Origin of the sequence: Uliginosibacterium sp. H1, from assembly GCF_036017065.1 — a bacterium.
Taxonomy (GTDB): domain Bacteria; phylum Pseudomonadota; class Gammaproteobacteria; order Burkholderiales; family Rhodocyclaceae; genus Uliginosibacterium.
In genome coordinates, this window is sequence record NZ_JAYXHR010000001.1 from 628,044 (window position 1) to 684,137 (window position 56,094).

Below are 56,094 nucleotides of genomic sequence, written 5' to 3' on the forward strand. Positions count from 1 at the left end.
GTTGGAAAAGGCGTTCTGCAGCACCGACATCATCACCAGCCCGGGCACCAGGAAGTGGGTGTAGTTCAGCGCGCCATACACGGTGACCTTGTCGGACAGCACGTGCGAGAAGATCGCCAGATAGAGGATGGCGGTGAGCACCGGCGCGGCGACGGTCTGGAAGGCGACCTTCCAGAAACGCAGCATTTCCTTGTACAGCAGGGTGCGGAAAGCGATCACGGTCTCAGTCCCTGTTGACCAGGTCTACGAAGACCTGCTCGAGATCGGGCTTGACCACCTCGATCTCCATCGGCACGCCGCCAGCCTGACGCAGTGCGGCCAGCAACGGCTCGACTTCGGCGTAGTCATCGAAGGCGAAGCAGTAGCTCAGCCCGTCGATCACCGGCGTACGGTCGCGCAATGCTGTCGGCAGCTCCAGGGGGGCGCCGAATGTGACGCGCAGTGCGTGGCTGCGCAGCCGGCGCAACAGGTTGGCCGTCGTATCCAGCTCGATGACCCGCCCGGCCTTGAGCATGGCGATGCGGTTGCACAGGGTTTCGGCTTCTTCCAGGTAGTGCGTGGTCAGCACGATGGTGTGGCCGGCGGCGTTGAGCTTGCGGATGAAGGCCCACAGGCCCTGCCGCAATTCGACGTCCACCCCTGCGGTAGGCTCGTCCAGCACGATGACCGGCGGTTTATGCACCAGCGCCTGGGCCACCAGCACGCGTCGCTTCATGCCGCCGGACAGCGCACGCATGTTGGCGTTGGCCTTGCTGGTGAGATCCAGGTTGGCCAGCAGTTCGTCGATCCAGTCGTCCTGGTTGCGCAAGCCGAAATAGCCGGCCTGGATGCGCAGCATCTCGCGTACCGTGAAGAACGGGTCGAACACCAGCTCCTGCGGCACCACGCCCAGCATGCGGCGGGCGTCGCGGTAGCCATTGACGACGTCGTGGCCCATCACCGAAATGCGCCCGCTGCTCAGCCGTACCAGACCCGCCAAGGCGGAGATCAGCGTGGTCTTGCCGGCGCCGTTCGGCCCGAGCAGGCCGAAGAATTCACCTTGCTGGATGTCGAGGTCGACACCGGCAAGCGCCTGCAGGGAACCATACGACTTCTGTGCGCCCCGCACCCGGATGGCCGGGATGTCAGTGGCGGTCGAGGACATGGGTCAGATCGTCGTCGGCACTGGTAGCCGTTTCAGTCAGAAGACCATCGACACCGTAGAGACCCGCCAGGGACACCAGCGGTGCCGGCAGGTTGAGGATGACGAGTCGTCGCGCACTGGCTTCTGCGCAGCGCAGCCAGGCGATCAACAGCGCGAGGGCACAGGAGTCGACCGCGGTCACCGCCGACAGGTCGAGCCGGAAGTCCGCCTCCGCAAGCTGGCCCATGCCGGCGTACAGCAACTCGCCGGCGGTTGCCTGGGTGACGGGCCCTTCGATGAAAAGGGTGCCTTCGCGTACCGCAATCATTACTTCTTGGCCTGCTCCGCCGAGCGGTTCTTGTCGCGCAAGGTCTTGATGAGGCCATCGATACCGTTGGCGCGGATCTCGCGGCCGAACTCGTCGCGATAGTTGGTCACCAGGCTGACGCCGGCCACCGCCACGTCGTAGATCTTCCAGCCTTCCGGCATCTTCATCACGTTGTAGTCGATGGCCACCGGCTGGGCGCCGGGCTGGCGCACTTCGGTGCGGACCAGCACGTCGGTCTCTTCCGGCTTCATCTTGAACGGCTTGAAGACGATCTGCTGGTCACGGTAGTTCGACAGCGCGCCAGCGTAGCTGCGGATCAGCAGGGTCTTGAACTCCGCGCTCAGGTCGGCCTGCTGTTGCGGGGTCGCCGTACGCCAGTCACGGCCAACTGCCAGCGAAGTCATGCGCTGGAAGTTCACGTTCGGCAGCATCTTGGAGTCCACCACCTCGCTGATGCGCTTCATGTCGCCGGCCTGGATGGCCTTGTCGTTGCGCACGATCTGCAGCACTTCGTCGCTGACCTGCTTGATCAGCGCGTCAGGCGCCAGGTCGTTGGCGGACACGGACAGCGATACCGTGGCCAACAGGGCCACACAGGCTTTCAGGAATTTCATGGATAGTCCTTTCATCATTCCTCCTCGTCATCGCGCGGCGGGTTGCCGTCGTAGATGAGATAGGTACGACGCTTCAGGTAGAAATCGCGTCGGTAGGCGTACTTGTCGAGGGCTGCGTTGTCGAGCACCGTCTCTGCCCCCAGCAGGAAGCTCCGGTCGCTGACGATCTGCATGCCGGCCATGGTGTTGCGCACCGCCACGCGGTCGATGATCCGGAATGGATCGACATACTTGTCCACGAACAGCGCCGCGCCGTCACGCAAGGTACGCGGGCCGAAGAGCGGAACCTCCACGAAGGGACCACCACCCACGCCCCAGACTGCAAGCGTCTGGCCGAAATCCTCGTCGTGCTTCTCAAGCCCCATTTCGCTGGCGACGTCGAAGGTGCCGAGGATGCCCACCGTGGAATTGACGAGGATACGCCCGACATCGGACGCGGCATCGCCGAACTTGCCTTGCAGCAGGTTGTTGAAAGCAATCCAGGTATCGCCGAAATTGCCCAGGAAGTTGGCAACCCAGGTACGGGCCGGCAGCGGCGTGACCGCCACGTAGGTCTCGGCCACCGGCTTCAGCACGTAGGTGTCGGCCGCGTCGTTGAAGGCATAGACGCCGCGGTTGAATTTTTCCCACGGATCACGTGGATCGCGCAGACCCTCCTGGGCCATGGCGACACCGTTCAACCCGACCAGGAGAACGAGCACTGACAGGCAACGGCGCAACATCATTTCGGTGCAGTACCTTCCGCTGCCTTGCTGAACATGAACTGGCTGATGAGCTTCTCCAGCACGACGGCCGACTGGGTCTTCATCATCGTATCGCCCGGCTGCAGCAATGCCTCGTCGCCGCCCGGCTCCATCCCGATGTACTGCTCGCCGAGCAGGCCGGAGGTGTTGATAGTGGCAAAGGTGTCTTTCGGAAAGGTGTAGCGATGGTCGATGTTCATGACCACCACCGCCTGGAAGCGTTCGCTGTCGTAGTCGATGTGGTGCACGCGACCGATCACCACGCCCGCGCTGCGTACCGGCGCACGCGGCTTGAGGCCGCCTATGTTGTCGAAGCGGGCCTGCAGCTCGTACGGCTCGACAATCTCGGTGCCACGCAGATTGCCCACCTGGACGGCCAGGAAGAACAGCGCCGCGATGCCCATCGCCACGAAGATACCCACCCACAAATCAATGGTTGTCCGTTTCATCGAATTCCCGATTGCTTCAGAACATGAACGCCGTGAGGACGAAATCCAGGCCAAGGATGACCAGCGCCGACGTGACGACAGTACGGGTCGTCGCACGCGAAACGCCCTCGGCCGTGGCGTCCGAGTCGTAACCTTCGAACACCGCGATCAGCGCCACCGCGATACCGAAGACCACGCTTTTGACGACGCCCCCGAGGACGTCGCGCTCGAAATCCACCTGTGACTGCATCTGCGACCAGAAACTGCCGGGATCCACGCCGATCTGCACCACCCCTACGAGGTAGCCGCCCAGCACTCCCATGGCCGAGAACATGGCGGCCAGCAGGGGCATCGAAATCACCCCGCCCCAGAAGCGCGGCGCCACGACGCGCGCCACCGGGTTCACCGCCATCATGTCCATGGCGGACAGCTGCTCCGTGGCCTTCATCAGCCCGATCTCGGCCGTGATGGCCGAACCTGCCCGGCTGGCGAACAGCAGACCGGCCAGTACCGGCCCCAGTTCCCGCGTCAGGGACAGGGCGACCAGCACGCCTAGCCACTCTTCGGAACCGTAGCGGCTGAGGGTGTCGTAGCCGTGCAGGGCCAACACCATGCCGACGAACAGCCCGGACACGAGGATGATGATCAGCGACAGCACGCCGGAGAAGTAGATCTCCCGCATCAGCAGGTAGGGCCGGCGGAAGGTGGTCCCCGACATCAGCACGATGGCTGCCAGGAAGCGCGAGGCAAAACCCAGCCGCCAGATGGCGGACACTACCGAGTGCCCGAGGCGGACGAAGGGGCGCAACAGGATTTCAGGCATCCGCACTTCCCAGCAGTGCTTCACGGTAAGGGCGGGCCGGGTACTGGAAGGGCACCGGACCGTCCACCTCTCCCCACACGAACTGGTGCACCCAGGGGTCGGTCGACGCGCGGATTTCGTCCGGCGTGCCCTCGGCGATGATGCGGCCCTCCGACACGAAGTAGATGTAGTCGACGATCTGCAGGGATTCCTGCACGTCGTGGGTCACCACGATGGAGCTGGCGCCGAGTGCGTCGTTGAGGCGACGGATCAACTGACCGATGACGCCCAGCGAGATCGGATCCAGGCCCGCGAAGGGCTCGTCGTACATGATCAGCTGCGGGTCCAGCGCCACCGTACGCGCCAGCGCCACGCGCCGCGCCATGCCGCCGGACAGCTCGCTGGGCATCAGGTGCGCCGCACCGCGCAGGCCGACTGCGTGCAGCTTCATCAACACCAGGTCGCGAATGAGCTCTTCGGGCAGTTCGGTATGTTCATGCAGCGGGAAGGCGACGTTGTCATAGACGGACATGTCGGTGAACAACGCACCAAACTGGAACAACATGCCCATGCGGCGACGCAGGTCGTATAACCGTTCGCGATTGATGTCGGCTATCGACTCGCCAAAGACCTTCAGTTCCCCGCCGCGCGCGCGCAGCTGACCGCCGATCAGGCGCATCAAGGTCGTCTTGCCGCAGCCGGATCCGCCCATGATGGCCACCACCTTGCCGCGCGGTACGCGCAGGTTGATGCCACGCAGCACATCGCGTGCGTCGTAGCGGAAGTGGAGATCACGGATGTCGACGACCGGGGCGAGGTCGGGCGAAAGACTGGTCAAGGAGTTGTCCGTAAGACGGCTTATGGCTTTTCCGCGCATTTTATCACGCCGCGTCAGTCTGCTCTGGCGGCGCACAATGCATCTTCACGCCGGCCTCGCCAACGGGCACGCCACCTGCTTTACTCCGAGTGAGGCAACGACGCCCGCGGCTTCGACAATGTCGGTGACGGGTGACGAAACTCCTGACTCAAGGCATGCGTCCAAGAGCCGTAAGTCCTGATGACGCCCCGCGCGTTTCTACCCGGTGACGTGCGCGGTTTCACACAACCGATGGAGGTGGCAGATGAGCATTTTCAGCGCGTACCAAGCCCGTTTCGAAGCCAGCAAGGAAGAGGAATACTCCCTGCAGGAGTACCTCGAAATCTGCAAGAGCGATCGCTCGGCCTACGCGACGGCAGCTGAACGCATGCTGATGGCGATCGGCGAGCCGGAAATGGTCGACACCCGCCTCGACCCGCGCATCTCGCGCATCTTCTCCAACAAGGTCATCAAGATCTATCCCGCCTTCCGCGAGTTCTACGGAATGGAGGAAGTGATCGAGAACATCGTGGCGTATTTCCGCCACGCCGCGCAGGGGCTGGAGGAAAAGAAGCAGATCCTCTACCTGCTCGGCCCCGTCGGCGGCGGCAAGAGCTCGCTAGCGGAGAAGCTGAAGTCGCTCATCGAGAAAGTCCCCTTCTACGCGATCAAGGGTTCGCCGGTGCACGAATCGCCGCTCGGCCTGTTCGACCCGCTGGAAGACGGCAAGATCTTCGAGGACGACTACGGGATTCCCAGCCGCTACCTCAACACCATCATGTCGCCCTGGGCGGTCAAGCGCCTGCACGAGTTCAACGGCGACGTCACCAGGTTCCGCGTGGTGAAACTGCGGCCCACCGCACTGACACAGACCGCGGTGGCCAAGACCGAACCGGGCGACGAGAACAACCAGGACATTTCCTCGCTGGTCGGCAAGATCGACATCCGCAAGCTGGAGCAGTACTCGCAGAACGACCCGGACGCCTACTCCTATTCCGGCGGCCTGTGCCTGGCCAACCGCGGCTTGCTGGAATTCGTGGAAATGTTCAAGGCGCCCATCAAGGTGTTGCACCCCTTGCTGACCGCCACCCAGGAAGGCAACTACAAGGGCACGGAAGGCTTCGGCGCCATCCCCTTCGATGGCGTGGTGCTGGCCCACTCGAACGAGTCGGAATGGCAGCAGTTCAAGAACAACAAGAACAACGAGGCCTTCCTCGACCGCATCTTCACCGTCAAGGTGCCGTACTGCATGCGTGTCACCGACGAGGTGAAGATCTACGACAAGCTGCTGGTCAACAGCTCGCTGGCCGAAGCGCCGTGTGCGCCGGACACGCTGAAGATGCTCGCCCAGTTCGCCGTGCTCTCGCGCATGAAGGAACCGGAGAACTCCAGCATCTTCTCGAAGATGCGCGTCTACGACGGCGAGAACCTGAAGGACACCGACCCGAAGGCCAAGAGCTACCAGGAATACCGTGACTACGCCGGCGTCGACGAAGGCATGACCGGCCTGTCCACACGCTTCGCCTTCAAGGTGCTGTCGCGGGTGTTCAACTTCGATCACCGCGAAGTGGCCGCCAACCCGGTGCACCTGATGTACGTGCTGGAGCAGCAGATCGAGCAGGAACAGTACGCACCGGAAGTCGAGGCGCGCTACACCGCGTACATCAAGGAATTCCTGGCACCCCGCTACGCCGAGTTCATCGGCAAGGAGATCCAGACCGCCTATCTCGAGTCGTATTCCGAGTACGGCCAGAACATCTTCGACCGCTACGTGACCTATGCGGACTTCTGGATCCAGGACCAGGAATACCGTGACCCGAACACCGGCGAGATCTTCGACCGCTCGGCACTGAACGACGAGCTGGAGAAGATCGAGAAGCCGGCCGGCATCAGCAACCCGAAGGACTTCCGCAACGAGGTGGTGAACTTCGTGCTGCGGGCACGTGCCAAGAATCATGGCAAGAACCCGAGCTGGTCGTCCTACGAGAAGCTGCGTGCGGTGATCGAGAAGAAGATGTTCTCCAATACCGAAGACCTGCTGCCGGTCATCTCCTTCACACCGAAGGGCAGCACCGACGAGCAGAAGAAGCACCAGGACTTCGTGAACCGCATGAAGGAGAAGGGCTACACCGAGAACCAGGTACGGCTGCTGTGCGACTGGTATCTCCGCGTCCGCAAATCGTCCTGACGATAGACGCTTCCGGAGTGGGTGCCAGGCACCCACTCCTTCCCCTTTCTCTCGCTGGGTAAGCCATGGCCCGAATCATTGATCGCCGCTTCGACAGCAAGAACAAGAGTGCTGTAAATCGCCAGCGGTTCATGCGCCGCTTCAAGGGACAGATCCGCCGCGCGGTGGCTGACGCCATCGACGGCCGTTCGATCAAGGACCTCGACAACGGCGAATCCGTCTCCATCCCGACCCGCGACCTTTCCGAGCCGCACTTCCAGCATGGCAGCGGCGGCATCTGGGAGCAGGTGTTCTCCGGCAACGACCAGTTCTCCACCGGCGACGAAATCCAGCGCCCCATGGGTGGCGGTGGCAGCGGTGGCCAGGGCAAGGGCGCCAGCAACGAAGGCGAGAGCGAGGACGACTTCGTCTTCCAGCTGTCGCGCGAGGAGTTCCTCGACGTCTTCTTCGAGGACCTGGCCTTGCCCAACCTCGTGAAGACGCAGCTCGCGCAGATTCCCGAATACAAGTCGCAGCGCGCTGGTTACGCCAACGACGGCGTGCCGACCAATCTCAACCTCGTGCGTTCGATGCGTGGCGCGCTGGGCCGTCGCCTGGCACTGGGCGCGCCGTACCACGGCAAGATCCGCGAACTGCAGGCCGAGATCGACGAGCTGCTGAAGACGCGCAGCCCGGACGACGAGGAAGTGAAACGCCTCCAGCATGACATCGGCGTGCTGCGCGCGAAGATCGAGGCCATCCCTTTCCTCGACACCTTCGACCTGCGCTACAACAACCGCGTGAAGATCCCGCAGCCCTCGACGCGTGCGGTGATGTTCTGCCTGATGGACGTATCCGGCTCGATGGACGAGGAGAAGAAGGCGACCGCCAAGCGCTTCTTCATGCTGCTCTACCTCTTCCTGACGCGCACCTACGAGCACATCGACGTGGTGTTCATCCGTCACCACACAGTGGCGAAGGAAGTCGACGAGGAAGACTTCTTCCACTCGCGCGAATCCGGCGGCACGGTGGTGTCCAGCGCGCTGGACCTGATGCGCGACGTCATCCAGGAACGCTACGCCACCGGCCTGTGGAACATCTACGGCGCCCAGGCTTCGGACGGCGACAACTGGGAGAACGATTCGCCGCGCTGCCGCGAACTGCTGGCGCAGAGCATCCTGCCCTACATGCAGTACTTCGCGTACATCGAGATCACGCCCGGCGAGCCGCAGAACCTGTGGCGGGAGTACGAAAAGCTGCAGGGCACGGCGTCCAACTTCGCCATGCAACGCATCGAGAGCTACGCCGACATCTACCCGGTGTTCCGCGAGCTGTTCAAGAAGACCCTGGTCTGAAAGGCAAACATGGTTGCCAAGAAGCGCGCCCGCAAGCCCCTGCCCTCGCCGTCCGAATGGACCTTCGAGCTGATCGAGGAGTATCACCGCGAGATCGCCCGCGTCGCGGCCGACTACGGCCTGGACACGTATCCGAACCAGATCGAACTGATCACTGCCGAGCAGATGATGGACGCCTACTCGTCCGTCGGCATGCCGGTGAACTACCACCACTGGAGCTTCGGCAAGCAGTTCATCTCCACCGAGAAGGGCTACCGCCGCGGCCAGATGGGTCTCGCCTACGAGATCGTCATCAATTCCAACCCCTGCATCGCCTACCTGATGGAAGAGAACACCATGCCGATGCAGGCACTGGTGATCGCCCACGCCAGCTACGGGCACAACTCCTTCTTCAAGGGCAACTACCTCTTCCGCACCTGGACCAACGCGGACGCGATCATCGACTACCTGGTCTTCGCGCGTAACTACCTCAGCCACTGCGAAGAGCGCTACGGCGAGGAAGAAGTCGAACTGCTGCTGGACTCCTGCCATGCGCTGATGAGCGTCGGTGTGGACCGCTACAAGCGTCCGCCCAAGCTGTCGCTGGAAAAGGAACAGATGCGCCAGAAGGAGCGCGAGGAATACCTGCAGTCGCAAGTCAATGCTCTATGGCGCACCTTGCCGCAGATCGAAGCCAAGGCCAGCGCGCAGGTTGCCCGCCGCTTCCCGGCCGAGCCGGAAGAGAACCTGCTGTATTTCTTCGAGAAGCACGCACCGCTGCTGGAGCCCTGGCAGCGCGAGGTGGTGCGCATCGTGCGCAAGGTGGCGCAGTACTTCTTCCCGCAACGCCAGACCCAGGTCATGAACGAGGGCTGGGCCACCTACTGGCACTACACCCTGCTGAACACGCTGTACGACGAAGGCCTGCTGCACGACAACTTCATGATCGAGTTCCTGCATTCCCACACCAACGTGGTGATGCAGCCGGCCTACAACACGCCGTGGTATCGCGGCATCAACCCTTATGCACTGGGCTTCGCGATGTGGACCGACATCCGCCGCATCTGCGAGCAGCCCACCGAGGAAGACCGCCGCTGGTTCCCCGAGATCGCAGGCTCCAACTGGCGCGAGACCTTCGACTTCGCGATGCGTAACTTCAAGGACGAGAGCTTCATCGCGCAGTACCTGTCGCCGAAGCTGATGCGCGATCTGCGCCTGTTCGCGATCATGGACGACGACCACGAGAGCCGTCTGAAGGTATCCGCCATCCATGACGACGACGGTTACGCCAGGGTGCGCGAGATCCTCTCCGAGCAGTACAACCTGGGCTCGCGGGAGCCCTACATCCAGGTGTGGGACGTGGACCTGCGTGGTGACCGCTCACTCACGCTGCGCCACCAGGCTTACAAGCGTCGACCGATGGGCGAAGCGACCGAGGAGATGCTGCGGCACGTTGCGCGCCTGTGGGGCTTCAACGTGCGCATGGAAACGGTGGACGATGAGGGCACGCTGATCGCCAGCCGTGAATGCCGCATGGAGCGCATTCAGAAACTGCCGCAGGTTGCCTGAGGTTCCGGCGGGCCCGTTGCGCGCCGGAAGCTAGCCGCCCAGCCGTCCGATACGCAACGCCAGCGGCCAGCGAATGACGCGCGACTGGTAAGGGTCGCCCCAGGCGGGCAACAGCCGCTCTGCGAGCGTCACCGTGGGGTCCTGCTGGTTGGCGGCGATATAGCGTGCGGTCGCCGACCAGCTCCCCAGGTAGCCGAGGAATTGCGGCAGGTGCCAATGCACCTCCATGTCGAAAGACGGCGCCGTCAGCTCCGCATAGGGAAACGGCAGATCCCGATAGTCGTTCTCGACATGACGACGTTCAGCCGGCCAGAAGGGGCCGACGACATCGCGGTAGAAATGCTGCACGATCTCGTCCAGCACCGGCTCCTGCAGCCGAACCACGCCGTAGCTCCACGCGGCAATCACACCGCGCGGCGTCAGTACGCGCTGCACTTCCGCGTGGAATGCATCAAGGTCGAACCAGTGCAGGGCCTGCGCCACCGTCACCAGCGCGACACTGCCCGCCTCCAGGCCGCTGGCTTTCTCGGGGCCGACCCGATACACCACGTGAGGATGCGCCGGTGCCGCAGCGATCTGCGCCGCATTGATGTCGGTGCCCAGCACGTTCACGAAGCGGTCGGCCAGACCCAGCGTTGCCTGCCCGCTTCCACAGCCGGCATCCCAGGCGAACTGGCGATGCGGCACCAGCGCGGTGAGATGGTCGAACAGCGCTTCAGGGTAGCGCGGGCGGAACTGCGCGTACGCGCCGGCCACCGGGGAGAACAGCCTGGAATGGTCCTTCGCCGCATCCATGCCTCACCTCCATGCCTGCATGCACCACCACCCCGCCCAGGTCGCCAGCAGGGAGCCGGCGACGTGCAGCGTGATCGTCAATCCTGCGGAACCGTATGCCTGCCGCTGCAGCATCCCGAAGACTTCGCCGGAGAAGCTGGAGAAGGTCGTCAGCCCGCCAAGGAAGCCTGTCGTCAGCAACAGTTTTTGCGCCGCGGGCAGCTCCGGCACCGCCTGGATCAGGAACAGCGCGACCCCCATCAGGAAGCCGCCGACCAGGTTCGCCACCAGGGTACCGAGCGGAAACGCCGCCAGCATCGGATTGAGCCAGAGTCCCAGGCCCCAGCGCAGCCACGCGCCTGTCGCTGCACCACCGCCTACCGCCGCCACGTTGATCCAGGTCGTCATCGTTGTTGTGTGCTTCCGCCGTGCGCGGCACAGGATTGTTGTCCGCATTGCTTACAGCCAGCTTATCGCGCCCGCCAGACCATGCGCCCGTGGCGGGCTTCACGGGCACGCGGAAACAAGCCGTTCGCTGCGATGAACGCGGGCCAGGTCAGCGCGTTGACCTCAGGCGCACTGGAGGCTGGAGAGTGGAGACTGCCATCAAGCAGAAGGCCGCTCCCGTGTGACGGGAACGGCCTTCGATAAGTCCTTGCGACAGCCGGCGCGGCCTACCGCTGCACGCTCAGGCGTTCAGGCCACGCGACAGATCGGCCTGGATATCCGTGACGGCCTCCAGCCCCACGGCGACGCGGACCAGCCCTTCGCGGATGCCGGCCGCCTCGCGCGCCTCTGGTGAGACGCGCCCGTGCGTGGTGGTCGACGGATGCGTGATGGTGGTCTTGGTGTCGCCGAGATTCGCGGTGATCGACAGCAGCTTGCAATGGTCGATCACGCGCCATGCGGCTTCGCGCCCATCCTTCACCTCGAAGCTGACCACCGCGCCGCCCGCCTTCTGCTGGCGCTTCGCCAGTTCGTGCTGCGGATGCGATGCAAGCCAGGGGTAATTCACCCGCTCGACCTGCGGCTGCTTCTCCAGCCATTGTGCGATGGCCAGTGCGGATGCAGATTGCGCTTCCACCCGCAGACGCAGCGTCTCGAGGCCGCCGAGCGCCACCCAGGCGTTGAAGGGAGACATGGACGGGCCAGCGGTCCGCAGGAAGCGGAACACCTCCTGCATCGGCTCCTTCGGCCCCAGCACCGCACCGCCCAGCACGCGTCCCTGGCCGTCGATGAACTTGGTGGCGGAATGGATCACGAAATCCGCGCCGAGCTTGATGGGCTGTTGCAAGGCAGGCGAACAGAAGCAGTTGTCCACCGCCAGCCAGGCACCCGCGGCATGCGCCACTTCCGACACGGCCGCGATATCGACCAGTTCGGTCAGCGGATTGGACGGCGTCTCGACGAAGAAGAGGCGCGTATTCGGCTTCACTGCGGCGCGGAAGGAGGCGACGTCGGTGGCCGGCACCCAGCTCGTCTCGATGCCGAACTTGCCGAGGATGTTTCCGAGCAGTTGCTGGGTCGCACCGAACATGCCCTGCGCTGCCACGATGTGGTCGCCGGCTTTCAGCAAACCCATGCACAGCGACAGGATGGCGGACATGCCCGAAGCCGTCGCCACGCAGAACTCCGCGCCTTCCAGCGCAGCGAGCCGTTCTTCGAAGGCCGTCACCGTCGGGTTGGTGAAGCGCGAGTAGATGAAGCCGGGCGCCTCACCGGAAAAGCGCTTTGCCGCTTCTGCCGCATTGGGCGCGATGAAGCTGGAGGTGAGGTACAGCGCTTCGCTGTGCTCGCCGAACTGGCTGCGCGTGATGCCGGCCCGGATGGACAGCGTGTCCGGCTCGCAGCCGAGGAGAAAGTCATCCATATGTCGTACTCCCGAAAAGACAAAACCCGTTCAGCCAAAGCATGAACGGGTTTCGCGTTCGCTTTAGCTGTATTTATCAAGCGCCCGCAAGCTGAGACTCAAATCGGCGCGAAAACGGAAATTACCCGCAGAGCAGGCGCCCGGTCAAGTCTGGGTGCTGCCGACGAGGTTGAGGTCGAGTTGCTCGATCTCGGACTCTTCACCGCCGCTCCAGCCCTTCTCACGCTCGCCCTCGATGTTGCTGAGGTACTCGGCCGTGATGTCGCCGGTGACATAGCGGCCGTCGAAGCAGGAGGCCTCGAAGTCGTCGATCTTCGGATTGAAGGAGGCGACCGAACGCTTCAGGTCTTCCAGGTCCTGGTAGATCAGGGCGTCGGCACCGATCTCCGCGCAGATCTCCGCCTCGTTGCGGAAGGACGCAATCAGCTCGGATCGCGTCGGCATGTCGATGCCATACACGTTGGCATGGCGCACCGGCGGTGCGGCCGACGCCATGTAGACCTTCGTGGCCCCGGCTTCGCGCGCCATGTTGATGATCTCGCGGCTGGTCGTGCCACGCACGATGGAATCGTCCACCAGCAGCACCTTCTTGCCGGCGAATTCCTGATGCATCGCATTCAGCTTCTGCCGCACGGATTTCTTGCGCACCGCCTGGCCCGGCATGATGAAGGTGCGGCCGATGTAGCGGTTCTTCACGAAGCCTTCGCGATACGGCACGTTGAGGCGATGGGCCAGCTCCATCGCAGCGGAGCGTGAGGAATCGGGAATCGGGATCACCACGTCGATTTCCAGATCGTCGTAGTTGCGACGGATCTTGTCGGCCAGGTATTCACCCATGCGCACGCGGCTGTCGTACACCGACACGCCATCGATCAGCGAATCCGGGCGCGCGAGGTAGACGAACTCGAAAATGCACGGTGCATGCGGCTTGGGCTCGGCGCACTGGCGCGCCACCATGTTGCCATTGGTGTCGAACAGCACGGCCTCGCCGGGCGCGATATCGCGCAGGAACCGGAAGTTGAGCACGTCGATGGCCACGCTCTCCGAAGCGACGATGTACTCGTTGCCCTCTGCCGTTTCATTCACACCCATCACCAGCGGCCGGATGCCGTAGGGATCGCGGAAGGCCAGCAGGCCATAGCCGGCGATCATCACGAGTGCCGCGTAGGCACCCTTGGCGCGTCGATGCACGCCGGCCACCGCACGGAAGATGGTGTCCGGGTCGAGACGGAAGGAACCCTGCGAGGCCTCCTGCAACTCATGCGCCAGCACATTGAGCAGCACCTCGGAGTCCGAGTTGGTGTTCATGTGGCGCAGGTCGGCGAGATACATCTCGCGCTTCAATGCTTCGGCGTTCGTCAGGTTGCCGTTGTGGGCCAGCATGAGGCCGAAGGGCGAATTCACGTAGAACGGCTGCGCCTCGGCCGAGTTGTAGGCCGAACCGGCGGTAGGGTAGCGGCAGTGCCCGATGCCCCAGTTGCCCTCCAGGTTGCGCATGTTGCGCGTGCGGAACACGTCGCGCACCAGGCCCGGCCCCTTGTGCATGTGGAAGCGGCCGCCCTCCGCCGTGCAGATGCCCGCTGCATCCTGACCACGGTGCTGCAGGACCTGCAGCCCGTCGTACAGCAGTTGATTGACCGGCGATTTCGCCACGACTCCGATGATTCCGCACATACCTTCACCCGTTACCGATACTTCAAGCGTTTGGCCAAGTCTTCAGGCAAACGCGGCTTGAGCGCGATCACCATCGTTTCCAGTGGCGGTGCAAATACGGCATCGCGCCACCAGGGTTCCTTCGGCAGCGCGGTCAGCCCTGCCAGCAGAACCAGCACCAGCGCGATCAACATGCCCCGCACCGCGCCAAAGATCGAACCCAGCAAGCGGTCGCTGGTACTGAGTCCGGCCGACCTCAACAGTTCCTTCATCAACCAGCGCAGCAGTGCCATGAGGATCAGGCACAGCACGAAGATGGCGATGAATCCCACAGCCCAGCGCGCCCAAGGGTTCGCTGCAATGCCCGCCAGATAAGGCTCGGCAAGCGATGCCCCCTTCCAGGCCAGCACCAGCGCCAACACCCAGCCAGCCAGCGACAAGACTTCGGAAACCAGTCCGCGCCACAAGCCAAGCAGCGTGCTCAGGCCAAGGATGGCGAGGAATACATAATCGAAAACAGTCATGTGGGGGCGGCTACGGCCTGATTCAACGTACCGGTGCCACCACGGCCGCCAAGCCGGCCTGTTTCAGTTTCGCCACGGCCGCATCGGCTGCCGCACGGTTCTTGAACGGACCCACGCGCACACGCGTGCGATCGCCGACCTTCTCGGTGCCCGCGCTGTAGCCAACACCCTTTGCCTTGGCCTGCACGCTGCGGACATTGTCCAGTTCGCGATACACCCCCAGTTGCACATAGAAGCTGCCCGCGGCCGCGGCCGAAGCTGCAGGCTCCTTGCCTTCGAGAATGGCCAGGGCACGATCGGGCTCGGGCGGCTTGGTTGCTGTAGCCGGCTTCTCTCCGGGCGGTTTTTCGCCGGCCGGCTTTTCCTGCGGGGCGGGGACCTGCGGAGGCTGCGAGACAAGGGGAGCGGAAGCGGCCGGGACGACTGCGGGCGCGGTGTGCGGTGCGGTCACCGCCGGCGGCGCAGGTGGTTCGACCGGTGTCGGCGCGGTGGTTTCAGGCGTCGTCGCATCAGGACGCGCCGTGATCAGGCGGGAAGCGTAGTTGCCACCTTCCTGGCTCGGAATCCGGATCTGCAGTTCGTTGCCGCTGGGACGCGGCTCCTTGTCCATGACCACGGGCAGGATGATCGCGGCCGCCATGGCGAGTGCCGCGGCACCCACCAGGCGTCGGCGGGCGCGTTTCTTGAGTTCGAGCTGGGCGTCGTTTTCCGGCATGGATCAGGCGCGAATCAGGCGCTGGACACTAACTGCGCAAGGCGTTGCGCATCACGTCGGCGACTGTCAGGAAGGAACCGAAGGCGACGATTCTATCACCCTCGCCTGCCCTCTTCCGTGCAGCGATCATCGCGTCGGCAGGACTTTCGAAACACTCGACCGACGCAGCCCCCATCGCCTGAAGACGCTCCGCCAGCACCTGCGCGGACAGGCCACGCGGGCCGGGAAGCGAGCACACCAGCCATTTGTCGACCCGTGAAATCATGTGCTGCAGGCTGCCCTCCACGTCCTTGTCGGCAAGCATTCCGCACACCGCCCAGGTCTCCGGAAAGAAACCCATGTTCGCCAGGTTGTCGGCCAGCACGGCGACCGATTGCGGGTTGTGCGCCACGTCCAGCACCACCGACGGACGCCCCGGCAGCACCTGGAAGCGGCCAGGCCACTCCACCAGCATCAGGCCCTGGCGCACCGCCTGCATCGGTACCGGCAGACGGTCGCCGAGCGACTCCAGCGCAGCCAGCGCACCGGCCGCGTTCAGTAACTGGTTGGCACCGCGCAATGCCGGGTAGGCCAGGCTGTTGCGCTTCTGCGCACGGCCGAGGTATTGCCATTGCTGGCGGTCACCGGCAAAACGGAAATCACGGCCCTGCAGCCACAGGTCGGCGCCAATCGCGGCAACGTGGTCCAGCAGGCTCTTTGGCGGTTGTGGGTCGGCGCAGATGGCGGGCTTGCCGGCGCGATAGATGCCGGCTTTCTCGAAGCCGATGGCTTCACGCGTGTCGCCCAGGAATTCCATGTGATCCATCGCCACGCCGGTGACGATGGCGCAGTCCGGCTCGAAGACATTGACGGCGTCCAGCCGCCCGCCCATGCCCACTTCCAGAATCACCACCTCCAGCCCTGCACGACAGAACAACCACCAGGCCACCAGCGTGCCGTACTCGAAATAGGTCAGCGGCACCGCCAGCGACAGCGATGCACGCGCGGCCTCCACCGCGGCGAAGGCTTCGCACAGCGCATCGTCCGCGGCATTGTTGCCGTCGATGCGCACGCGTTCGTTGTAGTCGAGCAGATGTGGCGAGGTGTACAGGCCGACGCGATAGCCCGCCGCGCGCAGCATCGCCTCCAGCATGGCGCAGGTGGACCCCTTGCCGTTGGTGCCGGCGACGGTGATCACGACTGCGTCGGTGCGCGCGCCCAGCGCATCGCGTACGCGCGCGACACGCTCCAGCCCCAGTTCGATGGGGCGGACATGCTGTTGCTCGACCCAGGCCAGCCAGCCAGCCAGGGTGTCAGGAAGAACCATCAGGGATGTTCGATGCAGTTCAGGCGGCGACGGAGGGCTGGCTCGACAGCAGGGTCAGCACCTGGGCAAGCTTCTCGGGCAGCTGGCGGCGATCGACGATCATGTCGATGGCGCCTTTCTCGAGCAGGAACTCGGAACGCTGGAAGCCTTCCGGCAGTTTCTCGCGCACGGTCTGCTCGATCACGCGCGGGCCGGCAAAACCGATCAGCGCCCCGGGTTCGGCCATCACGACGTCACCCATGAAGGCAAAACTGGCCGACACGCCCCCCATGGTCGGGTCGGTCAGCACGGTGACGAAGGGCAGGCGTTTGGCCGACAGGCGCGTGAGGGCAGCGGTGGTCTTGGCCATCTGCATGAGCGAGAACAGGCCTTCCTGCATGCGGGCACCACCGGTCGCGGTGAAGCACACGAAGGGTACGTTCTGCTCCAACGCGGAAGTCACGCCGCGCACGAAGCGTTCGCCGACCACCGAGCCCATCGAGCCGCCCATGAAGTCGAACTCGAACACGGCGACCACCAGGGGAACGGTCTTCACCGCGCCCTGCATGACCACCAGCGCGTCCGCCTCGCCGGTATCTTCGTTGGAGGCGGCAAGCCGCTCCGGGTACTTCTTGCTGTCCTTGAACTTCAGCGGGTCGACCGGCACCACTTCGGCACCAATCTCGAAGCGCCCTTCGGCATCCAGCAGCATGTCCAGGCGCTGGCGCGCGCGGATGCGCTTGTGGTGGCCACACTTCGGGCACACGTACTGGCTCGCGTCCAGGTCGGAGCGATACAGCACGGCCTCGCAGGCCTCGCACTTGATCCACAGGCCTTCCGGAATCGATTTGCGGACCGGTGCATCGCGCTTGATCTTGGGCGGCAGCAGTTTGGTAAGCCAGCTCATGCCTGCACTCCCTCTTTCACTTGGTCGATGGCCTGACGCAGACCGGCCACGAAATTCTGCACACGCGCAACGACCTCGCCACGCGGGGATTGTTCGATCTCTTCGATGATGCGGCTGCCGACTACCACCGCATCGGCGAAGCCGGCCACGCCAGCCGCCGTGGCGGCATCACGGATACCGAAGCCGACGCCCACCGGCATGCCGACCTTCTGGCGGATCACCGGGATGCGGCGCGCCACTTCCTGCAGGTCCAGGTGCCCCGCTCCGGTCACGCCCTTCAGCGACACGTAGTAGATGTAGCCACTGCCCGCTTCCGCCACTTCGGCGAAGCGCGCATCCATGGAAGTGGGAGCCAGCAGGAAGATGGGGTCGATCGATACGGCTTTCAGCTTTGCCGACAGCTCGCGGCATTCCTGCGGCGGGTAATCGACGATCAACACGCCATCCACGCCCGCAGCCTTGGCCTGCGCGACGAAGCTGTCGACGCCCATGGCCTCCACCGGGTTGGCATAGCCCATCAGCACGACGGCGGTTTGCGCATCGGTTTCACGGAAGCGGCGCACGATTTCCAGCACGCCCTTGAGCGACATGCCTTTTGCCAGGGCCCGTTCCGATGCACGCTGGATGGTCGGGCCATCGGCCATCGGGTCGGAGAACGGCACGCCCAGCTCGATGATGTCCGAGCCGGCTGCAACCAAGCCGTGCATCAGCGGCAGCGTGGTTTCGGCATCGGGATCACCGGCCGTGATGTAGGGGATGAGTGCCTTGCGGCCCTCAGCATTCAGTCGCTCGAATACAGCGGCAATACGGGACATAGATTCACCACGAGACGCGGGGCTGCATCGTGGATGCAGCCCCGCTGTCGATTCAGAAACGGATGCCGGATTTTTCGGCGACGGTATGCATGTCCTTGTCGCCGCGACCGGACAGGTTCACCAGCAATACCTTGTCCTTGGGCAGGGTCGGTGCCAGCTTGGCGGCATACGCCAGTGCGTGGGACGACTCCAGTGCCGGGATGATGCCTTCGGTACGGCACAGCGTATGGAAAGCAGCCAGCGCTTCGTCGTCAGTGATGCTGACGTACTGCGCACGCTCGATGTCCTTCAGCCATGCGTGCTCCGGGCCGACACCCGGGTAGTCGAGGCCGGCGGAGATCGAGTGCGTCTCGATGATCTGGCCGTTCTCGTCCTGCAGCAGGTAGGTGCGGTTGCCATGCAGCACGCCGGGGCGACCCGCAGTCAGCGTCGCGGCATGCAGGCCACTGTCGATGCCGTGACCAGAGGCTTCGACGCCAACCAGCTTCACGTCCTCGAACGGGATGTAGGGGTGGAAGATGCCCATCGCATTGGACCCGCCGCCCACGCAGGCGATTACGTAGTCCGGCTGGCGCTCGACCAGTTGCGGCATCTGCTCGATGCATTCGCGCCCGATCACGGTCTGGAAGTCGCGCACCAGCATCGGATACGGGTGCGGGCCCGCCACCGTCCCGATGATGTAGAAGGTGTTGCCGACGTTGGTGACCCAGTCGCGCATCGCTTCGTTGAGCGCGTCCTTCAAGGTCTTGGAGCCGCTCTCCACGGGGACCACGCGTGCTCCCAGCAGCTTCATGCGATAGACGTTGGCGGCCTGGCGCTTGACGTCCTCGGAGCCCATGTACACCACGCACTCCATGCCGTAACGCGCCGCCACGGTGGCGGTAGCCACGCCGTGCTGGCCGGCACCGGTCTCGGCGATGACGCGCGGCTTGCCCATGCGACGGGCCAGCAAGGCCTGGCCGATGCAGTTGTTAACCTTGTGGGCGCCGGTGTGATTCAGATCCTCGCGCTTCAGGTAGATCTGGGCACCACCCAGTTCGGCGGACCAGCGACGCGCATGATAGATCGGGCTCGGGCGACCGACGAAGTGCTTCAGCTCGTATTCGTACTCGGCGATGAACGCCGGGTCCTTCTGGCAGGCCTCGTAGGCCTCGCGCAGTTCTTCGAGCGCGGGAATCAACGTCTCGGCGACAAAAACACCGCCATAGGGGCCGAAATGGCCCACGGCGTCAGGGTACTGGTAGGGAATATCAGGCATCTGCATGGCGAACTCCTGCGACAAAGTCCCGGATCAACGCGGCATCCTTGATGCCCTTGGCGGCTTCCACGCCGCTGCTGACATCCACCGCGAAGGGTCGGACGCGGCGTACCGCATCCTCCACATTCGCCGGATCCAGGCCACCGGACAAAACGATCGGCAGCGGCAAGCCCGGCGGGATCAGGGACCAGTCGAACACGCGGCCACTGCCGCCGTAGCCCTCGGCGAAGGCATCCAGCAACAACCCGGCCGCAGCGCTGAATCGGGCGGCGTAGTCTACCAGATCGAGCCCGGGCCGCATCCGCGCGGCCTTGAGGTAAGGCCGGCCGAAGCCCTCGCAGTCGAGCGCGGTTTCGTCGCCGTGGAACTGGAGCATGGACAGCGGTACGGCGTCCAGCACCTCCTCCACCCGTTGCCGATCCTCATTGACGAAAAGGCCGACGGTACTTACGAAAGGCGGCACGTGGCGGCACAACTCTGCCGCCTGTGCAATGCTCACCGCGCGCGGACTGGGCGGGTAGAACACGAAGCCGATGGCGTCCGCCCCGGCCGCCACGACGGCCTGTACGTCCTCGACACGGGTCAGGCCGCAGATCTTGATACGGGTTCTCACGACAGCTTTCAGGAAAGAGGAAGTTCAACAGGCGCGATGATGCGCCCGCCGTCCGGCAGAGACCAGCGGTCCGGATAGGTCACACCGCACAGGTATAGGCCCGCAGGCGAGAAGGTTGGCGGAGACAGCCGCCGGTCCCGCCGTGCCAGCAACTCGGCAAAGCCGTCCCGATCCAGCGCACCTTTGCCGACGTAGACCAATGCACCGACCAGGTTCCGGATCATGTGATGCAGGAAGGCATTGGCCTCGAAATCGAAACTGATCCAGTTTCCGCGGCGTTGCACGCACACTTCGCGGAGATGACGGACAGGCGATTTCGCCTGGCATTCCGCGGCGCGGAAGGCGGAGAAATCGTGCTCGCCCACCAGCAGCCTGGCAGCTTCCACCATGGCCGTTTCGTCGAGCGGGGCGTGGAACCAGCCCGCCCTGCCCGCCTGCAGGGCCGGACGCACAGGACGATTCAGCAGCAGGTAACGATAGCGTCTGCCCGTGGCGGAAAAGCGCGCATGGAAGTCGTCCGCGACCGGCACGGCCCATGTGACGGCAACACTGTCCGGCAGATGGGCATTCACGCCGCGCACCCAGGCGCCCAAGGGCCGTGATGCCTTGGTATCGAAATGCACGACCTGCGCGGTCGCATGCACGCCGGCATCCGTGCGCCCGGCGCACATCACCCCGATCGGTTCATCGGCAATTTCAGCCAACGCCCGTTCCAGCGCGTCCTGAACACCCGTGCCGCCCGGCTGGGTCTGCCAACCGGTAAAGGCGCGCCCGTCGTACTCGACGCCCAGCGCGAGTCTCACAGGGTTGCCTCGGTAGTTGTTCTGGCTTGGTCGGGCAGCGGCACGCTAGGCGATCGGGAAAATGCCGGCATGAAAGACAACCGGCCGCCCCACAGGGCGGCCGGTTGCGGGACAAGATCGACTGGATCAGCCCAGGCGCGCAAGGATCTGGCGAGCCTGGTCCTTTTGCTGGGAAGCACCATCCGTCACGACTTCTTCGAGCAGTTCGCGAGCACCTTCCAGGTCACCCATCTCTTCGTAAGCACGCGCCAGTTCAAGCTTGGTGCTCACTTCCTCGTTGAGATCGATGCTGTCGGGAACGTCTTCCGAAGCGGCAAGCGTCACCGAAGACGGCACGGCAATCCCGCCGGTGCTCTGTGCGTTGCCGTCCGTGCGCAGGTCGATGTTGCTCAGGTCGACACTGCGATCCGGCATCGCCGTACCACGCTTGGCTTCGTCACCCAGTTCGAAATCAAAGTCCAGCAGGTTGCCTTCGAAATTGGTCTTCTCCAGATCAACCACCGCCAACCCGTCATCGTCGAGATTGCGCTCGATACCCAGATCGGCATCAGTCAGCGAAGCAGGCAGGGACTCGGCATTCAGCGCCCCGATGCCTTCGGGCAGGGTACGCGTCATGGCGGAATCGGACGACAGCGATTTGGCACCACCCAGGTCACCGATGTCGAACTCCAGCGGCGCTGCTTCATCAGCCGCCACCTCGACCGTCTGCTCGTCGAGCGGACGCAGGATGTCGTCGTCGCTGTCGCGCGCCTCCATCTTGGTATCCGGGCCATCTTCGTCCGGCAGCTCGAGGTCGAGGTTGAAATCCAGATTCAACGGCTCGGCAGACTGGCTGCTCACGACAGGTTCCGGCGAAATCTGCGGAATGCCATCCGCATCGCTGGTGAATTGATTGATCTCACCGGGCACCGTCCAGGTCGCGCGCATCTGCGACACATTGTTGGTGCCGAAAGTCACCGCGGACGGTGCATCCTCTTCGAGCGGATCCGGAATCGTCAGCGGCGCGGCAGCCGCCGCGACGGCAGCAGCAGCCACCGGCGTCGGCACGCTGGGGGCCGAGACCGGTGCAGCAGCAGTCGCCCCAGTGCGGTACAGGGCATTTTCCGGATCGAGCGCAGTGCCCAGGGCAGCAGCCTTGGCCCAGTCGTCGCCCGCACCACCGGTCTGGGTGAACAGATCCGTAGCGATATTCTCGAACTGCTTCACGCTGCGACGCTGCGAATAGATTTCCAGCAGCTTCACGTAGATTGCAGTGCGGCTCGGGTCGTTCTTCAGCGCATCGAGAAGGATTTCCTCAGCTTGCGCGTCGCGGCCATAAGCCATGTAGACGTCGGCTTCCGCCACGGGATCGACGCCTTCGTCGGTATCGATCGCAGACAGCCCGGACTGGCTGAAATCGGTGTGCAGTACGCTGGTGCCCGTATCGACGGTCTGACCACCCGCGTTACCGAACACGGAATTCGGGCTGGTCGATGCTTCGGTCAATGCCGTGGTGTTCAGCGAGGAGTTCTTGTTCTGCTGTTGCTTCTTGCGCCACAGCAGACCACCACCCAGCAGCGCGGCCGCTGCGAGCAACATGCCGAGCGTACCGCCGGGGAAGCTCGACTCCTCTTCCACCACCGGCTGCGGAGCCGGAGGCGGCGCAGGCTGTTGAGCCGCCGGCTGGGGAGCTGGGGCCGGCGCAGACGCCACCTCTTCGACCGGTGCAACCTCTGCAACCGGCTCGGACACTGCGGGCACCGCTACTGCCGCAGCAGCAGCGGCCTGGGTAGCCGCCAGTTCCGCAGTGGCCTTGGCTTCTTCCGCAGCCTTCTGTTCATCGGCGAGGCGCTGGGCCTCTGCGGCCTTACGCGACTCTGCCGCCTTCTGTTCTTCAGCCAATCGGGCTGCTTCGGCCTTCTTGGCGTCTTCGGCAGCCTTCCGGGCATCCTCAGCGGCTTTTCTTGCGTCTTCGGCAGCCTTCTTGGCTTCTGCGGCCTTCTGCGCGTCGGCAGACTTGGCCAGAGAATCAGCCTTCTTCTGGGCGTCCTGCGCGGCCTTCTCGGCTGCGGCCGACTGCTTCTGCAGATTGGCCAGATTCTCGTCCTTCATCTTGACGAGATCCTGCAGCCCCTTGATGTTCTTCTCGAGTTCGGCGACTCGGCTACGCGCTTCCTTCAGCGCCTTGTCGCGGCTGGCGATGTCCTCTTCCAGCGACTGGATGCGACCGGCAGCAGCCTTGCCATCAGTCGTAGCGGCAGCACCCGGTGCCACCTGCGTCTTGGCGATCTTCAGCTTGTCCTGGTTGCTGGCCTGCGCCGGTGCGGTTTCCTGCACCTTCGGCGCAATCTGGCCGGAGGAAGACTGGCTGCCGGAGGCCTCGCGAGCCGGACCGGCTTCCGCAGCGGCAGCGACCTGATTACGGTAAACGTCGAAATTCGACGCCTTCAGCACGATCTGGCGGGCCTCGCGTGGTGCAATCGCCTTGGCGTCTTCCGCAGTCGGAACACTCAGGATGCGACCAGCACGCAGGCGATTGATGTTCCCGTTCGTGAAGGCCTGGGTATTCGCCTGGTAGAGCGCAGCAAGCATCTGGTCTTGCGTAACGCCTTCGCTCTTCAGATCCGTCGCGATCGACGAGAGCGAATCGCCCCGCTGCACTTCGTATTCGCCATCAGTCGCAAGCTTTCGCGACTCCACGGGCGCCGTGGGTGCAGCCGCAGCGGCACGGCGGGCAGGTGCAGCGGCAGCAGGCGTTGCGGTGCTGCGCGGAGCAGGCGTTGCGGTGCTGCGCGGAGCAGAGACGGAAGGAGCGGGCGCCACCGGTGCGGCCACTGCGGGGCCCGGCTGGCCTGCCAGCGGACGCAGGTCCGCCTCGGACGGGTCCAGCAGGAAAGTGTATTCACGCAGCAGACGGCCGCCTGCCCAGTTGAGCTCGATCAGCATGTCAACGAAGGGCTCGTTGAACGCCCGATCAGACGTCACGCGGACGATCGCGCTGGCGCCACGACGCTCGACTGCCATGCGGATTCCGGTCAGCGAACCCGCGTACTCGATGTTCGCGCGCTTGAAGGAGTCCGGTGACGCCAATCGCGCCGACAGGGTTTCAAGCTCCTCGGGCGTGGCCGCGACTTCCACTTCGGCACGCAAAGGCTGCCCCAGTGATGAAAGAACGGTGATTCGGCCAAGGCCGGCTGCACTTGCTTGGCCAGCAATAGCAGCAATCATCGCTGCAACCAGGGTGCTACGAAGAATCGGTTTTTTCATCTTGAGTATCTGAGGCGCTCTGATGGCGATCTTAGTGAATAGTCCCTAGATCAAAATAACATCAACAAGTTATGCCTGCAAGCTAATCTAATCCCTGAATTATCGGCTCTAAACGCAAAAACAAAACGGGGCAGCTTTGGCTGCCCCGTTGCTTTTATGCATCAAGCAGGATCCGCAACATGCGCCGCAAAGGCTCCGCTGCTCCCCACAAGAGCTGGTCACCAACGGTAAAGGCTGCCAGATACTCAGGGCCCATCGCCATCTTGTGCAGACGACCAACCGGTACGTGCAGATGACCGGTCACTGCAGCAGGCGTCAACTCGCGTTCCGAGCGCTCGCGCTCGTTCGGCACGACGCGCACCCAGTCATTGGCGCGCGCCAGAATGTCATTGACTTCATCCAACGGCACATCGCGCTTCAGCTTGATGGTCAGCGCCTGGCTGTGGCAGCGCATGGCGCCGATGCGCACGCACAGGCCGTCGATGGGGATGCTGCCCTGGGTCCGGAAAGCCGGTTTGCCGAGGATCTTGTTGCACTCGGCACCGCCCTTCCATTCTTCCTTGCTCTGGCCGTTTTCGTAGGCAACGTCGATCCACGGGATTAGGCTGCCGGCTAGCGGAACACCACGGAAATTCTGGACCGGCATTTCCGCCGAACGGACTGTTTCGGCGACCTTGCGGTCGATATCCAGGATCGCCGAAGCCGGGTCTTCCAGCAAATGTGCGACCGAACCGTGGATCTTGCCCATCTGCGCGATCAGTTCGCGCATGTTCTGCGCACCTGCACCGGACGCCGCCTGATAGGTCATGGACGTCGCCCATTCGACCAGGTCATTCTGGAACAGACCACCCAGCGCCATCAGCATCAGGCTGACCGTGCAGTTGCCGCCGACGTAATCCTTCACGCCACGCGACAGGCCGTCCTTGATGACGTTCTGGTTCACCGGATCGAGGATGATGATCGCGTGATCCTTCATGCGCAGCGCAGACGCTGCGTCGATCCAGTAACCGTCCCAGCCAGCAGCGCGCAGTTGCGGGTAGACCTCGTTGGTGTAGTCACCGCCCTGGCAGGTGATGATGGCTTCCATCTGCTTGAGCGCCTCGATGCTCTTCGCGTCCTGCAGGGCCGGCACATCGCGACCGATGTCAGGGCCTTTTCCGCCGACATTGGAAGTCGTGAAGAACACCGGGTCGATCAGCGCAAAGTCGTTCTCTTCGCGCATGCGTTGCATCAGCACGGAGCCGACCATGCCGCGCCAGCCGACGATACCTACTCGCTTCATGATGAATTTCCTTGATTAACTAACCTGTCCCCGCCTTGTCTTGGCCCCATCTCCGCTGCGGCGGAGACAGGCGCAGTAGCGACAGGACTAGACCCCAATGGTGGTTTTGGTAGTCGTTTTTTTGGTGGACAGGGTGGTCGTGACGGTCACGCCACGCGTGATCACACCGCGCGCGCAGGCCACACCATCCGCAGTGCGGATGATGTTTTGCAGAGCCTGTGCGAGCTTGTTCATGTGACCACGTCTTCCTGTCTTACAGCGCCGCGATGACCGCGTCGCCCATTTCGCGCGTACCCACGCGCTTGCAGCCTTCTTCCCAGATGTCGCCGGTGCGCAGGCCGGAGGCCAGTACCTTCTTGACGGCATCTTCGACGCGGACTGCAGCCGCTTCGTTGGCACCACTGTAGCGCAGCAACATCGCCACGGAAAGGATGGTCGCCAGCGGATTGGCGACGCCCTTGCCGGCGATGTCGGGTGCGGAACCGTGGCAAGGCTCGTACATACCCTTGTTGTTCTGGTCCAGCGAGGCAGACGGCAGCATGCCGATGGAGCCCGTCAGCATCGAGGCTTCATCCGACAGGATGTCGCCGAACATGTTGCCGGTCACCATCACGTCGAACTGCTTCGGGGCACGCACGAGCTGCATGGCGGCGTTGTCGACCAGCATGTGCGACAGCTCGACGTCCGGGTACTCCTTGGCGACTTCGATCATCACGTCGCGCCACAGCTGGGTGGTTTCCAGCACGTTCATCTTGTCGACCGAACAGACCTTCTTGTTGCGCTTCTGGGCGGACTTGAAGGCGACATGGCCGATGCGGCGGATCTCGTCCTCGTTGTAGATCATGGTGTTGCGACCGACGCGCTTGCCGTCTTCGGTCGTGATGCCACGCGGCTCGCCGAAGTAGATGTCGCCGGTCAGCTCGCGCACGATCAGGATGTCGAGGCCGGACACGACTTCCGGCTTCAGCGAGGAAGCATTGGCCAGTTCCGGATACAGCATGGCCGGACGCAGGTTGGCGAACAGGTTCAGATCCTTGCGGATGCCCAGCAGGCCACGCTCCGGACGCTGCGGGCGCGGCAGCACGTCCCACTTCGGGCCACCGACGGCGCCGAGCAGCACGGCGTCGGAGGCACGCGCCAGCTTCTTCGTCTCTTCCGGATACGGCTCGCCGGTGGCATCCACGGCGCAGCCACCCAGCAGGGCGTTTTCCATCTCTACCTTGAGACCGTCGCTACGCAGGGCTTCCAGCACGCGCACGGCTTCGGCGGTGATTTCGATACCGATCCCGTCACCGGGCAACACACAGATCTTCATGCTTGTTTTCTTTGTTCGTTCGGAAATCAGGGCGGATCAGGACGCGAACAGCCAGGGCTGTTCGGTGCGGCGCTTGTCTTCAAAGGCGCGGATCTTGTCGGCATGACGCAGGGTCAGCCCGATGTCGTCCAGGCCATTGAGCAGGCAGTACTTGCGGAACTGGTCGACCTCGAAATGGATGACCTTGCCGTCCGGGCGGGTCACCGTCTGCGCATCCAGGTCGACGTGCAACTTGAAGCCCGGCGTCGCTTCGGTCATGGCGAACAGCGCATCGACCTCTTCCTTCGGCAACACGATCGGCAGCACGCCGTTCTTGAAGCAGTTGTTGAAGAAGATGTCGGCAAAGCTGGTGCCGACCAGCGCACGAAAGCCGTAGTCCTCGATGGCCCAGGGCGCGTGTTCGCGCGACGAGCCGCAACCGAAGTTGTCACGGGTCAGCAGGATGCTGGCGCCCTGGTAACGATCCTGGTTCAGCACGAAGTTCGGGTTGCGCGGGCGATTGGTGCAATCCATGCCCGGCTCGCCGTGGTCCATGTAGCGCCACTCGTCGAACAGGTAAGGGCCGAAGCCCGAGCGCTTGATCGATTTCAGGAACTGCTTGGGGATGATGGCGTCGGTGTCGACGTTGGCGCGATCCAGCGGCGCGGCCAGCCCATCAAGGACGGTGAACTTGTTCATTTACTTGTTTCCACTGCGTTGGATGGATTCGCCGGCTTTTTCAACGTCCTTGCCGAATCCCTTCCAGGTGTTGCAGGCGCTCAGACCGCTGGCCAGGATGAACAGGGCGACGAATTTGACGAAAGTCTTCATGGCAATGTCTCCAGTCAGGGTTGATCGGATCAGAGGATTTCGCGCACGTCGGCGAAACGACCGGCGATGGCGGCGGCAGCAGCCATCTGCGGGCTGACGAGGTGGGTGCGCCCGCCGGGGCCCTGGCGACCTTCGAAATTGCGGTTCGAAGTCGAGGCGCAACGCTCACCCGGCGACAGGCGGTCGTCGTTCATCGCCAGGCACATCGAGCAGCCCGGCTCGCGCCATTCGAAACCGGCGGCCTTGAACACCTCGTGCAGACCTTCGCGCTCGGCCTGTTCCTTCACCAGGCCAGAGCCCGGCACGACCATCGCCAGCTTGAGGCTGGCCGACACGTGACGGCCCTTGACCACGGCGGCAGCCGCGCGCAGATCTTCGATACGCGAGTTGGTGCAGGAGCCGATGAACACCTTGTCGATCTTCACGGTGTTGATCGGAGTGTTCGGGTTCAGACCCATGTACTCCAGCGCGCGCTCGACACCGGTACGCTTGACCGGATCCTCGATCTTGGCCGGATCCGGCACGATGCCATCGATACTCAGCACCATTTCCGGCGACGTGCCCCAAGTGACCTGCGGGATGATCTGCGCCGCGTCGATCCTGATGACCTTGTCGAACTGGGCGCCTTCGTCGGAATGCAGGGTGCGCCAGTAGGCGACGGCCTTGTCCCAGTTGTCGCCACTCGGGGCGTAGGTGCGGCCCTTCAGGTAATTGATGGTGTTGTCGTCCGCCGCGATGATGCCGGCGCGGGCGCCCGCTTCGATCGCCATGTTGCAGACGGTCATGCGGCCTTCGATGCTCATGTTGCGGATGACGCTGCCGCCGAATTCGATGGCGTAGCCGGTACCGCCGGCCGTGCCGATCTGGCCGATCACGTACAGCACCACGTCCTTGGGCGTGACGCCCTTGCCAGGCTGACCGTCGATCTGGATCAGCATGGTCTTGCTCTTCTTCTGCAGCAGGGTCTGGGTGGCCAGCACGTGCTCGACTTCCGAGGTGCCGATGCCGTGCGCCAGCGCGGCGAAGGCGCCGTGCGTGGAGGTGTGCGAGTCACCGCAGACGACGGTCATGCCCGGCAGGGTCACGCCGTTTTCCGGGCCGATCACGTGCACGATGCCCTGCTTGCGGTCCTTGAACGGGAAGTAGGCCAGCGCGCCGGTCTGGCGGATGTTGCTGTCCAGGGTCTCGACCTGCTGACGCGAGATCGGGTCGGTGATGCCCTGATCCCAGTTCTTCGTCGGGGTGTTGTGATCGGGCACCGCCACGATCGAGTTCGAGCGCCAAGCCTTGCGGCCGGAGATACGCAGGCCTTCGAAGGCTTGCGGGCTGGTCACTTCGTGGATGAGGTGGCGGTCGATGTAAATCAGCGCCGTGCCGTCCGATTCTTCATGGACAACGTGACTGGACCAGAGCTTGTCGTACAGGGTCTGCGGCATTGCAATTCCCGAAACCGGAGGAAAACCTCAATTATTTCACAGGGAAGGGCCGCATTGCCAGCCGCCGCCGGGGTTTCCGGTGGCTATTGCAACAATTAAATCTCGTCGACGTAGCGATTGGTGATCGGCTGGCGCCAGTCCTTGCCGAAGCCGCGGGGCGTCACGCGGATGCCGACCGGGGCCTGGCGGCGCTTGTATTCGTTGCGCCGGAGCATGCCGACCACCCGACGGACGTCATGCTCGGAGTAGCCACGAGCCACGATTTCGCGCGGGCTTTCGTTGCGCTCCATATAGGCCTCAATGATCGCGTCCAGCACTTCGTAGGGCGGCAGGGTGTCCTGGTCGGTCTGGTCCGGCTTCAGCTCGGCCGACGGGGCGCGGGTCAGGATGTTCTCCGGAATCACCGGTGACAGGCTGTTGCGGTAGCGGCACAGGCGATAGACGAAGGTCTTGAAGATGTCCTTGATGACCGCGAAGCCGCCCGCCATGTCGCCATACAAGGTGGCATAGCCGACCGCCATCTCGCTCTTGTTGCCGGTGGTCAGCACGATGCTGCCGAACTTGTTGGACAGCGCCATCAGGCTCATGCCGCGGATACGCGCCTGGAGGTTCTCCTCGGTCGCATCCGCTGCCCTGCCCTCGAACAGCGGCGTCAGCATCGCCTCGAACACGTCCATGGCCGGCTGGATCGCCAGCTCGTCGTAGCGCACGCCCAGTGCCTCGATCAGCGCACGGGAGTCGTCCAGGCTCATCTGCGCGGTGTAGGGCGAAGGCATCATCACCGCCCGCACCTTGTCCGGCCCCAGCGCGTCGGCGGCGATGCAGAGCACCAGCGCCGAGTCCACGCCCCCCGAAAGCCCGAGAATCGCCCCCGGGAAGCCGTTCTTGCCCAGGTAATCCCGCACGCCGAGCTTCAGCGCCTCGTAGACCTCGGCTTCGATGGATTGCGGCGGCGTCACCTCGCCGCCACGGATGCGACCATGCGCATACTCCAGCACGTCCAGCCGCTCGGCGAAGGCGGGCGCCTGGTAGGCCAGCGCCCCGCCAGCGTCCAGCGCGAAGCTGGCGCCGTCGAACACCAGCTCGTCCTGCCCGCCGACGAGGTTGCAGTAGATCGCCGCCATGTGCGCGTGCGAGATGCGGTCACGCAACACCTCGTAGCGGCTGGCCTGCTTGTGCATGTGGTACGGCGAGGCGTTCAGGACCAGCAGCAGTTCGGCGCCACTGGCCGCCGCGGCCTCGGCCGCGCCCTCCTCCCAGACATCGGCGCAGATATTGACGCCCACCTTGATGCCACGGATGTCCAGCACGCAGGGTGCGGCACCGGAATCGAAATAGCGCAGCTCGTCGAACACCTCGTAGTTCGGCAGACGATGCTTGTGATACGTGGCGACGATGCGGCCATCGCGCAACAGGGACGCGGCATTGAAACGACGGCCGCCACATTCGTCGGGATGCCCTACCAGCACGTCGATGCCGGCAGTCGCCGCCGCCAGCGCGGCGAGTTCGCGGTCGCAGGTGCGGAAGAAATCGTCACGCAACAGCAGGTCTTCGGGCGGATAGCCGCACAGGGCCAGCTCCGGAGTCAGCAGCAAGTGGGCGCCGCGCGCCTTGGCCTGCTCGGCCGCCTTGCGGATGCGCTGGGCGTTGCCGGCGACGTCACCCACCACGCAGTTGATCTGGGCCAGCGCGATCTTCAGTGTTGCAGTGCTTGTTGCGGTATTCATGGCCGAACTATACCGCGGCTGATCCTCGCCTCATTGCACCCGCTGGCGTCAAGTCAGGAACACCCGCCGTTGCCGGCAAGGCGCACGGTGATACGCTCGCGCAAACCGGCCGGGCCACCCCGCAAGCCTTACGCACCCCGGCGCCCGGACCACTGCCGTTCGTGTCATGTCGTTCAAGGAGATATGCCGATGTCAGCAGCACTGTGGTTGTCGCTCGGTTGTGCCGCCCTGGCCATCCTCTATGGCGCCTGGTTTACCCGCTGGATCCTGGCCCTGCCTGCAGGCAACGCGCGCATGCAGGAAATTGCGCTGGCCATCCAGCAAGGCGCCTCGGCCTACCTCAACCGGCAGTACTTCAGCATCGGCGTCGTCGGGGGTGTCCTGTTCCTGGTCATCGGCTTCGCGCTGAGCTGGGCCAGCGCGATCGGCTTCGCCATCGGCGCAATCCTCTCCGGCCTGGCCGGCTACATCGGCATGCATGTGTCCGTACGCGCCAACGTGCGCACCGCCGAGGCCGCCCGCGAGGGGCTGGACGCCGCGCTGACCGTCGCCTTCCGCGGCGGCGCCATCACCGGCATGCTGGTCGCCGGCCTTGGGTTGCTGGGCGTGGCCGGCTACTACGCCTGGCTGACGGCGCACGCGGCCCCGGAAACCCCGCTTCTGCAGGTACTCAAGCCTCTCGTCGGGCTGGCCTTCGGCTCGTCGCTGATCTCCATCTTCGCGCGCCTGGGCGGCGGCATCTTCACCAAGGGCGCAGACGTCGGCGCCGACCTCGTCGGCAAGGTGGAAGCCGGCATTCCGGAGGATGACCCGCGCAACCCGGCCGTCATCGCGGACAACGTGGGCGACAACGTCGGCGACTGTGCCGGCATGGCCGCCGACCTCTTCGAAACCTACGCGGTGACGCTGATCGCCACGATGCTGCTCGGTGCCCTGCTGCTGGTGTCGGAGCCCGGCGCCGGCGTCCTCTACCCGCTGTCCCTGGGCGCAGTTGCCATCGTCGCGTCGATCATCGGCTCGCTGTTCGTCCGCTCGGCGCAGAAGGGCCACATCATGGCGGCCCTGTATCGCGGCCTGGCCGTCGCCGGGGTCATCGCGCTGGTGAGCTTCTACTTCATCACCCGCTGGCTGGTACCGGACGCCGCGCTGGCGGATGCCATGGGCCTGCAGAGTGGCGCACAGATGCGGCTGTACGGCGCCTCGGTCGTCGGCCTGGTGCTGACGGCACTGATGGTAGTCATTACCGAGTACTACACCGGCACCGACTTCAAGCCGGTCAGGCATGTCGCCGCCGCCTCGGAAACCGGCCATGCCACCAACATCATTGCCGGCCTGGGGGTGTCGATGAAATCCACCGCCCTGCCCGTGCTCGCGGTGTGCGCAGCCATCCTGGTCGCCTTCGAACTGGCCGGCCTGTACGGCATCGCCATCGCTGCCACCTCCATGCTGTCGATGACCGGGATCATCGTGGCGCTCGACGCCTACGGCCCCATCACCGACAACGCCGGTGGCATCGCCGAGATGGCGGAACTGCCCGAATCGGTGCGCGGCATCACCGACCCGCTGGACGCCGTCGGCAATACCACCAAGGCCGTCACCAAGGGCTACGCCATCGGCTCGGCAGGCCTGGCCGCCCTCGTGCTGTTCGCCGACTACACGCACGCACTGGAAAGCCGCGGCCAGACGATCAGCTTCGACCTGTCGAACCACATGGTGATCATCGGCCTGTTCATCGGCGGGCTGGTGCCTTACCTGTTCGGCGCCATGGCGATGGAAGCCGTCGGCCGGGCCGCCGGCGCCGTCGTCGTCGAAGTGCGCCGCCAGTTCCGCGAGATCAGCGGCATCATGGAAGGCACCGCCAAGCCCGACTACTCGCGCGCGGTGGACATGCTGACCAAATCCGCCATCCGCGAAATGATGATTCCCTCGCTGCTGCCGGTACTCGTCCCGGTGCTCGTCGGGCTCCTGCTCGGCCCGCAGGCGCTGGGTGGCGTGCTGATGGGCACCATCGTCACCGGCCTGTTCGTCGCGATCTCCATGACCACCGGGGGCGGCGCCTGGGACAACGCCAAGAAATACATCGAGGACGGCCACCACGGCGGCAAGGGCTCGGACGCCCACAAGGCCTCCGTCACCGGCGACACCGTCGGGGACCCCTACAAGGACACGGCCGGGCCGGCGGTGAATCCGCTGATCAAGATCATCAACCTGGTGGCGCTGCTGATCGTGCCGCTGCTTTGAGCATCGCCCGAGCAGCAAAAAGGCCTCGCGATCGCGAGGCCTTTTTGTTGATGCACCCGTAGAAGCTACAAGGATGAATAAGGTCGGCCGTCCCGCGTGAAGCCGCGTGCGCCACTGCGGATGTCGTACACATTGCCCTTGTACGGCGCCTGCGGCGGCACGAGGATCCAGGTGCGCGTGCTGGAAGTGATCGGGTCCAGCGGCACGTTGCGCAGGTATTGCCTCTGCACCAGTTCGCCCAGGTTTTCCGGGTAACGCCCGTTGTCGCCGTAGAACTTGTCGATCACCTCGCGGGTGATGCGCAGGTTCTCCATCAGCACAGCATCCTTGGAGCGGTCCAGACCCTGGAAGTACTTGGGCACCGCCAGGGTCAGCAGCATGGCCACGATCGCCATCACCACCAGCAACTCGACCAGCGTGAAGGCGCGCTGCCAGTACGAACCCGCGGTCCGCACCGGCATGCTCAGGGACCGCAGCCGCGCACCCGGCATCCGCACTCGCATCCTCGACGCCGGATCAGTCTTCGTCACGCTCACGACGCGGGCTGGACTGCAGCGGAATGCGGATCGCCTCGATCTGCGCGCCACCCTGCTGCAGGCTGCTGTTCGGGTCCGCGCCGAACTGGCCGGTCGAATCCGCGGAAGCCCCGAATTCGCCACCGCCCGGGCGGCGGCCACGCAGGCTGGAACCCGTACCGGCGGAATACTCCACGCTTTCCGGACGGGTAATGCCACGCACCAGACGCGGGGTGATCGACAACACGATTTCCTTCTTGTTCTTCTGGTCGCTGTTCGTGCCGAACAGGCGTCCCAGTATCGGCACGCTGGACAACCAGGGCAGGCCCGTCGTCTGCTTGACGTCCTGGTCCTGGATCAGCCCCGCGAGGATCTGGTTCTCGCCGTCCTTCAGGCGCAGCGCGGTGTTCGCGTTGCGGGTGCTGATCTGGTACGCGGTCGAGCCGTTGGACGTGCTGATGGTTGCCGGCTGCGCGGCGCTGACCTCCAGGCCGATGCGGATCACCACCTCGTTGCCGGCGAAAACCTGCGGCTCGAATTCCAGCTTCAGACCGACTTCGATGTAGTTGATGCTCTCGGCCGCGAAGCCGCTGTTGTTCAGCGTGGTCGTGATGTTGGGGAGGCGCTCGCCGATCAGGATGCGCGCCTTCTCGCGGTTCTTGGCACGGATGCGCGGATTCGCCAGCAGATTGAGGTTGCCGTTCTTGTCCTGTGCATTGATGCCGAGCTTGAGGTCGGACACGCCGATGCCGCTGGAATTCAGCTTCATCAGGTCGTTCAGCGTCAGCTTGCCGGCATTCTCGGCGGTCGGCACCGAGAACGAGACGCCGGAGGGCCAGCTCACGCCCAGGTTGCGCAGGTAGTCGACGTTCACTTCGAGGATTTCCACCTCGAGCATCACTTCCGGCTCCGGCACGTCCTGCAGCGCAACGATCTTCTCGGCCGCGCGGATGACCTCGACGGTGTCGCGCAACATGATCATATTGAGCTTCTCGTCGACCACCATGTTGTTGGCCTTCAGGATGGTCTTCAGGCTGTTGGCCACGGCCTTCGCGTCGGCATTGCCGAGGTGGAAGGCACGCACCAGCATCTCGCGGTGATCGTGCTGCTTGGCGGGGTCGTCCGGGAAGATCAGCAGGGTGTTGTCATCCAGGTTGCGCTTGCTGAGCTGGGTGGTGATGAGGATCTTCTCGATCGCCGCCGCCACCGTGGTGTTCTTCAGGAAGATCGAGGTCTTCAGGTCCTGCGGCACGTCCTTGTCGATGATGACGTTGAGCCCGGCGGTCTTGCTGATGACGTCGAACAGCGACCGCACCGAAGCATCCTTGAACTGCATCGAGATGCGACGGTTGAGCCCCTCCTCCACGTTGTTGGCCATGCCACCGGCCGGCGCAGGCGCGGCGGCTGCGGGCGGCACGGTCGCAGCGGGGCGTGCAGCGGACGGGGCAGGCGTCGGCGCCGTTGCAGGGGCCGACACCGCTGCAGGCCTGGGCGCGGTGGCAGCAGGTGCGGGCGGCGGCACGACAGCAGGCGCCGCGGCGGCCACCGGCGGCAAAGGCGTTGCGGGGGCGACAGGCGGCACCGGAACCGGCCCGCTTACGGCGACCGATGCGGCATGACCGCGCGCGGTCTGCACGCTGGCGAGGCCGGATTGCGCGCGCGCGCCCTGCCCCGGCAGACCGGCCAGCACGTTGTACAGGGCGTCGGCGTCGTCATAGCGTTTCTGCGTCGTGGCCTCGCTGGCGGCACTGCTCAGCAGGCCGGAATAGCGCTCCAGCGCGACCTTGTAGGCAGCAGTGGTCTCCACGCTGCCAGGGTACTGGGCATTCAGTTCTGCCAGACGGGTATAGGCCTCCTTGACCCGTCCGGTGTTCATCAGGGCACGGGCGTGGTCCAGTTCGCCCTGCATGGGTGCTGTGGCACATGCAGCGAGCATGCCGGCCGTCAGCACGAGCATGCCGGCCCTTCGCATCGCAGCAGTCAGAGTTGTAGTTTTCATGTCACTGCGCATTGTCGATGTCGATATTGATGATCTGTTTGCTGGGCACATGCAGCACCAGCATCTGCGGCGGCTTGATCGATTGCACGCGGAAGTCGTTGTCCACTACCGCACCGGAACTGACGATCAGCGTGGTGTCGCCCTTCTCGAAGAAGGCCTGCCAGTCGCGACCATCGAACTGCTTGCCAATGAAGGCATACGGGAACTGCGGCGGCGGCTGCACCGCCTGTTGCTGCTCCTGTTGCTGCTGCGCCTGCTGTGCGGCCTGCTCTTCGGGCGACGGGCCGACACCGTGTGCGAACAGATCGGCACCGCCGGCCGCAGCCAGTTCTGCCAGCTGGACACGAGGCGCCAGCGGAATCACGCCCGAGGCATCCGGCTCCTGTGAAAACTGGGGCATGGCAGCCGCCTGCGGTGCCGAAGCTGCGGGCTGGCCCTGGCCCACCGGTTCGATCGGCGTCGTCCGCGCCACCGGTGCCACCAGCTCTTCCTCAGGCGTCTTGTCGGCAAAGAAAGCCAGGTATGCCGCGATCAGCAGCAGCGGCACCATGTAGAGAACGCGCTGGTTCTTCATCGCGCGGCTCCCTGCGGCGCCTGCGCCACCGCGGCACCCGGCACGGGCTGCTGCCAGACGGACAGGATGAACTGGCCCTCCACCTCGGGGCCGCCGTTGCTTTCGCGACGCAGGTTGATCTGGTCGATCGAGATCGAAGGCTGGCGGGCCAGCAGCAGCAGCGAGAAGCGGCGGATCGACGAGTAACTGCCCTTCACCGGCAGTGCCACCTGCATCTGCGAATAGGCACTGCTCGTGTCGCCCAGGCGCCGGTATTCCGCCTGGGCCAGGCGAACGCCGGCCTCCTGCGCGATGTTGAAGATCTGCCGGATGGTGACGTTGCCATCTTCCGGGTCGCCAAGGATTTTCCGGAATGCAGCCAGCGCAGAAGGCCGGCTGGCCGCTGCAGCCGCCTCGTTCGCGCCGCTTTCCGCCAGCCGCTCGGCCTCGGCCTGACGCTGCTCGACTTCTTCCAGGCGCTTGCTCTCCGCCGGTACGAGGACGGCCCAGACCACCACCGCCAGAACCAGCAGGCCGGCCAGCAGCACCGGACCCAGGCCCTGGCGCCAGAACCAGATTTCGGCAGCCGTGCGCCAGTACGCCGGCGAGCGATCACGCAAGGCCATCATGGCCGCACTCCCGGCGCGCCTTCACGACGCACGACATCGCTGCTCTGCACATCCAGCGTGAATCGCAACAGGTTGGCATCGGTCGACACCACCTCCTGCCGCATCAGCACGACACCACCGACTTCGGGCTGGCCACGCAGGCCCTCCACGTAGTTGAGCGCGTGCTCGACGGTCGGCGCGTCGATGATGATCTTGGCCCCCTGACGTGCCATCCCGACTTCCACCGAACTGATGACGACATCGGGCTGCAGGCTTTTCTCCAGCGCGTCGAAAACCATTCCCCACGGATAGTTGAGGTGGCGCACCGCGAGGTTCACCGCCGCGATGCCTTCCGCGGAAAGGCCTGCGTCGCCCGGCGCCTGCGCCAGGCGGACTTGCTGATCCTCGACTTCGGCCAGTGATTGCCGCGCCGCAGACGTCCTGGCCTGCAGGTGAGACCAGGTCGCGACACCCGCCACGACCGCCAGCAACGCCAGCAGCAATACGCCCAGCATCGCAAAATCGCGCGGCGATCCGCTGGGCAGGGTGCGCAGCGGCGAACGGCCGGAAAAATCAATGCGCATCGGCTTCATTTGACCCACCCCGAGAACGCCAGCAGGCTGGCCTCCGCCGTCACGCCCTGGCCGGAACGCGGGCGCAGTTCAGGCATCGCGTCGAAACGGCCCAGCACCTTCAGCTTGAAACTGCCGACCTCGCCTTCACCCTTCATCTGGGTCTGCCCTGCAAAGTACGCATGGCGCGGTTGCGGCAGGCCGACGCGCAGCGACTCGGATTCCAGACGGGCCAGCATCTCGGTGGTGTCGGGCTTCTGGTCGAAGCGGAACTGGCGCACATGCACGACATGCCCGCCTTCGAAAAGCACGGCGCAGACGCTACGCTCGCCGAAACTGCAGAACCAGCAATCGGTGACCATCCCGTCGGCATGGCGGTTGAACCAGCGCACCGCGGCCGGAGCAACCGTGCGCAAGGTGAGGCCGCAGGCCTCGGCGGACGATCTCAGCGCCTCCACCAGTTCGCGCGGCATGGCGCTGGCCAGCATGCTGCCGCTGGCCTGCCAGTCGGCTTCGACCACCCAGTCGGCGGAGGTCGCACCGAACAATTCCTCGAAGCGCGACTGCGCCAATGCGCGCAACTCCCCCATGCTGCCAAGGCCGTCGGGCGCCTCGACCCGCCAGTAGCGCACCCAGTCGTCCGCCACGCTGACGTCCACCGTCTTCACCTTGCGCGCCAGATCGGCCATTACCGTGGCGAGCGGCGCCCCCCAGTTGCGCACCTCCGGCATGCCGCCGCTGATGGCCGGGTCCAGGGATGCCACCGCCAGCACGTCGGCAGGCTTGCCACCGTGGCGCGGCTCGATGCCGACCACTTCGCGCAGGCCCACGCCTACCAGACAGGCATTACGTAGCCAGCGTGACACGCCTTACCTCCTCCAGGGTTGTCTCGCCACGCGCCACCAGGCGCAGCGCGTCTTCGTACAGGCTGCGCGTGCCGTTGCGGCGCGCAGCTTCCATGATCTGCCGGACCGAACGACGCTCGACGATCAGCTCCGCGAGCTCGGGATTCATCGTCAGCACCTCGGCCACGGCCTTGCGACCGCGATAACCCGTGCCACGGCAGTCGCCGCAGCCACGGCCTTTGACGAAACGGAAACCCTGTACCTGCTCGCGCGTCAGGTTAGTCAGGGTCAGCTCTTCGTCCGTCGGCTCATAGGGTGCGCTGCAATGCTTGCAATTGACACGCACCAACCGCTGGGCGGTCACACCATTCAAGGCAGACACGAAGGAATAGAGATCCACGCCGATGTGCGTGAAGCGCTGGAAGACGTCGTACACGCTGTTGGCGTGCACCGTGGACAACACCAGGTGGCCGGTGAGCGCGGACTGCACGGCGATCTCGGCGGTCTCCTTGTCGCGGATTTCGCCGACCATGATCTTGTCCGGGTCGTGCCGCAGGATGGAGCGCAGACCGCGCGCGAAGGTCAGGCCCTTCTTGTCGTTCACCGGAATCTGCAGGATGCCCGGCAGCTGGTATTCCACCGGGTCCTCGATGGTGATGATCTTGTCGCGGCCGGAGTTGATTTCGGAGATCGCGCCGTACAGCGTCGTGGTCTTGCCGGAACCGGTCGGGCCGGTCACCAGCACCATGCCATAAGGTTCGTTGACCAGGCGGCGCATGATCTGCAGGGTCTGGCCGTCCAGGCCGACCGCGTCCAGCGTCAGCGAACCGTGCTGCTCCACCATCGCGCGCTTGTCGAGGATACGGATCACCGCGTCCTCGCCGTGGATGCTCGGCATGATGGAGACGCGCAGGTCGATCTCGCGGCCACGTGCCTCGACGCGGAAGCTGCCGTCCTGCGGGATGCGGCGCTCGGCGATGTCCAGCTCGGCCAGCACCTTGATGCGCGAGATGACCTGCTCGGCCAGTGCGATGCCGTTGATGGTCGCCACCTGGTCCAGCACACCGTCGATGCGGTACTTCGACACCATGCCGCTCGGCGTGCTCTCCAGGTGGATGTCGGAGACACCGAGCTTCAGGGCTTCGTACAGGGTGGAGTTCACCAGCTTCACCGCCGGGCTGGCTGCATCGCTGACCGAAGCGAAGGTCAGACTCTCCAACACCTTGCCTTCGGCGGTCGACTCACCGGAGCCGGAGGTCATGGAGTCCAGCGCGCTGACGCTCTCTTCCTGCTTGGACAGGTAGGCCTGGATATCGGCCGGCAGCGCAAGGCGGTACTCCAGCGAGCGGCCGGTCAGGTTGTCCAGCCAGACCTGCAGATCGCTGTCGAAGGGATCGGACACGACGCCGACCAGGCGCCCGGCAGCCCCGTCCGGCAGGCGCAGCAGCAGGCAGTTGCGTTGTTGCGCGCGCGCCAGCGGCAGCATGTCGAAGGCCGGCAGCGAATCGAGCATCTCGGCCGTTTCCATCACCGCGTAACGCAGGCTGGCGGCCAGGGCGTGCAGCAGATCGCGCGGGTCCAGCCCGGTTGCCAGCTCCAGCTCGGTCATGACGCTGCGGCCGGACATGCCTGCCGCCTTGCGGGCGGCCGACAGTTGCTCGGGCGTGATGCGGGTATCGCGTGCGTTCATTGCAACGACCCCGCCAGATCGAAGATCGGCATGTACAGGAGTACCACGATGAGGCCCACGACGAGGCCGATCAGGGCCATCAGCGCGGGCTCGAATGTCTTGCTGAAGCGATCGATCCAGCGCGTGCTCTCGCCTTCGTAGAACAGCGCGGAGCGCATCAGCATGGTGCCGAGCTGGCCGGAGCGCTCGCCGACACGCAGCATGCGCAGCGCGATCGGCGTCACGAGGCCATTCGCCTCGAAGGACTTCGACACCGGATCGCCGTGCGAGATGTCGGCCCGTGCCAGTGCAAGGCTCTTGCGGGTGTTGGCGGACACCGTACCGCTGACCATCTCCAGCGTCGGGACGATGGGGATGCCGCCTTCCAGCAGCATGCCCATGGTGAGATAGAGCCGGGACAGTTCGATGATGCGCACGCGCTCCGCAATGCCCGGCAGCTTCGAGAACAGCTGGCCCCAGCGGCCTTCGCGGTTCATCTTCTGCATGCCCACCACCATGCCGGCGATCAGCAGGGCCACCATGCCGAGCACGATGGCCAGATGCTCGGACAGGAAGTTGCCCCAGGACAGCAACAACTGCGACGCCCATGGCAAGTCACGTCCGCTGTCCTTGTACACCTCGGCGAACTTCGGCACCACGAAGCCCATCAGGAACAGGCCGACCAGGCCACCGACCGAGAACAGGATGGAGGGGTAGATCATCGCGCCCACGATCTTGCTGCGCACGGCGTCGAGGCGGATCTGGTAATCGATGAAGCGCGTCAGCGCCCGGGGAAGGTCGCTGGTGCGCTCGGCCGCCTTCACGATGCCGATATACAGCGGCGGGAAATACTCCGGCTGCAGGGCGATGGCGTCGGAGAAGCGCAGCCCCTCGCGCATGCGGCCCAGCAGCGACTCCATGATGCTGCGGGCCACCGGCGAGCTTTCCTTCTCGACCAGCGCCTCGATGCCTTCAACCAGGGTGAGGCCGGCCTCCAGCAAGGCCAGCAACTCCTGGCTGAACAACACCAGCGAGAAGGCCTTGCTGCGACCACGCGCCCCGCCTTTCGCCTGTACGCGGCGAACGGTGACCGGGCGCAGCTTCTGCGCCTCGGCGGCACGACGGGCCGACTGCTCGTCTTCGGCGTCGAGCAGGACCGTCTGCAACTGGTTGGCGGCCGACAGGGCCCGGACTTCGAAACGCATGACGCGTCCCCGGGTGAGCCGGTCAGTCCGTCACGTCGGCAGCGTTGTCGGCGCCACCGGGCTGACCGTCGCTACCGTAGGAATAGACGTCGAAGTCACGGCCGTCGGTGCCGGGGAAGCGGTACATGTACGCTTTCTTCCACGGATCCAGCGGCACGCCCTTCTTTTCCAGGTAAGGCCCCTTCCAGCCGCTCACGCCGCCGGGCTGCTGCAACAGCGCGTTGAGGCCTTGCTGGGTGGTGGGATAGGTGCCGACGTCGAGACGGTAGAGCTTGACCGCGTCCGACAACAGCTTGATCTGCGCACGGGCCGACTTCTGCTCGGTATTGCCCAGCACGCCGAAGTACTTGGGGCCGACGTAGGCCGCCAGCATGCCGATGATGGCCACCACCACCAGCAACTCCAGCAGGGTAAAACCGCTAACTGCGCGCGCATGGCGACGCACCGGATCCAACGACTGCTTCTTCATTGCCACAAGCTCCTCCTGCCGACCATCCGTGTCTCTATATCGGCGCCTTGATGTCTCGGTTGATGAGCGCGCCGTATTTATTATGTGCGGGCCGAGATTGCCACAAGGTTATCTGCGGGCCAACGCAAGGGGGTGCATTACATCACGAATCACCGCGAGCCACCTTCGCGCCCGCAGCAAAGCGCCACACGGTAAAATGACCACCGCCGCAAAGCGCCCCTGTCAGGCCTTCGGCTCCCCTCGATAATTATCGTTCCCTACGCCCGCCGCCATGTCGCCGTCTCCCTATAAAAAGCTCCCGCCCGTGCCCAGCCTCATCTTTGCAAGCCGCTGGCTGCAACTCCCCCTCTACGTGGGTCTGATCCTGGCCCAGGCCGTCTATGTCGTGCATTTCTGGGTGGAGCTGGTCGATCTGATCGGCGCTGCCTTCGGCAACGCCGACGCCCTCGCGCACATCACCCAGTCCGTCGGCTACGGTGCGGACAAGGGCAAGCTGACCGAAACCACCATCATGCTGGTGGTGCTGGGCCTGATCGACGTGGTGATGATCTCCAACCTGCTGATCATGGTCATCGTTGGCGGCTACGAGACCTTCGTGTCGCGCATGCATCTGGAGGACCACCCCGACCAGCCGGAGTGGCTGTCGCATGTGAACGCCTCGGTGCTGAAGGTGAAGCTGGCCACCGCGATCATCGGCATCTCCTCGATCCACCTGCTGAAGACCTTCATCAACGCCGAGGCGTATTCGGAGAAGGTGCTGTGGGCGCAGACCGGCATCCACCTGGCCTTCCTGCTCTCCGCCATGGCGATCGCTGCCTGCGATCGCCTCATGACCCCGGCCATCAAGCACGACAAAGACGCGCACTGAGCCAGGCTACAAGCGCGCATACATAACAGAAGCAACAGAAGGACTTCGCCATGAGCACCATCCGCCAGAACGACCTGATCGACAGTGTGGCCGCTGCATTGCAGTACATCAGCTACTACCACCCGGTCGACTACATCACCAACCTCGCCAGGGCCTACGAGCTGGAACAGAGCCCGGCCGCCAAGGACGCCATGGCGCAGATCCTGATCAACTCGCGCCTGTGCGCCGAGGGCCATCGCCCGATCTGCCAGGACACGGGGATCGTGACGATCTTCGTGAAGGTCGGCATGGAGGTGCGCTGGGAAGGCTTCCCCGGCTCGCTGGACGACGCCATCAATGAAGGCGTGCGCCGCGCCTACAACGACCCGGACAACAAGCTGCGCGCCTCGATCCTGGCTGACCCGGCGGGTGGTCGCAAGAACACCAGGGACAACACGCCGGCGGTGATCCACTACGAGATCGTCCCCGGCGACAAGGTGGACATCACCGTGGCGGCCAAGGGTGGCGGCTCTGAGAACAAGAGCAAGATGGTCATGCTCAACCCTTCCGACTCCATCGTCGACTGGGTGCTCAAGACGGTGCCGACCATGGGCGCCGGCTGGTGCCCGCCGGGCATGCTGGGCATCGGCATCGGCGGCACCGCGGAAAAGGCCGCGCTGCTGGCCAAGGAATCGCTGATGGACCCGATCGACATGCCGGAACTGATCGCGCGCGGCCCGCAGAACCGCATCGAAGAACTGCGCATCGAACTGTGGGAGAAGGTCAACGCGCTGGGTATCGGCGCCCAGGGCCTGGGTGGCCTCACCACCGTGCTGGACGTGAAGATCCTCGACTACCCGACCCACGCCGCCAGCCTGCCGATCTGCATGATCCCGAACTGCGCCGCGACCCGCCACGCCCACTTCACGCTGGACGGCTCCGGCCCGGTCTACCTGGACCCGCCCTCGCTGGACGACTGGCCGTCGATCACCTACGACACCTCCAAGGGCAAGCGCGTCAATCTGGACACCGTGACCCGCGAGGAAGTCGCATCGTGGCAACCGGGCGACGTGCTGCTGCTCAACGGCAAGATGCTCACCGGCCGTGACGCCGCGCACAAGCGCATGGTCGACATGCTCAACAAGGGCGAACAGCTGCCGGTCGACCTGGCCGGCCGCTTCATCTACTACGTAGGCCCGGTCGATCCGGTTCGCGACGAAGTAGTGGGTCCGGCTGGCCCCACCACCGCCACCCGCATGGACAAGTTCACCGAACAGGTGCTGGCGCAGACCGGCCTGCTCGGCATGATCGGCAAGTCCGAGCGCGGCCCCACCGCCATCGAGGCGATCAAGAAGCACCAGTCGGTGTACCTGATGGCCGTGGGCGGTGCCGCCTACCTGGTGTCGAAAGCCATCAAGGCCTCGCGCACCGTGGCCTTCGCCGATCTGGGGATGGAAGCGATCTACGAGTTCACCGTCGAGGACATGCCGGTGACCGTGGCGGTCGACTCCGCCGGCACCTCGGTGCACAACACCGGGCCGAAGGAGTGGCAGGCGAAGATCGGCAAGATCCCCGTCACCGTCGCCTGACCGGCCCGCGTGTTCCGCAAGCTCCGCATCGCCGTCCTGCTGCTGGTCCTGGCCACCGTCGCCCTGGGTAGCTGGCGCGCGCAGCAGCGCGCCACGTCCTGGGAGAACACCCTGCACATCGCCGTGTTCCCGATCAACGGGGATGGCAGTGCGGCGAGCGAGGCCTACATCCGCGGCCTGCAACCAGACAGTTTCGCGGACATCACGGAGTTCATTGCCGAGGAGGCAAAGCGCCATGGTGTCGACGTACTGCGACCGATCGACGTCGCGCTCGGGCCTACCGTGAGCGTCAAACCACCACCGTCGCCCACCCAGGCCAGCGCCCTGTCGGCCATTGCCTGGAGCCTCAAGCTGCGATGGTGGGCCTGGCGCAACACGCCGGCCACCTCGCTGAAGCCGGATGTGCGGCTCTACGTGCTGTACCACGACCCGCAAAGCAATGCGCGCATGCTGCATTCGCATGGCCTGCAGAAGGGGCAGATCGGGGTCATCAACGCTTTCGCCTCACGCGCGATGCGTGGCAGCAACGCCATGGTGATCGCCCACGAATTCCTGCACACGCTGGGCGCTACCGACAAATACGGCGCCGACCTGCAGCCGAACTGGCCTGATGGTTTTGCCGAGCCGGACGCGCAGCCACGCTATCCGCAGCAGATGGCCGAACTGATGGCCGGCCGCATCCCGCGCAGCGAGTCCGAGTCGGACATCCCGCGCTCGCTGAACCAGGTCCTGATCGGCCCGGCGAGTGCCGCCGAGATAGGCTGGCTGAAGCGCCCCTAGCCACAAGGCCGGGGCAAGTCCGGCCTACAGCGTGGCCAGGACAGAACCCTGGGCCGTGCCCAGCCCCTCGCCGCCCTGCCCGCCGGCCATGGCCTCGGCAAGCAGCATCAACAGGCGGCGATCTCCCTCGTCCAGCGTTGCGCTCTGCAGCACCAGTTCGCGCGACAGCTTCATCAGCCGCCAGGCGATTTCGTCGAGCACGCAACCGGCCTCGAACTGGAACTCGATGAACTCCTCGTCGCTCATGGCCATGCCCAGCTCGGCCAGACCGGCCACGCCGGTGCTCGCAAAAGCCCGCTGGACCCGCACGAAACGCTCGAACACATCCTCCAGGAAGCCGCGCGCGCGCGCCGACATGCTGCGCGCCTGCACCTGCACCATGTCGTGGGCCGCCAGCACGCGGGCGATGCGCGTGAAAACGTCGTGGATCGATGTCTGGATGTCGCCCAACGTCTCCAGGCGGTCGCGGCCCTCGATGCCGACCTCGTCGATCAGGTCCGACACGAGGCTGACCAGTTCCGGCTCGTACTCGCCGGGCATGATCTTGAGCGCGATGTCGATACGCCTGCATGGCGCCTGCTTCTGTACCAGTGCGGACAAGGTCTCGGCCAGCGCGACGAGACGTCCGGCCACCGAGAAGGCGTCCTCGCGCAGGCTGCGCGGATAGCCAAAACCATCCAGGCGTTCGTGATGTTCAAGGATGCCGCGCTGCACTAGGCTGTCGAAGCCGCCGACCTCGCGCGCCAGCGCAGCACCGATGATCGGATGCGCGGTGTAGGACATCCATTCGCGCGGGCTCAGGGGGCGTTCGGCGCGCAACAGTGCAGGGTCGACATAGGCCTCGCCGACATCGTGGAACATGCCGGCGATGCCCACCGCGGCCAGCAACTCGGCGTCGTTGTAGCGGTAGACGTTGGCCAGGCCCACCGCCAGCAGGGACACCAGCACGTCGTGGCTGCGCATGCCTGGCATGCGTTGCTCGGCGACCGCCAGCAAGGTGGCTGCCTGTGGCGAGAAGCGCATCTCGGCCAGCATGTCGACCGGACTGACGCGACCGTTCGACCAGTCGCAGATGCAACGCACGAAAGGAAAGGTATCGAGCAGGCGCTCCGCCTCGCGCCGGTAGATCTCCGGCCCGGGCAATTCGGCGGCCGCCACCGAGGTTTCGATCGGCCGCGCCAGCTTGTGGCTCACCACCCGCTCGTACAGCCCGGCGTCGACGCGGCTGCCGCGTGCGATCAGCTTCATGCCGTTCTGCGCATAGATGTCCTCCACGACTTCGACGTCGCGATGACGCGCGAGCTGGATCAAGCCGTGCAGGAAGTATTTGTTGGAATGCGCTGGCAGGGACAGATCGGGCATGGGGGTCTGCGCTCCGGGCGGACAAGACGGCAACCTTTCCCATATCGGCGCGCGCATGCAGACATTGAGGGTTACCCGCCCGTCGGCATGGCAGACGGCAGCATGTTCCGGTACGTGCCGGACACGGGCTTCGATTAGAATCAGCCGGACAAGTGTCCAAACCAGTCCGGAAAACACTGCCGCAGCGGCGCTGCGCCTGAAAGCCCACGATGTCGTCCGACCGCCCGATCCTCCTCGTCGAAGACAATCCCGATGACGAAGCGTTGACGCTGCGCGCCTTCGGCAAGAACCGCATTCCCAACGAGATCGTGGTGGCGCGCGACGGCGTGGATGCGCTGGACTACCTGTTCGGCACCGGGCGGCATGCCGGACGTGACCTCGGCATCATGCCCGCCGTGGTGCTGCTGGACCTCAAGCTGCCGCGCATCGATGGCCTGGAAGTGCTGCGCCGCATCCGCGCCGATTCGCGCACGGCCCTGCTGCCGGTGGTCGTGCTGACCACATCGAGAGAGCATCAGGACATCCACGAGGCCTACAGCCTCGGGGCGAACAGCTATGTGCGCAAACCGGTGGATTTCGAGCGCTTCCTGCAGACGGTCGGCCAGCTCGGCCAGTACTGGCTGAGCCTGAACGAAGTGCCGGAGTCCCGCTTCGATTAGAGGCCGCACGCGACAGACAACAAAAAAGCGAGGACCAGCCTCGCTTTTTTGTTGTCTGTGAAGGACGCCGATTCAGTCGCGCTCTTCGATCCACGCAGCCTGGATCGCTTCCAGGATGCGTTCGCCACAACGCTTGGGGTCGTCGTCGAAGCCGGGCAAGGCCATCACCCAGGTCATCAGGTCGACGAAATTCACCCGTGTCGGGTCCACGTCGGGATGCGTTTCGGCCAGCTCGATGGCGATGTCCAGCGTGTCGGTCCACTTCATGAGCGCTTGCCTCCCTCGGACACCATGTTGATCGTGTAGCGCGGAATCTCCACGACCAGCGGCGTATCGGTGACGATGGCCTGGCAGGACAGACGGGAATTCGGCTCCAGGCCCCAGGCCTTGTCCAGCATGTCTTCTTCCAGGTCTTCGGCGCTTTCCAGCGAAGCGAAACCCTCCCGCACGATGACATGGCAGGTCGTGCAGGCGCAGGATTTCTCGCAGGCATGCTCCACGTCGATGCCGTTTTCCAGCAATCCGTCGAGGATGGATTCACCCGGCGCGACATCGATGACGGCGCCTTCCGGGCACAACTCTACATGGGGGAGTACAACGACTTGGGTCATGGGTTCTCGTGCTTTCAGACAGGCAGGTTGTCGATGCGGCTGCCGGTCAGTGCGTTACGGATGGCCTGGTCCATGCGACGTGCCGCAAAGTCGGCCGTCGCCCGCGACAGGGCCTCGATACCGGCCTTGATGGCAAGGTGGTCGTCGCCCTGGCGCAGGATAGCCAGCGCGTCGATGGCCTGGTCGACGGCGCTGCGCTCCTCGGCGGAAAGCAACGCGGCATCCGCGGCCAGCGCCTGGCGGGTCGCGTCGATGAGGCGATCGGCTTCCACTTGCTGCTCGCGCAGCGCCCGCGCATGCATGTCGGCGGTGGCATGCTCGGCCCCCGCACGCAGCATGGCGGTGATTTCATCGTCGGACAGGCCGTAGCTGGGCTTCACGCTGACGCTCGCCTCCACGCCACTGGTCTGCTCGCGCGCGGACACCGACAGTAATCCGTCCGCGTCCACCTGGAAGGTCACCCGGATGCGCGCCGCGCCGGCGGCCATCGGCGGAATGCCGCGCAACTCGAAACGTGCCAGCGCGCGACATTCGCTCACCAGGTCACGCTCGCCCTGCACGACGTTGATCGCCATCGCGGTCTGGCCGTCCTTGTAGGTCGTGAACTCCTGCGCCTTGGCAACGGGAATCGTGGAGTTGCGCGTGATGATGCGCTCCACCAGCCCGCCCATGGTTTCCAGCCCGAGGGACAGCGGAATCACGTCCAGCAGCAACCAGTCTTCATCCGCGCGACGATTGCCGGCCAGTACGTTGGCCTGGATGGCGGCGCCGATGGCGACCACCTTGTCGGGATCGATGTCGGTGTGAGGCACGCGACCGAAATAGGCCTGCACGGCTTCCCGCAGATGCGGCATGCGCGTCGCCCCGCCCACCAGCACTACCGCTTCGATATCCGGCGCCTTCAGCCCGGCGTCGCGCAGCGCTTTCCTCACCGGTGCGAAACAGCGTTCGATCAGCGGCCTGGTCAAGGCATGGAAATGCCCCGCGCTGACCTCGACCGCGCGCTTGCTGCCCCCCAGCAACGGAACCTCGGCGGAGACAGTGGCGGATGCCGTCAGGGCTTCCTTCACGCGCCTGGCTTCCGCGAGCAGCGCGCGATGCGAGCCGCAATCGAGATCCGCCCCGCGCGTCTCGGCATGCAGCCACTGCGCGAGGGCTTCATCGAAATCATCACCACCCAGTGCGGAGTCCCCGCTGGTGGCCATCACCTCGAACACGCCCTTCGACAGCCGCAGCACCGAGAAATCGAAAGTGCCACCACCGAGGTCGAACACGGCATAGATGCCCTCGGCCCCTTCATCGAGTCCGTAGGCAATGGCCGCCGCCGTCGGCTCGTTGAGCAGGCGCAGCACGTTGAGACCGGCCAGGCGCGCCGCGTCCTTGGTGGCCTGCCGCTGGGCATCGTCGAAATAGGCGGGCACGGTGATCACCGCGCCGACCAGTTCGCCGCCGAGCGTCTCCTCCGCGCGTGCACGCAGCACCTTGAGAATCTCGGCGGAAACCTCCACCGGGCTCTTCTCGCCGGCAACCGTCTTGATGCGCACCATGCCGCCGGCGTCGACCAGATCGAAGCGCGCACGCATGGCCGGATCGGCATCCGCGAGGCCGCGCCCCATCAGGCGCTTCACCGATGCAACGGTGTTGCGCGGATCCTGTGCCTGGGCAGCCAGCGCGTCCGCGCCGACGGTTACGCTGCCCTTGGCGTAACGAACCACCGAGGGCAGCAGGCTGCGCCCCTCGGCATCCGGCAGGCACTCGGTCAGCGAGTGCCTCACCGTGGCGACCAGCGAATTGGTGGTGCCCAGGTCGATACCGACCGCCAGCCGGCGGGTGTGCGGCGCGGGGGTTTCACCCGGTTCGGAGAGTTGCAGCAGGGCCATCAGCGTTCCACTCTCGGCAGTCCAGTCACATGAAGCATGTTGCAGGTCGATCAGTCTTCAAGCTGCGCGATCGCATCGTCGATCTCGCGCCGCAGTTTTTCCATGAACATCAGGCGACGCACCAGTTCGGCCGCCTGCGTATTGTCGCTGGCGTCGTCGAGCGCATGTTGAAGATCGTCAAGCATGACCCCTTCGTCACGCTGCAAGTCCTTCTCAAGCCGGCTCAGCGCCTGCACGTCGCCGGCCGCCTCTTCCACCGCTTCCCGCCAGGACATCTGCTGCATCAGGAAGGCATGCGACATAGCCGTGTTGCGCTCGGCATCGATGGTCAAGCCACGGCGCTCCAGCAGATAGCGCGCGCGCTCCACCGGGTTGCGCAAGGCGCGATAAGCCTCGTTGGCATGGGTCGCCCACTGCATGGCGACGCGTCGCTCGACTTCGGAGCGATGCGCAAAGCGGTCGGGGTGCACCTGCGCCTGCACGTGCCGGTATGCGCCTTCCAGTGCGCCCAGATCGAGCGCAAACCTTTCCGGCAACTGGAACAGAGAAAAATAGTCCTGGATCACGGCTACAAAGAAAACAGGCCCGTCTCACGACGGGCCGCAGACCCGGAAGTCCGGCAGGAAACTCAGACGTTGAAGCTTTCGCCGCAACCGCAAGCGTCCTTGACGTTGGGGTTGTTGAACTTGAAGCCTTCGTTCAGGCCTTCGCGTACGAAATCCAGTTCGGTGCCGTCGATGTAAGGCAGGCTCTTCGGGTCCACGAGAACCTTAACGCCGTGGCTTTCGAAGATGAGGTCATCGGTAGCCTGCTCATCGGCATACTCGAGCTTGTAGGCCATGCCGGAGCAACCGGAAGTCTTGACGCCCAGGCGGATGCCCACGCCCTTGCCACGTTTCGTCATGAAATTGGCGACGTGGCGCGCCGCCGATGCGGACAAGGTGACGGCCATGATCAGGCTCCGTGCTTCTTCTTGTAATCCTCGACCGCCGCCTTGATGGCGTCTTCGGCCAGGATCGAACAGTGGATCTTCACCGGCGGCAGTGCCAGCTCCTCGGCGATCGCGGTGTTCTTGATGTTCATCGCTTCGTCCAGCGTCTTGCCCTTGACCCATTCGGTCACCAGCGAGCTGGAGGCAATGGCCGAGCCGCAGCCATAGGTCTTGAACTTGGCGTCCTGGATGACCCCGGTGGAAGGATCCACCTTGATCTGCAGCTTCATCACGTCACCGCAGGCCGGCGCGCCGACCATGCCGGTACCGACCTCGCCGTCTTCCTTGGCGAAGGAGCCGACGTTGCGGGGGTTTTCGTAGTGGTCGAGGACCTTTTCGCTATATGCCATTTCAGTACTCCGATACTTTCTGGTGTGCGGCGCTCAGTGAGCGGCCCATTGCACGGTGTTCAGGTCGACGCCTTCCTTCACCATCTCCCACAGCGGAGACAGCTCGCGCAACTTGCCGATCTTGTTGTGCAGCAACTCGATCGTGTAGTTCACCTCTTCCTCGGTCGTGAAGCGGCCGATGGAGAAGCGGATGGAGCTATGCGCCAGTTCGTCGTTGCGGCCCAGCGCGCGCAGGACGTAGGACGGCTCCAGCGATGCCGAGGTGCAGGCGGAGCCCGAAGACACCGCGACGTCCTTGATCGCCATGATCAGCGACTCGCCTTCCACGTACGCAAAGCTGATGTTCAGGTTGTGCGGCACGCGGGCTTCCATGTCGCCATTGACGAACACCTCTTCCATCGTCGTCAGGCCGGCCAGCAGCTTGTCGCGCAGCGCACGCACGTGTTCGCGCTCGGCGCCCATTTCCAGCTTCGCCAAGCGGAAGGCCTCACCCATGCCGACGATCTGGTGCGTCGCCAGCGTGCCGGAACGCATGCCACGCTCGTGGCCACCGCCGTGCATCTGCGCCTCCAGGCGCACCCGCGGCTTGCGGCGCACATACAGCGCGCCGATGCCTTTCGGGCCGTAGGTCTTGTGCGCCGAGAAGGACATCAGATCCACCTTCAGCGCGTTCAGGTCGATGTCGACCTTGCCGGTCGCCTGTGCCGCATCGACGTGGAAGATGATGCCGCGCGAACGGCAGATCTCACCCAGTTCCGCGATCGGCTGGATGACGCCGACCTCGTTGTTCACGAACATCACCGACACGACGGTGGTGTCCGGACGCAGCGCGGCCTTGAAGGCTTCCAGATCGATCAGGCCATTTTCCTGGACGTCCAGGTAAGTCACTTCGAAACCCGTGCGTTCCAGTTCGCGCATGGTGTCGAGCACGGCCTTGTGCTCGGTCTTCAGCGTGATCAGGTGCTTGCCCTTGCTGGCGTAGAAGTGCGCGGCACCCTTGATGGCGAGGTTGTTCGACTCGGTTGCGCCGGAAGTCCACACGATCTCCTTCGGGTCGGCGCCGACCAGCGCGGCCACGTTCTCGCGGGCGGTCTCGACCGCTTCCTCAGCCGTCCAGCCGTAGGCGTGCGAGCGGCTCGCCGGGTTGCCGAAGTTCTCGGTCAGCCAGGGAATCATCGCCTGTGCCACACGCGGATCCACCGGTGTGGTGGCCGAATAATCGAGATAGATGGGGAACTTCATCACTACCACTCCCTGTTGTACTTATCTGGTCAGACTGCCACTGCAGCCATGCGTTTCAATTCAATCAGCATCGCACCGATAGTCTCGGCGAATCGGTCGACATCCTCGGACGTGGTGCGCGGACCCATGCTGACGCGCACCGCCGTGCGCGCCACATCCGGCTCCACGCCCATCGCGAGCAAGGTGCGGGACGGTTCGGGATTCGCGCTTGAACAGGCGGCGCCACTGGCAATCGCAAAACCGGCGCGGTCCATCTTCGCGACCAGCGTTTCGCCGTCGATGTTGTCGAAACCGAAGTAACTCGTGTTCGGCAGGCGCGGCTCGACGCCACCGAAAGGACGGGCGCCCAGGCCCAGCAAACGCTCTTCCAGCCGGTCGCGCGCGACACGCATCTGCGCGGCACGCGCATCCAGTTCCTGCACAGCCAGCTCGCATGCGCGACCGAAGCCGGCAATCGCGGCGACGTTCTCGGTACCGGAGCGCAGGCCACGCTCATGGCCACCACCCGCAATCTGCGCAGCCATGTCGACGCGCTTGGCCACCACCAGCGCACCTGCGCCGATCGGACCGCCGATCTTGTGCGACGACACGGTCATGGCCTGCACGCCAAGTGTGCGGAAATCCAGTGCGATCTTGCCCAGCGCCTGCACGGCATCCGTATGCAACCAGCCGCCAGCCTGACGGACCGGTTCGACCAATGCCATCACGTTCGACAGGGCACCGGTCTCGTTGTTGGCCAGCATGGCCGACACCAGGCGCGGGCGGTGCTGGGCGATCAACGTGGCGGACGCCGTCGTGTTCAGGTGGCCGGTCGCCATCACCGGCAGTTCGAGCATGCGCCAGCCCTGCCCGACCAGTTGGCGGGCCGGCTCGCGCACGCAGGGGTGCTCACTGGCGCCGATGGCGACCACGCCTCCGCGCTGGCTGCCGGCCGCGCCCTTCACGAAAAGGTTGTTCGCCTCCGAGCCACCGCTGGTGAAAATAACCTCGCTAGGGTGCGCACCTACGGCATCGGCAACCTGTGCTCGCGCCGTATCGATCGCGGCCCGCGCGTGGCGGCCGTACTCGTGGCGGCTCGACGCATTGCCGAACCGGTCGCGCAGGAATGGCTCCATCACCGCGAACACGCGCTCGTCGAGCGGCGTGGTGGCGTTGTGATCGAGGTAGACCGGCGCAAACATGATGCTCACTCGGCCAGGATGGAAGCGGACTTGGTGGCCGTGCGCAGCCGCTCGTCTCGGATGACCGTCACGCAGGGAACCGCTTCGCGGCCACGCTGTTGTTCGACCAGTGCGGCCAGCGTGACCGACTCCAGATAGTCGTACATCGTGCGGTTGAGGTTGGTCCACAGTTCGTGCGTCATGCAGCGGCGGTCGTCATGGCAGTTCTCGCGGCCTCCGCATTGCGTGGCATCGAGCGGCTCGTCCACCGCGATGATGATGTCCGCCACCGAAATGCCGGCCATGTCGCGCGCCAGCGTGTATCCACCACCCGGCCCGCGCACGCTGGCCACCAGTTCGTGGCGGCGCAGCTTGCCGAAAAGCTGTTCCAGGTAAGACAGGGAAATGCTCTGCCGCTCGCTGATGCCTGCCAGCGTGACTGGCCCGTCTCCCTGCCGCAAGGCGAGGTCGATCATGGCAGTGACAGCGAAACGTCCTTTGGTGGTAAGCCGCATGGGGTGGGCCTCAGAGGGCTGGCAACGAATTCCCGATGAATTTAGTCAAGATTAAAATACCCGACAGTTTCAGTCAAGATTTCAATCGACAATCTTGCTCAGGTAATCGTGGTCGAATTGCCGCTGGCTATCGACCTCGCCCTCGGCACACAGGCCGGCAGCTTTCAGGCGGTCAACGAGCGCATCGATGCGTCGATCCTGCTCGGTTGCGTGATCCAGCAAGGCATGCAGGGCTTTGGACAGCGGATCGTCCATGTTGCGGGTGACGCCGTAGGCAGAAAACGGCGAATCCGGTGCGGCCGCACCCGCTTCGATGATCCGTGCCGGATTGCCGACGGCCGTCGCGCCCGGGGGCACCGGTTTCACGACGACCGCGTTGGAGCCGATCTTTGCCCCGGCGCCGACAGTGAAGCCTCCCAGCACCTTCGCACCGGCGCCCACCACGACGCCGTGCTCCAGTGTCGGATGACGTTTCTGGCCGCGATACAGGGACGTACCGCCGAGCGTGACGCCCTGGTAGATGGTGCAGTCGTCGCCGATTTCAGCAGTCTCACCGATGACGACGCCATGGCCGTGGTCGATGAACACACGGCGGCCGATGACCGCCCCCGGATGGATCTCGATACCGGTCAACCAGCGGGAAAAGTGGGAGATGAAGCGGGCCAGCCAGCGCCATTCGCGCAGCCACAGAGCATGAGCGAGGCGGTAGAACAACAGGGCGTGGATACCCGGGTAACAGGTCACCACCTCCAGCTTCGACCTTGCGGCCGGGTCGCGTTGCAGAACGCTGGCGACGTCTTCGCGGAGATGGGCAAACATGATCTGTTTCTAGTACGGGAAGCCCCGGATTCTAGATTGCCCGACTAAATCGATCAACTTTTCGGCTTGCGCCAGGGCGCCTCGAACGCACCCAGCATGCCACGCAGGATGTTGACCTCGTCCTTCTCCAGCCGCACGCGGCCGAACAGGCGACGCAGCCGCGGTAGCAAGCGTTTGGGGTTGTCCGGATTGAAGAATCCACTGGTGGTCATGGCGCGTTCGAAATGGCCGAACATCTGCTCCACTTCATCCACCGTCGCCAGCTCGCCCTCAAGGTAAGGCGCCTCACCGGTATCGACGATCGCCATGCGCAACTCGTAGCTCAGCAGTTGCACGGCGGCCGCGAGATTGAGCGAAGCGTATTCCGGGTTCGCCGGAATCATCACCGGCAACTGGCACTGCGCCAGTTCTTCGTTGGACAGGCCATAGGTCTCGTTGCCGAAGACCAGCGCCACCTCTGCCTGCTGCGCCGCGGATGCGAGGGTTCGGGCGGCATCCCGCGACCACTGCATGGGCAGCGCCAGTTCGCGACGACGGGACGTCGTGGCCGCAGCAATCGTTACACCGACCAGTGCATCAGCAAGTGATTCGCAGAGCGTGGCATTCGCGAGTACATCGGTGGCGCCTGATGCGAGCGCCTCGGCTTCCGGATGAGGAAACGCACGCGGCTGCACGAGATAGAGGCGCGACAGACCCATGGTCTTCATCGCGCGCGCCGCAGAACCGATGTTGCCGGGGTGGCTGGGCCGCGTCAGCACAACGCGCACGCGGGACAGCACGGCGCTCGCAGACAACAGCGCCTCGGGAGATTGATGGTCCACGTTGTATAATCGAGAGTTTTACGCGCCCGGAACACTGACGTCCGCGGCGCTCACGACGAGATTCGCATTCATGCATCCCACGCTCAATATCGCCGTCAAGGCCGCACGCCGCGCGGGCACCATCATCAACCGCGCCGCGCTGGACATCGACCTGCTGGAAGTACGCGCGAAGCAGCAGAACGATTTCGTGACCGAGGTCGACCGCGCTGCGGAAGAAGCGATCATCGAAGTCATCCGTGAAGCTTACCCCGACCATGCGATCCTCGCGGAGGAATCGGGCGAAGACGGCCAGAGCGAGTTCCAGTGGATCATCGATCCGCTCGACGGCACGACCAACTTCATCCATGGCATGCCGCAGTACGCGGTCTCCATCGCGCTGGCCCAGAAAGGCGTGCTGCAACAGGCCGTCATCTACGACACCAGCCGCAACGAGCTGTTCACCGCCACGCGCGGTCGCGGCGCTTTCCTGAATGATCGCCGCATCCGCGTTTCCAAGCGTGCGCGCATGAACGAGGCCCTGCTCGGCACCGGCTTCCCGTTCAAGCAGCTGCAGCACGTGGATGCCTATCTCGGCATGTTCCGCGAACTGACCGAGAAGACCGCCGGCCTGCGCCGTCCGGGCGCAGCCTCGCTGGATCTGGCGTACGTCGCCTGCGGCCGCTTCGACGGTTTCTTCGAAATCGGCCTGTCGCCCTGGGACATGGCGGCCGGCGCGTTGCTGATCAGCGAAGCGGGCGGGCTCGTCAGCGACTTTGGTGGCGAAGCCGACTACCTGAAGACGGGCAATCTGGTGGC

General features: G+C 64.5%; 58 protein-coding genes (2 of these 58 running past the window's edge). 9 read left to right on the forward strand and 49 right to left on the reverse strand.

Annotated features, from left to right (window positions below):
* The 8 genes in view from VVD47_RS02840 to VVD47_RS02875 are tightly spaced (at most 56 nt apart) and all read right to left on the reverse strand, a layout consistent with a single transcriptional unit that may run on beyond the window.
* Positions 1–186, reverse strand: the 5' portion of a protein-coding gene (locus VVD47_RS02840) for an ABC transporter permease (RefSeq protein WP_443080955.1). The gene continues 537 nt to the left of window position 1, outside the view; 186 of the gene's 723 nt are visible here — the first part of the coding sequence; the start codon lies at positions 184–186; its stop codon lies beyond the left edge, outside the window.
* 37 nt (positions 187–223) lie between these two features.
* The gene (locus tag VVD47_RS02845; RefSeq protein ID WP_327601885.1) at positions 224–1,144 is read right to left on the reverse strand and encodes an ABC transporter ATP-binding protein; all 921 of its coding nucleotides are present in this window, start codon (positions 1,142–1,144) and stop codon (positions 224–226) included.
* Positions 1,125–1,451, reverse strand: a complete 327-nt coding sequence (locus tag VVD47_RS02850; protein WP_327601886.1) for an STAS domain-containing protein — start codon at positions 1,449–1,451, stop codon at positions 1,125–1,127. The genes VVD47_RS02845 and VVD47_RS02850 overlap by 20 nt, the downstream gene beginning before the upstream one ends.
* Complete coding sequence (locus VVD47_RS02855; RefSeq protein ID WP_327601887.1) at positions 1,451–2,065, reverse strand: MlaC/ttg2D family ABC transporter substrate-binding protein; 615 nt, start codon at positions 2,063–2,065, stop codon at positions 1,451–1,453. Before VVD47_RS02855 ends, VVD47_RS02850 begins: the two co-directional genes overlap by 1 nt.
* Before the next feature lie 14 nt (positions 2,066–2,079).
* Complete coding sequence (locus VVD47_RS02860) at positions 2,080–2,730, reverse strand: MlaA family lipoprotein (RefSeq protein WP_327601888.1); 651 nt, start codon at positions 2,728–2,730, stop codon at positions 2,080–2,082.
* A 56-nt stretch (positions 2,731–2,786) separates the two neighbouring features.
* Positions 2,787–3,257: an outer membrane lipid asymmetry maintenance protein MlaD gene (gene mlaD, locus VVD47_RS02865; protein WP_327601889.1), complete on the reverse strand. Its 471-nt coding sequence runs from the start codon at positions 3,255–3,257 to the stop codon at positions 2,787–2,789.
* 16 nt (positions 3,258–3,273) lie between these two features.
* Complete coding sequence (gene mlaE / locus VVD47_RS02870) at positions 3,274–4,059, reverse strand: lipid asymmetry maintenance ABC transporter permease subunit MlaE (RefSeq protein ID WP_327601890.1); 786 nt, start codon at positions 4,057–4,059, stop codon at positions 3,274–3,276.
* Entirely contained in the window at positions 4,052–4,915 is an 864-nt protein-coding gene (locus tag VVD47_RS02875) for an ABC transporter ATP-binding protein (RefSeq protein ID WP_443080925.1), read from the reverse strand. The genes mlaE and VVD47_RS02875 overlap by 8 nt, the downstream gene beginning before the upstream one ends.
* 244 nt (positions 4,916–5,159) lie before the next feature.
* Here VVD47_RS02875 and VVD47_RS02880 point away from each other — a divergent pair, with 244 nt between their 5' ends.
* The 3 genes from VVD47_RS02880 to VVD47_RS02890 all read left to right on the forward strand — a co-directional run bounded on the left by VVD47_RS02880 (position 5,160) and on the right by VVD47_RS02890 (position 9,964).
* Complete coding sequence (locus VVD47_RS02880; RefSeq protein WP_327601892.1) at positions 5,160–7,082, forward strand: PrkA family serine protein kinase; 1,923 nt, start codon at positions 5,160–5,162, stop codon at positions 7,080–7,082.
* A 65-nt stretch (positions 7,083–7,147) separates the two neighbouring features.
* Positions 7,148–8,416, forward strand: a complete 1,269-nt coding sequence (locus tag VVD47_RS02885) for a YeaH/YhbH family protein (protein ID WP_327601893.1) — start codon at positions 7,148–7,150, stop codon at positions 8,414–8,416.
* Between the two features lie 9 nt (positions 8,417–8,425).
* On the forward strand, positions 8,426–9,964 hold the full coding sequence (locus VVD47_RS02890) for a SpoVR family protein (protein WP_327601894.1): 1,539 nt from the start codon (positions 8,426–8,428) through the stop codon (positions 9,962–9,964).
* Between the two features lie 30 nt (positions 9,965–9,994).
* On the opposite strand, the gene VVD47_RS02895 is transcribed toward VVD47_RS02890, so the two are convergent.
* The 20 genes from VVD47_RS02895 to VVD47_RS02990 form a co-directional block, all read right to left on the reverse strand.
* A complete protein-coding gene (locus tag VVD47_RS02895; RefSeq protein WP_327601895.1) occupies positions 9,995–10,759 on the reverse strand; it encodes a class I SAM-dependent methyltransferase in 765 nt (254 codons plus the stop codon).
* Positions 10,760–10,762: 3 nt separating this feature from the next.
* The gene (crcB, locus tag VVD47_RS02900) at positions 10,763–11,146 is read right to left on the reverse strand and encodes a fluoride efflux transporter CrcB (RefSeq protein WP_327601896.1); all 384 of its coding nucleotides are present in this window, start codon (positions 11,144–11,146) and stop codon (positions 10,763–10,765) included.
* Positions 11,147–11,426: 280 nt separating this feature from the next.
* Complete coding sequence (locus VVD47_RS02905; RefSeq protein ID WP_327601897.1) at positions 11,427–12,608, reverse strand: O-succinylhomoserine sulfhydrylase; 1,182 nt, start codon at positions 12,606–12,608, stop codon at positions 11,427–11,429.
* Between the two features lie 144 nt (positions 12,609–12,752).
* A complete protein-coding gene (purF, locus tag VVD47_RS02910; protein ID WP_327601898.1) occupies positions 12,753–14,282 on the reverse strand; it encodes an amidophosphoribosyltransferase in 1,530 nt (509 codons plus the stop codon).
* An 11-nt stretch (positions 14,283–14,293) separates the two neighbouring features.
* Complete coding sequence (locus VVD47_RS02915) at positions 14,294–14,785, reverse strand: CvpA family protein (RefSeq protein ID WP_327601899.1); 492 nt, start codon at positions 14,783–14,785, stop codon at positions 14,294–14,296.
* 22 nt (positions 14,786–14,807) lie between these two features.
* Complete coding sequence (locus tag VVD47_RS02920) at positions 14,808–15,500, reverse strand: SPOR domain-containing protein (RefSeq protein ID WP_327601900.1); 693 nt, start codon at positions 15,498–15,500, stop codon at positions 14,808–14,810.
* A gap of 28 nt (positions 15,501–15,528) precedes the next feature.
* Positions 15,529–16,806, reverse strand: coding sequence for a bifunctional tetrahydrofolate synthase/dihydrofolate synthase (folC, locus tag VVD47_RS02925; RefSeq protein WP_327601901.1), 1,278 nt, complete (start codon positions 16,804–16,806; stop codon positions 15,529–15,531).
* A gap of 19 nt (positions 16,807–16,825) precedes the next feature.
* On the reverse strand, positions 16,826–17,692 hold the full coding sequence (accD, locus tag VVD47_RS02930; protein WP_327601902.1) for an acetyl-CoA carboxylase, carboxyltransferase subunit beta: 867 nt from the start codon (positions 17,690–17,692) through the stop codon (positions 16,826–16,828).
* Positions 17,689–18,507, reverse strand: coding sequence for a tryptophan synthase subunit alpha (gene trpA, locus VVD47_RS02935; protein WP_327601903.1), 819 nt, complete (start codon positions 18,505–18,507; stop codon positions 17,689–17,691). Before trpA ends, accD begins: the two co-directional genes overlap by 4 nt.
* Before the next feature lie 52 nt (positions 18,508–18,559).
* Positions 18,560–19,771 (reverse strand): tryptophan synthase subunit beta, encoded by a 1,212-nt coding sequence (gene trpB, locus VVD47_RS02940; RefSeq protein WP_327601904.1) that lies wholly within the window; start codon positions 19,769–19,771, stop codon positions 18,560–18,562.
* Positions 19,758–20,378 carry a phosphoribosylanthranilate isomerase gene (locus tag VVD47_RS02945; RefSeq protein ID WP_327601905.1) on the reverse strand — a complete coding sequence of 207 codons (621 nt, stop codon included), beginning with the start codon at positions 20,376–20,378 and terminating at the stop codon, positions 19,758–19,760. Before VVD47_RS02945 ends, trpB begins: the two co-directional genes overlap by 14 nt.
* Positions 20,379–20,386: 8 nt before the next feature.
* The gene (gene truA, locus VVD47_RS02950) at positions 20,387–21,181 is read right to left on the reverse strand and encodes a tRNA pseudouridine(38-40) synthase TruA (protein ID WP_327601906.1); all 795 of its coding nucleotides are present in this window, start codon (positions 21,179–21,181) and stop codon (positions 20,387–20,389) included.
* Positions 21,182–21,307: 126 nt separating this feature from the next.
* The gene (locus tag VVD47_RS02955) at positions 21,308–24,427 is read right to left on the reverse strand and encodes a FimV/HubP family polar landmark protein (protein WP_327601907.1); all 3,120 of its coding nucleotides are present in this window, start codon (positions 24,425–24,427) and stop codon (positions 21,308–21,310) included.
* 154 nt (positions 24,428–24,581) lie between these two features.
* Positions 24,582–25,709: an aspartate-semialdehyde dehydrogenase gene (gene asd, locus VVD47_RS02960; RefSeq protein ID WP_327601908.1), complete on the reverse strand. Its 1,128-nt coding sequence runs from the start codon at positions 25,707–25,709 to the stop codon at positions 24,582–24,584.
* Positions 25,710–25,796: 87 nt separating this feature from the next.
* Positions 25,797–25,943 carry a hypothetical protein gene (locus tag VVD47_RS02965; RefSeq protein WP_327601909.1) on the reverse strand — a complete coding sequence of 49 codons (147 nt, stop codon included), beginning with the start codon at positions 25,941–25,943 and terminating at the stop codon, positions 25,797–25,799.
* A 19-nt stretch (positions 25,944–25,962) separates the two neighbouring features.
* Entirely contained in the window at positions 25,963–27,024 is a 1,062-nt protein-coding gene (leuB, locus tag VVD47_RS02970) for a 3-isopropylmalate dehydrogenase (protein ID WP_327601910.1), read from the reverse strand.
* A 36-nt stretch (positions 27,025–27,060) separates the two neighbouring features.
* A complete protein-coding gene (leuD, locus tag VVD47_RS02975) occupies positions 27,061–27,702 on the reverse strand; it encodes a 3-isopropylmalate dehydratase small subunit (RefSeq protein WP_327601911.1) in 642 nt (213 codons plus the stop codon).
* Positions 27,703–27,834 (reverse strand): entericidin A/B family lipoprotein, encoded by a 132-nt coding sequence (locus tag VVD47_RS02980; RefSeq protein WP_327601912.1) that lies wholly within the window; start codon positions 27,832–27,834, stop codon positions 27,703–27,705. It abuts the gene before it with no gap.
* 29 nt (positions 27,835–27,863) lie between these two features.
* On the reverse strand, positions 27,864–29,270 hold the full coding sequence (gene leuC / locus VVD47_RS02985) for a 3-isopropylmalate dehydratase large subunit (RefSeq protein WP_327601913.1): 1,407 nt from the start codon (positions 29,268–29,270) through the stop codon (positions 27,864–27,866).
* A gap of 95 nt (positions 29,271–29,365) precedes the next feature.
* On the reverse strand, positions 29,366–30,997 hold the full coding sequence (locus tag VVD47_RS02990; RefSeq protein ID WP_327601914.1) for an NAD+ synthase: 1,632 nt from the start codon (positions 30,995–30,997) through the stop codon (positions 29,366–29,368).
* Between the two features lie 189 nt (positions 30,998–31,186).
* Here VVD47_RS02990 and VVD47_RS02995 point away from each other — a divergent pair, with 189 nt between their 5' ends.
* Entirely contained in the window at positions 31,187–33,238 is a 2,052-nt protein-coding gene (locus VVD47_RS02995) for a sodium-translocating pyrophosphatase (RefSeq protein WP_327601915.1), read from the forward strand.
* A 65-nt stretch (positions 33,239–33,303) separates the two neighbouring features.
* Here VVD47_RS02995 and VVD47_RS03000 read toward each other — a convergent pair whose 3' ends face one another.
* From VVD47_RS03000 to gspG, 9 genes are read right to left on the reverse strand one after another with little or no spacing between them, the layout of a single operon-like run.
* Positions 33,304–33,699: a type II secretion system protein gene (locus tag VVD47_RS03000; protein ID WP_327601916.1), complete on the reverse strand. Its 396-nt coding sequence runs from the start codon at positions 33,697–33,699 to the stop codon at positions 33,304–33,306.
* Positions 33,700–33,754: 55 nt separating this feature from the next.
* On the reverse strand, positions 33,755–35,710 hold the full coding sequence (locus VVD47_RS03005; RefSeq protein ID WP_327601917.1) for a secretin N-terminal domain-containing protein: 1,956 nt from the start codon (positions 35,708–35,710) through the stop codon (positions 33,755–33,757).
* Positions 35,711–35,753: 43 nt separating this feature from the next.
* Positions 35,754–36,326, reverse strand: a complete 573-nt coding sequence (locus VVD47_RS03010; RefSeq protein ID WP_327601918.1) for a hypothetical protein — start codon at positions 36,324–36,326, stop codon at positions 35,754–35,756.
* Complete coding sequence (locus VVD47_RS03015) at positions 36,323–36,934, reverse strand: hypothetical protein (RefSeq protein WP_327601919.1); 612 nt, start codon at positions 36,932–36,934, stop codon at positions 36,323–36,325. The genes VVD47_RS03010 and VVD47_RS03015 overlap by 4 nt, the downstream gene beginning before the upstream one ends.
* The gene (locus VVD47_RS03020) at positions 36,931–37,506 is read right to left on the reverse strand and encodes a hypothetical protein (protein ID WP_327601920.1); all 576 of its coding nucleotides are present in this window, start codon (positions 37,504–37,506) and stop codon (positions 36,931–36,933) included. The genes VVD47_RS03015 and VVD47_RS03020 overlap by 4 nt, the downstream gene beginning before the upstream one ends.
* Complete coding sequence (locus VVD47_RS03025; protein WP_327601921.1) at positions 37,503–38,351, reverse strand: hypothetical protein; 849 nt, start codon at positions 38,349–38,351, stop codon at positions 37,503–37,505. The genes VVD47_RS03020 and VVD47_RS03025 overlap by 4 nt, the downstream gene beginning before the upstream one ends.
* Complete coding sequence (locus tag VVD47_RS03030) at positions 38,332–40,020, reverse strand: GspE/PulE family protein (protein ID WP_327601922.1); 1,689 nt, start codon at positions 40,018–40,020, stop codon at positions 38,332–38,334. Before VVD47_RS03030 ends, VVD47_RS03025 begins: the two co-directional genes overlap by 20 nt.
* Positions 40,017–41,204, reverse strand: a complete 1,188-nt coding sequence (locus VVD47_RS03035) for a type II secretion system F family protein (RefSeq protein ID WP_327601923.1) — start codon at positions 41,202–41,204, stop codon at positions 40,017–40,019. Before VVD47_RS03035 ends, VVD47_RS03030 begins: the two co-directional genes overlap by 4 nt.
* 22 nt (positions 41,205–41,226) lie before the next feature.
* Positions 41,227–41,673, reverse strand: coding sequence for a type II secretion system major pseudopilin GspG (gene gspG, locus VVD47_RS03040; protein ID WP_327601924.1), 447 nt, complete (start codon positions 41,671–41,673; stop codon positions 41,227–41,229).
* A 304-nt stretch (positions 41,674–41,977) separates the two neighbouring features.
* Here gspG and VVD47_RS03045 point away from each other — a divergent pair, with 304 nt between their 5' ends.
* Genes VVD47_RS03045 through VVD47_RS03055 form a run of 3 tightly spaced genes read left to right on the forward strand, consistent with a single transcriptional unit; the run spans position 41,978 to position 44,889 of the window.
* Positions 41,978–42,541: a YqhA family protein gene (locus VVD47_RS03045; RefSeq protein ID WP_327601925.1), complete on the forward strand. Its 564-nt coding sequence runs from the start codon at positions 41,978–41,980 to the stop codon at positions 42,539–42,541.
* 50 nt (positions 42,542–42,591) lie between these two features.
* Complete coding sequence (locus tag VVD47_RS03050) at positions 42,592–44,109, forward strand: fumarate hydratase (protein ID WP_327601926.1); 1,518 nt, start codon at positions 42,592–42,594, stop codon at positions 44,107–44,109.
* Between the two features lie 9 nt (positions 44,110–44,118).
* On the forward strand, positions 44,119–44,889 hold the full coding sequence (locus VVD47_RS03055) for a hypothetical protein (RefSeq protein ID WP_327601927.1): 771 nt from the start codon (positions 44,119–44,121) through the stop codon (positions 44,887–44,889).
* A 24-nt stretch (positions 44,890–44,913) separates the two neighbouring features.
* Here VVD47_RS03055 and VVD47_RS03060 read toward each other — a convergent pair whose 3' ends face one another.
* Positions 44,914–46,251, reverse strand: coding sequence for an HD-GYP domain-containing protein (locus VVD47_RS03060; protein WP_327601928.1), 1,338 nt, complete (start codon positions 46,249–46,251; stop codon positions 44,914–44,916).
* A 209-nt stretch (positions 46,252–46,460) separates the two neighbouring features.
* Here VVD47_RS03060 and VVD47_RS03065 point away from each other — a divergent pair, with 209 nt between their 5' ends.
* Positions 46,461–46,910, forward strand: a complete 450-nt coding sequence (locus tag VVD47_RS03065; RefSeq protein ID WP_327601929.1) for a response regulator — start codon at positions 46,461–46,463, stop codon at positions 46,908–46,910.
* Positions 46,911–46,982: 72 nt separating this feature from the next.
* On the opposite strand, the gene iscX is transcribed toward VVD47_RS03065, so the two are convergent.
* From iscX to VVD47_RS03120, 11 genes are all read right to left on the reverse strand, one after another.
* The gene (gene iscX, locus VVD47_RS03070) at positions 46,983–47,177 is read right to left on the reverse strand and encodes a Fe-S cluster assembly protein IscX (protein WP_327601930.1); all 195 of its coding nucleotides are present in this window, start codon (positions 47,175–47,177) and stop codon (positions 46,983–46,985) included.
* Complete coding sequence (gene fdx / locus VVD47_RS03075; protein WP_327601931.1) at positions 47,174–47,521, reverse strand: ISC system 2Fe-2S type ferredoxin; 348 nt, start codon at positions 47,519–47,521, stop codon at positions 47,174–47,176. The genes iscX and fdx overlap by 4 nt, the downstream gene beginning before the upstream one ends.
* A 14-nt stretch (positions 47,522–47,535) precedes the next feature.
* Complete coding sequence (hscA, locus tag VVD47_RS03080; protein WP_327601932.1) at positions 47,536–49,401, reverse strand: Fe-S protein assembly chaperone HscA; 1,866 nt, start codon at positions 49,399–49,401, stop codon at positions 47,536–47,538.
* A gap of 50 nt (positions 49,402–49,451) precedes the next feature.
* Positions 49,452–49,964, reverse strand: a complete 513-nt coding sequence (gene hscB, locus VVD47_RS03085) for a Fe-S protein assembly co-chaperone HscB (RefSeq protein WP_327603174.1) — start codon at positions 49,962–49,964, stop codon at positions 49,452–49,454.
* Between the two features lie 65 nt (positions 49,965–50,029).
* Positions 50,030–50,353 carry an iron-sulfur cluster assembly protein IscA gene (gene iscA / locus VVD47_RS03090; RefSeq protein ID WP_327601933.1) on the reverse strand — a complete coding sequence of 108 codons (324 nt, stop codon included), beginning with the start codon at positions 50,351–50,353 and terminating at the stop codon, positions 50,030–50,032.
* Positions 50,354–50,355: 2 nt separating this feature from the next.
* On the reverse strand, positions 50,356–50,742 hold the full coding sequence (iscU, locus tag VVD47_RS03095; protein WP_327601934.1) for a Fe-S cluster assembly scaffold IscU: 387 nt from the start codon (positions 50,740–50,742) through the stop codon (positions 50,356–50,358).
* Positions 50,743–50,775: 33 nt separating this feature from the next.
* Positions 50,776–51,987: an IscS subfamily cysteine desulfurase gene (locus VVD47_RS03100; protein WP_443080926.1), complete on the reverse strand. Its 1,212-nt coding sequence runs from the start codon at positions 51,985–51,987 to the stop codon at positions 50,776–50,778.
* Positions 51,988–52,013: 26 nt separating this feature from the next.
* Entirely contained in the window at positions 52,014–53,165 is a 1,152-nt protein-coding gene (locus tag VVD47_RS03105) for a cysteine desulfurase family protein (RefSeq protein WP_327601936.1), read from the reverse strand.
* Between the two features lie 5 nt (positions 53,166–53,170).
* Positions 53,171–53,659 (reverse strand): Fe-S cluster assembly transcriptional regulator IscR, encoded by a 489-nt coding sequence (gene iscR / locus VVD47_RS03110; RefSeq protein WP_327601937.1) that lies wholly within the window; start codon positions 53,657–53,659, stop codon positions 53,171–53,173.
* Between the two features lie 81 nt (positions 53,660–53,740).
* On the reverse strand, positions 53,741–54,478 hold the full coding sequence (gene cysE / locus VVD47_RS03115; protein WP_327601938.1) for a serine O-acetyltransferase: 738 nt from the start codon (positions 54,476–54,478) through the stop codon (positions 53,741–53,743).
* 53 nt (positions 54,479–54,531) lie between these two features.
* Positions 54,532–55,272 carry an RNA methyltransferase gene (locus VVD47_RS03120; RefSeq protein WP_443080956.1) on the reverse strand — a complete coding sequence of 247 codons (741 nt, stop codon included), beginning with the start codon at positions 55,270–55,272 and terminating at the stop codon, positions 54,532–54,534.
* Positions 55,273–55,369: 97 nt separating this feature from the next.
* On the opposite strand from VVD47_RS03120, the gene VVD47_RS03125 reads away from it, so the two are divergent.
* A protein-coding gene (locus tag VVD47_RS03125; RefSeq protein WP_327601940.1) for an inositol monophosphatase family protein crosses the window boundary here: on the forward strand, positions 55,370–56,094 show its 5' portion. Its footprint extends 73 nt past the window's final position; 725 of the gene's 798 nt are visible here — the first part of the coding sequence; the start codon lies at positions 55,370–55,372; its stop codon lies off the right edge, out of view.

Excerpts from the sequence above, each read along its gene's own strand:
- VVD47_RS02845 (WP_327601885.1), bottom strand. The coding sequence starts at position 1,144 with ATGTCCTCGACCGCCACTGACATCCCGGCCATCCGGGTGCGGGGCGCA.
- VVD47_RS02850 (WP_327601886.1), bottom strand. The coding sequence starts at position 1,451 with ATGATTGCGGTACGCGAAGGCACCCTTTTCATCGAAGGGCCCGTCACC.
- VVD47_RS02855 (WP_327601887.1), bottom strand. The coding sequence starts at position 2,065 with ATGAAATTCCTGAAAGCCTGTGTGGCCCTGTTGGCCACGGTATCGCTG.
- VVD47_RS02860 (WP_327601888.1), bottom strand. The coding sequence starts at position 2,730 with ATGGCCCAGGAGGGTCTGCGCGATCCACGTGATCCGTGGGAAAAATTC.
- mlaD (WP_327601889.1), bottom strand. The coding sequence starts at position 3,257 with ATGAAACGGACAACCATTGATTTGTGGGTGGGTATCTTCGTGGCGATG.
- mlaE (WP_327601890.1), bottom strand. The coding sequence starts at position 4,059 with ATGCCTGAAATCCTGTTGCGCCCCTTCGTCCGCCTCGGGCACTCGGTA.
- VVD47_RS02875 (WP_443080925.1), bottom strand. The coding sequence starts at position 4,915 with ATGCGCGGAAAAGCCATAAGCCGTCTTACGGACAACTCCTTGACCAGT.
- VVD47_RS02880 (WP_327601892.1), top strand. The coding sequence starts at position 5,160 with ATGAGCATTTTCAGCGCGTACCAAGCCCGTTTCGAAGCCAGCAAGGAA.
- VVD47_RS02885 (WP_327601893.1), top strand. The coding sequence starts at position 7,148 with ATGGCCCGAATCATTGATCGCCGCTTCGACAGCAAGAACAAGAGTGCT.
- VVD47_RS02890 (WP_327601894.1), top strand. The coding sequence starts at position 8,426 with ATGGTTGCCAAGAAGCGCGCCCGCAAGCCCCTGCCCTCGCCGTCCGAA.
- VVD47_RS02895 (WP_327601895.1), bottom strand. The coding sequence starts at position 10,759 with ATGGATGCGGCGAAGGACCATTCCAGGCTGTTCTCCCCGGTGGCCGGC.
- crcB (WP_327601896.1), bottom strand. The coding sequence starts at position 11,146 with ATGACGACCTGGATCAACGTGGCGGCGGTAGGCGGTGGTGCAGCGACA.
- VVD47_RS02905 (WP_327601897.1), bottom strand. The coding sequence starts at position 12,608 with ATGGATGACTTTCTCCTCGGCTGCGAGCCGGACACGCTGTCCATCCGG.
- purF (WP_327601898.1), bottom strand. The coding sequence starts at position 14,282 with ATGTGCGGAATCATCGGAGTCGTGGCGAAATCGCCGGTCAATCAACTG.
- VVD47_RS02915 (WP_327601899.1), bottom strand. The coding sequence starts at position 14,785 with ATGACTGTTTTCGATTATGTATTCCTCGCCATCCTTGGCCTGAGCACG.
- VVD47_RS02920 (WP_327601900.1), bottom strand. The coding sequence starts at position 15,500 with ATGCCGGAAAACGACGCCCAGCTCGAACTCAAGAAACGCGCCCGCCGA.
- folC (WP_327601901.1), bottom strand. The coding sequence starts at position 16,806 with ATGGTTCTTCCTGACACCCTGGCTGGCTGGCTGGCCTGGGTCGAGCAA.
- accD (WP_327601902.1), bottom strand. The coding sequence starts at position 17,692 with ATGAGCTGGCTTACCAAACTGCTGCCGCCCAAGATCAAGCGCGATGCA.
- trpA (WP_327601903.1), bottom strand. The coding sequence starts at position 18,507 with ATGTCCCGTATTGCCGCTGTATTCGAGCGACTGAATGCTGAGGGCCGC.
- trpB (WP_327601904.1), bottom strand. The coding sequence starts at position 19,771 with ATGCAGATGCCTGATATTCCCTACCAGTACCCTGACGCCGTGGGCCAT.
- VVD47_RS02955 (WP_327601907.1), bottom strand. The coding sequence starts at position 24,427 with ATGAAAAAACCGATTCTTCGTAGCACCCTGGTTGCAGCGATGATTGCT.
- asd (WP_327601908.1), bottom strand. The coding sequence starts at position 25,709 with ATGAAGCGAGTAGGTATCGTCGGCTGGCGCGGCATGGTCGGCTCCGTG.
- VVD47_RS02965 (WP_327601909.1), bottom strand. The coding sequence starts at position 25,943 with ATGAACAAGCTCGCACAGGCTCTGCAAAACATCATCCGCACTGCGGAT.
- leuB (WP_327601910.1), bottom strand. The coding sequence starts at position 27,024 with ATGAAGATCTGTGTGTTGCCCGGTGACGGGATCGGTATCGAAATCACC.
- leuD (WP_327601911.1), bottom strand. The coding sequence starts at position 27,702 with ATGAACAAGTTCACCGTCCTTGATGGGCTGGCCGCGCCGCTGGATCGC.
- VVD47_RS02980 (WP_327601912.1), bottom strand. The coding sequence starts at position 27,834 with ATGAAGACTTTCGTCAAATTCGTCGCCCTGTTCATCCTGGCCAGCGGT.
- leuC (WP_327601913.1), bottom strand. The coding sequence starts at position 29,270 with ATGCCGCAGACCCTGTACGACAAGCTCTGGTCCAGTCACGTTGTCCAT.
- VVD47_RS02990 (WP_327601914.1), bottom strand. The coding sequence starts at position 30,997 with ATGAATACCGCAACAAGCACTGCAACACTGAAGATCGCGCTGGCCCAG.
- VVD47_RS02995 (WP_327601915.1), top strand. The coding sequence starts at position 31,187 with ATGTCAGCAGCACTGTGGTTGTCGCTCGGTTGTGCCGCCCTGGCCATC.
- VVD47_RS03000 (WP_327601916.1), bottom strand. The coding sequence starts at position 33,699 with ATGCCGGTGCGGACCGCGGGTTCGTACTGGCAGCGCGCCTTCACGCTG.
- VVD47_RS03005 (WP_327601917.1), bottom strand. The coding sequence starts at position 35,710 with ATGCTCGTGCTGACGGCCGGCATGCTCGCTGCATGTGCCACAGCACCC.
- VVD47_RS03010 (WP_327601918.1), bottom strand. The coding sequence starts at position 36,326 with ATGAAGAACCAGCGCGTTCTCTACATGGTGCCGCTGCTGCTGATCGCG.
- VVD47_RS03015 (WP_327601919.1), bottom strand. The coding sequence starts at position 36,934 with ATGATGGCCTTGCGTGATCGCTCGCCGGCGTACTGGCGCACGGCTGCC.
- VVD47_RS03020 (WP_327601920.1), bottom strand. The coding sequence starts at position 37,506 with ATGAAGCCGATGCGCATTGATTTTTCCGGCCGTTCGCCGCTGCGCACC.
- VVD47_RS03030 (WP_327601922.1), bottom strand. The coding sequence starts at position 40,020 with ATGAACGCACGCGATACCCGCATCACGCCCGAGCAACTGTCGGCCGCC.
- VVD47_RS03035 (WP_327601923.1), bottom strand. The coding sequence starts at position 41,204 with ATGCGTTTCGAAGTCCGGGCCCTGTCGGCCGCCAACCAGTTGCAGACG.
- gspG (WP_327601924.1), bottom strand. The coding sequence starts at position 41,673 with ATGAAGAAGCAGTCGTTGGATCCGGTGCGTCGCCATGCGCGCGCAGTT.
- VVD47_RS03050 (WP_327601926.1), top strand. The coding sequence starts at position 42,592 with ATGAGCACCATCCGCCAGAACGACCTGATCGACAGTGTGGCCGCTGCA.
- VVD47_RS03060 (WP_327601928.1), bottom strand. The coding sequence starts at position 46,251 with ATGCCCGATCTGTCCCTGCCAGCGCATTCCAACAAATACTTCCTGCAC.
- VVD47_RS03065 (WP_327601929.1), top strand. The coding sequence starts at position 46,461 with ATGTCGTCCGACCGCCCGATCCTCCTCGTCGAAGACAATCCCGATGAC.
- iscX (WP_327601930.1), bottom strand. The coding sequence starts at position 47,177 with ATGAAGTGGACCGACACGCTGGACATCGCCATCGAGCTGGCCGAAACG.
- fdx (WP_327601931.1), bottom strand. The coding sequence starts at position 47,521 with ATGACCCAAGTCGTTGTACTCCCCCATGTAGAGTTGTGCCCGGAAGGC.
- hscA (WP_327601932.1), bottom strand. The coding sequence starts at position 49,401 with ATGGCCCTGCTGCAACTCTCCGAACCGGGTGAAACCCCCGCGCCGCAC.
- iscA (WP_327601933.1), bottom strand. The coding sequence starts at position 50,353 with ATGGCCGTCACCTTGTCCGCATCGGCGGCGCGCCACGTCGCCAATTTC.
- iscU (WP_327601934.1), bottom strand. The coding sequence starts at position 50,742 with ATGGCATATAGCGAAAAGGTCCTCGACCACTACGAAAACCCCCGCAAC.
- VVD47_RS03105 (WP_327601936.1), bottom strand. The coding sequence starts at position 53,165 with ATGTTTGCGCCGGTCTACCTCGATCACAACGCCACCACGCCGCTCGAC.
- iscR (WP_327601937.1), bottom strand. The coding sequence starts at position 53,659 with ATGCGGCTTACCACCAAAGGACGTTTCGCTGTCACTGCCATGATCGAC.
- cysE (WP_327601938.1), bottom strand. The coding sequence starts at position 54,478 with ATGTTTGCCCATCTCCGCGAAGACGTCGCCAGCGTTCTGCAACGCGAC.